The sequence below is a fragment of the Sporosarcina sp. USHLN248 genome (assembly GCF_037144575.1).
GTDB classification, from domain to species: domain Bacteria; phylum Bacillota; class Bacilli; order Bacillales_A; family Planococcaceae; genus Sporosarcina; species Sporosarcina contaminans.
This window is the reverse complement of record NZ_JBBCZC010000018.1, coordinates 1-57,671: the sequence shown is the minus strand read 5'-3', so window position 1 is coordinate 57,671 and position 57,671 is coordinate 1. Positions and strand designations below refer to the sequence as shown.

The following is a 57,671-nucleotide window of genomic DNA, read 5'->3' as shown; positions in this document are numbered from 1 at the left end:
TCCTTCCTTTATATAGAAGAAACGATCTATTTTTTTCTATTAACTTTTTCTTTTTCTCCCCGATTTCATAGCTGTTCAATAGGTTGATTTGCTAATTGTTTTGTCAAATAAACAAATGAAATGTCGTTTCTTCCACGTCCCGCTCTACATCAGTTCATTAATTATGTATTTAACCAATATTTAAACTATTCTATACAAACTGCTATAATAATAGTATGTTGGACAACATACTATTAGAAGGCGGACTGGCCAGCCGGCTTCCCAAAGGAGAAGAGATCATGAAAAAGGTTGTCACATTTGTCTTGGCAGGGTTCCTTGTTGGTAGTACACAGTTTTCCGTCCAAGCATCAACCATCTCGTACGCAGATCAAATCGTCTCCATGCAACCCGGCGTCACAGCGGAAGAACTCGCTGAACAAGTGGAAGAGTTGGTCCTTTCCACCGGTATGAGCGAGGAAGAAATTTACGAAGCAATGTATAAAGAAATTGAAAATCAAAATGAAATGGCAGCTTTGGAAGCAAAACAACTATCCGAAGAATATGAAGATTACTCTGCTTCTGAAGATGCGGAAATCCAAGGTGGCGGCGGATCCGCGCTTTACATCGTCGGTCCGAGTTCTCGTGGGGATTTTTATTATACCCCTTCCGCAACCGCATACGTGAATCATGGGCATGTCGGTTTATACTATTCCAGCAATGTTATCGTGGAATCAATTTACCCTTCAGGCGTTCGCAGTATTTCAGCGAACGTTCGGAAGGTAGATAAAGGGGCTGTTGTTAAATCGATATCAACAACCCTTAACAACAAAAATAACGCCACATCATGGGCTTACAGTCAAATTGGTCAACCATATTCGCTCAATTTCGCCAACAACCGCAATACAGGCCATAACGGTGCTAAAAACTGTTCAAAGTTGATTTGGTCGGCATTCAAACTGAACGGTAACTTGGACCTTGATGTCGATAAAGGGTTCGGCGTATATCCAAGGGATGTACGTGACGCACCGCAAACACAGCTTAAGCGCAAAATTTAAAGTATCGCGGAACGAAGCAATACCCACGACTCCAATGGTGCTTCGTTCCGTTTCCCCTTAGGAGGCGGAAAGCTATGAATAAAAAGTGGTTAATTGGTGGACTGATCTGTTTGATCGCTATTATTTGCGTTTCTTTTTTCGCTTTCAACCGGCAATCTTCTATTTCTACATTATCTTACGAAACATTACCCCCACAGCTTATCGAGACTACAAAAACGATACTATATTTCTCCACAACTGCCGATCAGGATATGAACCGTGACGGACTGAGCTTTGCCGTGTTCGTTGACAATAAAGGTGATACGGATATTTACGAAATGGAAGGGTTAGAGTTAGGCACCGTTCTTGCAACTAACGACGCATTGTTTATGGAGGATCGGAGCAATGTATTTTTGATCAATTCTGCAGGGTTACAAATATTCCCAATGGAAACTGAGGAACATACAGGGGAGGTGACGGGTTTTCAAGATGGACGGTTTTATAGTGTAAATAATTCTGGCTTTACCCAAGATGGCGGCTACTCCTCAAGAGTCAGATTCGGCGACGAAAAAGGCTTTGATACTATGTCCATTCCATATTATTTACATATGTCCGGCATTGCGGACGGAGAACTGCTCATGGTGACGGATGAAGCTGAGGAAATTTCATTGCAACGAATGCCGCTCCAAAAAGATATCGAGATCGAAAAAATCGTTTCCCTCGGTCCACTTGGGGAACGTCTCGGCCTATCGCCTATTATGAAAGAGAGCAGCATGTACTATATGATAATGAGCGATACCGAAAAACTAACTAGCGAAATTTATACGGTCAATGAACAGACAAAAAGCGTCACCACAATTCCATTCTTCACGTTTAAGGATGCCGAAGATTATAGGCTGCGCATTCCATTCAATCTTAGAAACGCATCCGCCATCCATGATGGCATACTGTATTATGTGGACGGTTTAGGAGAAGTTCACATATACAATACTATTACTAAAACCGTTGAGCCTTCTTTCTTTATCGAGGGCATCGATGAGGCCTCTCCATACATGGCAGAGCAAACATTCTTCAAAGACGGCAACTTATACGTTTTCCGCTATGACGCAGATGCGGGTGATGAGAAAACAAGATCTCACGTAATTGACACTTACGACCTATCCTCACAAAAACGAACAAATAAATTAACAATAGAAGACATTGACTCCATGTACACATACGCCAAACAGAAAGGTAAACAAATCACTTCCTATGACTTTTTTGTTCGGTGAGAACAAATATTCTGTCCTTTAAATATTTGTAATTGAAACTTCTCAATTGATTGGCTTCTGTTGTTGAGCTATAAAAACATAAAACGATTCTATGGAGATCGGTAACACAAAAAAATTAGCTAATTCGTCTCGGATTCAATAGTGCCAAGCAAAAAAGAGCAGCACGGCCATTGGCGATTACATTTGCATAACTTGCCTCAATGACTCTGCTCAAAAAACTCAGCCGATCACATTTTTTATCGGCTGAGTTTTATTGATTATGTTCTGTTATTTTCTGCGTTAATCATATGATTTGTTTACGTATCTTCGGCGGTCATAGTTCCTGTTATCCAAATATGCAACCCTATTATCAATCAATTCTATGTCAATACCTTTTTCTTCTTTTCTTCCATTGCCCCAATGATGGTATTGTTATCATATAAATGACAGGCAACCTGTTGTTGTTCATTTATCGATTGCAATTCAGGTCTCTTTGTTTTGCATACCTCCATTGAATACGGACAACGTGTATGAAATGCACAGCCACTTGGCGGATTAGCTGGATCGGGAACGTCTCCCGATAAAATAATTCGTTCTTTCTTCACTTCTGAATTCACTTCTGGGACTGCAGAAATGAGTGCTTCAGTATACGGATGATTAGGCTTCTCAAACAGTTTTTCTGTTGTCGAAACTTCCACTATTCTTCCTAAATACATAACGATAACACGATCAGCAATATGCTCAACGACTGATAAATCATGTGTAATAAAGAGGTACGTCAAATTGTACTCCTGTTGCAACTTCCGCAAAATGTTTATAACTTGGGCTTGTACCGATATATCCAATGCGGATACGGGCTCATCCGCAATGATAAGTTTGGGATTTAAAATCAATGCTCTTGCAATACCTATCCTTTGCCGTTGACCTCCACTAAATTCATGGGGATATCGTTCCGCATACGATTCGTTTAGTCCAACTGCATTTAAAATCTCTTTCACCCTTCTAATTCTTTCATTCCGAGAGCCTATACCATGCACTTTTAAAGGTTCCAATAAGGTCCGCTTAATCGTCCATTTAGGATTTAAGCTTGCATACGGATCTTGGAATACCATTTGGATATCCCTTCGAAACTTTTTCAGCTCTTGCTTATTTAGCGATTCAATTCGTTTGCCTTCCATCTCGATAGAGCCCTCTGTCGCTTCGTATAGTTTAATAAGCAATCTGGCCATTGTTGATTTACCGCAACCACTTTCACCGACTACACCAAGTGTTTCACCTTTATATATATCAAAATGAACCCCGTCTACTGCTTTAACAGCAGATTTCTGCTTTGATAAGACACCTTTCTTCATTGGAAAATGTTTTGAGAGATTGTCAACTTTAAGAAACACTTCTTTTTCATTTTCCTTAAGCATTGACTACAGTCCTTTCTTCCTCATATAACCAGCATGCTACTTGTTTTTCGTCAGCAGCTTGGAAAAATGGTGGCTGTTCAGTTTTGCACTTCTCTTCAGCAAATGGGCATCTATCAGCAAAGCGGCATCCTTTTCCCCATGACACTGGTGGCGGCACTTGGCCGGGAATGAAGGGAAGTTTCGATTGTGGCGGAGTGTTTTTGGGCAAGGATGCAAGCAAGCCCTTCGTATAAGGATGTAACGGATTAGACAAAACCGATTTAACTTCACCGCTTTCTACAATCCTGCCCGCATACATTACCAACACACGATCACAAGCCTCTGAAACCACACCTAAATCATGCGTTATTAGTATCATGGCAGTATTATTCTCTCTTTGCAGTTTTTTCAGTAACTCCAATATTTGAGCTTGAATGGTGACATCCAAAGCAGTAGTGGGCTCGTCCGCAATGATTAGCTTAGGATTACATGCGATAGCAATTGCTATCATAACCCTTTGCCGCATTCCCCCTGACAATTGATGTGGATAGCAGTCAGCAATCTCAGCAGCTCTTGCGATTCCTACTTCTTTCAATAAATTAACAATGACTGCATGCCTTTCCGCCTTTGAGAGGCTTTTATGAATCTTTAATGACTCACCAATTTGGTCACCAACTTTATATACAGGATTCAAGGACGTCATCGGTTCCTGAAAGATCATGGAGAGCTGGTTGCCGCGCAAACCGCGGAATTTCTTCTTGGATACTCCGCTTAAATCTATATCGTCAAATAGGATAGCATCTGCCTTCACTTCACCCGGAGGTTTTATTAAACCCATGACAGAAAGGGACGTTAAACTTTTTCCACAGCCTGATTCACCAACAATTCCTAACGTTTCACCCTCAAATACTTCAAAGGAAATATTATCTACTGTCACGATCTTCTGTTTATTATTCTTAAAGCTAGTAGATAAATTCTTCACGTCCAATATTTTTCGTTTCAAATTTATCGCCTCCCAAGATTACACTAGTGTCCGTAAGGCTTCATCCATTGATTTCAATAACTTTTCTAATTCTGCGTCTTTATGGGCATATGAAATCGCATGATGAAGCAAGTAATTTCCGGAGCAATATACTCCTTGCTCGCTAAGCGCATGTGTGAATTTCTGGTAGGCCTCTTTATTTGATTGGGCAGCATCTCGATAGTTATTTGGTGCTTTGTCCGAAAAATACCAATGAAAATGACCGCCTTTTCCGCGCATCATAACAGAGATATTTTTCTCTTTTGCGCTGTCATTAAATTTCTTAATGAGCATATCGGTTCTACGATCTAATACTTCCAAAACATTTAACTCTTCATAAAGCTCCATAAAAGAAAGCGATGCCGCTAACGATACTTGGTGTCCATTATAAGTTCCGACAAATGAACATGATCCCGGACCAGGCGCTGATTTACCCATTATTTCAGCTTTACCCGCAACAGCCGCCATTGGATAGCCATTGCTAATCGCCTTCCCGAATGTCGATAAATCAGGCGCAACTCCATGTCTGACCTGCAATCCGCCTTTCGATTCTCTAAAACCAGTAAGCAACTCATCGAAGACAAGAATAATCTCATATTTGGAGCATAGATCTTTCAAACCTTGAAGATATTCTTTTGACCCCGGTATATATCCAACATCGATCATTGTCGGTTCAATAATTAAAGCTGCAAGTCTTTCATGATGCGCAGCAAATATACGCTCTGTTGCGTCCAGATCATTAAAAGGTATGACAACTGTACTTTTTACGACATCTTCCTTTAACCCTAATGAACCTGGTAAGGAATTCGGCTCACTTGCATCTCCTGCAAGATCTAAATTTGGCCACGTGCTCACATTCACTGCATCATGCCATCCATTATAAGCACCTTCCACAACCGCAATATCCTGTTTCCCTGTATAGGTACGGGCGATGAGCATTGCATGCATAACCGCTTCCGTTCCTGTATTGGTGAACTTAACCTGATCAGCTGTTGTAACGAAGCTTAAAAACTTCTTTGCCGTTTCAATGCTTAACTCTGTTTCCAAACCTGTAATTATTCCATTTTTAAGACGCTCTTGCATCCTCTCGTTAAATTCTTCATTGTTATGTCCAAGAATGACTGCGCCATTTCCCATAATAATGTCTAAGTAGGAATTATCATCTACATCCTTAATATAGGCACCATTTGCTTCTTTAAAATAGATCGGATGCGGTTGACGAAAGCGACTATTCGAATGCACACCGCCCGGAACAAACTTACGAATGTTTTCATATAGTGTTGAAGACTTTGTCAAATTCATTTTTTATTCTCCTTATCCATATAGCTGCAGTTCTTCAGCTGTTAGCATATTTTGATACAAATAGTAATAGAATTCTTTTTTCTGACTGTCAGGTATTCGTTTATAGGCTTCCTTTACTCCTTCATAGCCTCGATAATATGCATATATAAATGGAGCCCGCAGTGGGTGGCTTATAAAGCGCATCCGAGAATCAATCCACTCTTGTTGTCCAAATGCAAAAGATCTTAAAAACTCTCTCACTTCTTGTTCTGGTCTGTTCAATTCATTCAGCATATAAGATGAATTCATTCCCGCTACAGATTTGATTCGCTGGACTGTATCAGCTATCCGATCATGATCCGTCGTCATCCAATCAATAAACTGCAGACCATTGTCGCCTATTCCTTCAAATAATGGACTTGATGCCGAGTTTGTGATAACCAATGCAGCATCTGCTGGAACTTCTCCTCTTAAATAAGCTTGTTCTCTTACATATAGATGTGTAGTATGTCCTGGAAACACTTCATGTGTCGCTAAGTGTTTCAATGATTCATACGTATAATCCAAATCACCGTTGATGATCATCGTTTCATTGACATAGTCACAATAGGCACTGTAAGGAACGTCATGAACGATTTTCACTTTTATATGAATGTCTTCCACTTCCGGAAACATTTTTTCTACTACTCTTTCTTTTGCTTTACATAACAATTCATTTAGTACTGATTCAATCTCATCGAGAGGCACATGCCTGCTTGCTGTCCACTGTCCGTAATTAGACGATAGGTCGCCACTTAAACCTATGCTTTTAAAATGCACCTGTAACTCCTCATGTAAGTTTGCACATTGAGCTGAAGTGAATGGATTATCATTTACAAATAAAAATCCCCGAACTCTACTAAGAAAATTGTTCAAATCTTTTTTCTTCCAAAGCACTAAGTTTTTAATGCTTTCGATTTGCTTGTTCATATAGAATCTTCTACGTTCATCTTGTATTGTTCTATATTCATGCTGTAACTGCACCAAATCCTCATATACATCTTCTAAACTTGTATACGTTTCCGGCTTGAGCATTGTTAGATTGACAGGTACTATTCCCTCGGAGTTTAACGCTTCTTCTTTTGAAGCGTTGTCATCTGTCATTTGTTTGAAAAGATGATCGAACCCTTGAACGATACGAACAAATTTGTCACCTAACAAAAAATCCTTTTCCTCATATACGATCGATTTCATAATTAACGCTCCGCCGTTTCTAAGTTTCCTAACATGTAGCCATAATCACCAGCGTTCACTTTACCTACAAGACCCCTCATTAAAACTACGATATTTTGTTCAAATGGCGTCTCAATGGTTTCAAGCAACTCAAACGTTTTAGGATTGTAAATGTTCGCTAACACCTGTTTACCTTCGATTTTTTTACCTACATGATCAAAGCTGTACTCAGGCACCAACATTCCTCCTTGTTTTGGCCGTATAATTTGAATTTCGCTTAATACGGTTTGTTTCGAAGTAATGACAGTGTCCCCAGGAATCATGTTCAAATACTTCAGACAATTATTAATGCCTTTAATCCCTCTATCGATATGCTCTTGGAAGTTAGGGCCTCCACCGATCTCAACAGTGACACTCGGAATGCCTTTCTCCGTTGTATATGTCGCAGTAGTTCCCTCATATACGTCAGCAGGGCGATACAAAAGCGGAAAATCAAATGCTCTTGACATCTCTTCTGCATTTTGAATATAGACATAATCTACAATCGGAACTGCCCCACCTGCATGTAAATCAATATAAAAGTCCACTTGATCCAAAAAGTTTACTACGATACTCTTTGCTAATTGCTCACTTACCCAACCATTTTCATTTCCCGGAAATAATCTGTTTAAATTATTCATATCTAAAGGCGTGTTACGAGATAATGCCTCAAATGCCAATGGATTTGCCACAGGCAATAAAAGAAGCGTCCCCGATAGTTCTTCATCGTTGATCGACTCATAAATTCTTCTAATAATTTCGCTACCAATAATTTCATCGCCATGGATTGCTGCTGAAATGCCTAAAGTCGGTCCCGGCTTGCTACCTTTAATTGTATGGATGCCTAATGAAACTTTTTCTCCGTTCGATAAATGCGTAACAGTAACCTCTTCGAATTTTCTACTCATGTCTACGTACTCCCTTTCATCTTCTTTTTAGTTTTGTATCTGTTAAATCTCTAATTCCATCGCCAAGGAGATTAAAGCCTAATACTGTAATCATGATGGCAATTCCAGGATAAAGAGAAAGATGGAACGATTCTCTTATATACTTCATCCCGAAAGCTAAGGTCCATCCCCAACTTGCTTCTGGGGGCTGTATGCCCAAGCCTAAGAAACTTAGTGTCGCTTCCGAAACAATTGCAACGCCAATGCCTAAAGTAGCGACAACAATGATGGGTGCCATCGTGTTCGGTAGAATATTCAGAAAAATTATTCTGAAATCTGAAGATCCTATTGTTTTTGCCGCCTGAATATACTCTTCTTCTTTTATCGAGAGGACATTTCCACGGACAATCCGTGTATAGTTCGTCCAATAGACAAAACCAAGTGCAATAATAACGTTATTTATCCCTGGACCTAACGATGCAACTAAAGCAATTGCTAACAAAATAACCGGGAATGATAAAAAGATATCTACAATGCGCATAATAATCGTATCAATCAGCCCGCCATAATACCCCGCAATCAATCCCAACGTCACTCCGATCACCATGGATACCGCAACTGAAACAATACCTACATGCAATGAAACTCGTGCACCATAGACCAATCTTGTAAACAAGTCTCTTCCATACTGATCTGTTCCTAAAATATGATTTTCTTCTCCAGGCTTCAACAATGCCTTACCCATATCCATTTCATACGGATCATGCGTTGTTAGCAATGGGGCGAAAATAGCGCATAGGACAACGATCGCAACGATTATTCCTCCTATGAATGCTGATTTGCTCTTTAAAAGAAGACTTGCCTTATCCTTTAAATTAAATCTATAAGGTTTTTCTTTCTCTATATTGAGCTCCAATTTTTTCACCTACTTACTGTTGCTGTATTTTTGGATTAATCAACGAGTACAATACATCGATTAATAGGTTAATAAGGGCAAACAATAGGGCTACTACTAATACCGACCCCTGAACTACTGGGAAATCTCGTTGACTAATTGCAGTAATGAGCAGCCTTCCAATTCCAGGCCATGCAAACACTGTCTCAGTAACAATAGCCCCTCCGATTAGATTGCCAAATTGCAAGCCGATAATTGTTACAATCGGGATCAATGCATTTCTGAAAGCATGTTTCATAATGACATAGAAATTTTTTACGCCTTTCGCTTCAGCTGTTCTAATATAATCTTCATTTAGCACTTCTAACATGGCTGATCTCACCATTCGTGTAATAAATGCCGCACTCATCAGCCCTAATGTCAATGCAGGTAAGATTAAGTGCTTTAAACTCTCCATGACATAATAGATATTTCCTGTTTTAATCGTTTGACCAATTGCACTGTATAGCGGATCGCCTCTACCGAATGACGGCAATATGTTTAGATCAACTGAAAAGAACAAGATGAGCAGCAGTCCTAACCAAAATACCGGAATGGAGATACCTAATTGGGCAAAAAACATACTTGAATAATCGATCCAAGAAAATTGTTTAACTGCTGACCAAATGCCAAGTGGGACCGCAATGATTAGTGCGATTATCAGCCCTAAAACAGCTAATTCGAGCGTTGCTGGCAAATGAGACATTACAATAGAAGAAACTGATTCATTTTGGATAAAGGATTGTCCCAAGTCTCCCTTCGCTAATCCAAGCAAAAAATGCCCCAATTGTACAAAAAACGGATCATTTAAGCCCATCTGTTCTTTAAAACGGTGTACTTCCTCTTTAGTAGCGTCTTGTCCCAATAATGTAGTGGCGGGATCACCCGGCACTAAAAATAACAGAAGAAAGACAAGGACTGATATTCCTATTAATACAGGAATTAATTGGACTAATCGTTTACCTATAAATCGAGCCATCTTACCACCCCTAAGAGAAGGGGGCTCTCCCCCCTTTTCCATTTATTGAATTGATACGTCTTTTAAACTGTAAAAGCTTCCATTTGAATAGGGAGTAAACCCATCGACATCATTGCTGTACATGGCGAAGTAACCTTGATACAACACTACATTGTAAGCAACATCTTCCGTTACAATTTGTGCAATCTCCTTATACATCTCTTTTCGCTCATTTTGATCTGCTGAAGCTCTCGCACTTTCTAATAATTCATCCACTTTAGGATTATTGTATTTTCCATAGTTGCTGCCGCTAGTCGAATGGAATTGATTATAGGTGGCGCGATCAGGATCCGTTAAATTTAGCCATCCTAACAAGGCAATATCATATTTTCCTTCCATCAAATTTGCGCTGAATGTAGACCACTCATTTGTTACTACCTCCGTTTTTATACCGTTTTTCTCAAATTCATTTTGCAAATACTCCACCATTTGCATCCGATTTGGATCCTCACTATGCGTAGATAACTGGATTTTAAATAGCTTGCCGTCTTTATCGTAAAAGCCATCCCCATTTGTATCCTTCCACCCAGCTTCCTCAAAAAGTAGTTTTGACTTTTCCGGATCGTAAGGAAAGGTTGGTACATCGTCTGTATACGCCCAAGACGACGGAACTAAAGGAGATAATCCTGGTTGATCCATATTTCGATAAACATCTTCTGAAATAACTTCTTTATTAATTAAGTGAGAGATTGCTTGCCTCACTTTCACATCTTTGATTACATCGCTCTCCTGATTGAAGTTTAAATAAGTAAAACCAAGCCCTTCTTTTTCTTCAACAACAAAGTCATCGTTCTCTTTCATTCTTTGTATGTCTTGCGGTGACAATGGAGAATGTACAATATCAATGTCTCCCGCTTCCAGTGAAGCTACACGTGTCGTATTGTCAGGAATTATGAAATACGTAACTTTTTTCGTTTTCGGCGCGCCTGCCCAATAGTCTTCATTTGCTTCAAACTGTATTTTATTGTTCTTGTCCCATTTGACCATCTTATACGGTCCTGTTCCAATCGGTTCAGAAGCCATTTTCTGTTCATCATTTTCAGCAATATGCTTCGGCACAATTCCAATGTCCAAATAGCTCAATAACGGCGCATATGGCTGATTTAAATTAAACTGAACCTTGTATTCGTCAATCACTTCCACTGATTCAATTGGTTGATACATAGATATAAACGGTGCTTTAAAATCCGGATCTAAAATTTTGTCAAAAGTATACTTAACATCCTCTGCGGTGAACGGCTCACCATCATGAAACTTCACATCTTCTCTCAGTGTAAACACCCATGTTAGCGGGTCTGGATTGTCCCATTCAGTCGCCAATGACGGCTCTGGTTCCTGTGTATCAGATAGACGGATTAATCCATCAAAAACGATATCAGTAACCCGTTTTCCAGATGATTCATTTGTCAGTCGGGGATCCATGGAACCCGCATCAATATCCAATCCAACACGTATTTCGCCTTTTGCCTCTCCCGATTGCTCGCCATTAGAAGCACCTGTGGAATTAGGATCCTCATAACTGCATCCCGCAATGAATAGCATCAATACAAGCAAGCCTGCAAACAAACGTCCTTTTTCGATTTTCATGTTCTTATTCTCCTTATACTCTTTCTTCTTCCAATATGAGTAGTTCTTTCGGTAATTTGTTTAAGCATTCCGATCCAGTCTTCGTAACAAGAACAACATCTTCAATTCGAAGACCATAATTTCCTTGCAAATACAATCCAGGACCAACAGTGACGACCATCCCCTCCTTTACAATTTCAGTATTGTTGTGGTGAATATATGGCAATTCATAAGCCTCAATTCCAATACCATGCCCCGTGCCATGGATAAAATATTGTTCGAGATTGTATCGTTTTAAATAGTTTCGAATGGATCGGTCTATTTCCTTCAACTCAATTCCCGGCCGAATGATATCCAAGGCAATTTGTTGGGCTTCAAGCAAACGTGAATATAATGTTGAATAGGCTGAAAATATTTCCGATCGTGCAAACATTCTTGTCATGTCTGAACAGTAGCCATTAAATTTTGCTCCTATATCGACTAAAAGAGGTTCATTTGGAAGAATCATTGTATTTCCCGCTTTGTGATGCGGATTTACGGTATTAACTCCTGATGCAACAATAGGAGTAAACGAAACTTCATCGACCTCATAGTTATCAAAAAAGGAGACAACCATTTGCGCTATCTTCTCCTCAGTTGTTGGATAGGTTTGCAATTGAACCGTTTGGAGCATAACAGCATCGGCAATTCGGGCAGATTGCGATAATGCATTGATTTCATTCTCGTCTTTTATCTCGCGAAGCCTTTCAACACAGTCGGAAATAGATAGTGTAAGATCTTTTCGATTTTGAATGATGTAGTACATGGCAGAGGAAACTAAGTTTTCATCGATTCCTACTCTCTCATGCAAAGGTATTTGTTGTAATATCAAATCGATTGGATAATCTCCGTCCCGATAGAACGTGACATGAAACGGAAAATCCTCTGCAACGCCTTCTGAGAAAATGCTGTTTACAAAAAAACGGATATCTCCTTGTGAATTAATCGTACAAGCAGAAATTCTTTTGCCTGTATCAAATGTAAAATGAAACAAATATGATAAATTCTCTTTAGAAACAAGTACAAGGCGATCCAGTTTCATTTCGTTCATTTTCGCAAGCAGTTTTCTCAAACGTTTATTGTTCATTCATCTTCCTCCATTGTCTCTCGATTTTTTTAATAAAAAAGGGCAGAACTAAAAAGCATCTTGCGCTTTTTAGTTCTGCCCGGGTTTGAAATTTTTGGTATTGAGAAGGGATGCTCCTCAACAAAAGATCAAGCAAGCGAACTTTATTCTGTTTTTTATGAGTATAGAGTCAATTGAATTAACTGTCAACAGGTATTTTCATACTTTTATAAATTTGAAACTGGTTATAAGCATCTTTCATCGCCATCACAATAGCTTTCTTCCCTAATCCAAAATATCTTTTTTCAAAAATATCTATTTGCTCCTCGATTCCTTCTCTTAAACAATGCCCTACAAAGATTGTATTAATAAAGTCTGTGCACATATTTGTAATGAATGTACTTGAAGCATTAATAATTTTGTCTGTCCTTGGATCAACCTCAAAACCGACCCCCATCACTCCATACAAATTTTTAGCTGCCATCCCATCAGGGAGACGTGAATATCCAGTACAAATAATTGTATCTTGCGGTTTCAAGTTAATCCCCCCAAAAATGTATTAGCTAAATCACTCGATTTATTTTATAATTCCGAACCTCGAGATAATAATACCACAATTCAGAACATCAGTAAATATAGAAATTTAATAATTGAGATTATTATATAACAACTAAATGTTATTTCTTAGACGTGCGACTGACAGTGGAAATTCTTCTTGAACTTGTAAACATAACACTGAAAATATGTAATGAATAAACCTTAAAAAATCCAAATCAATTCGTTCTCTCTAAAAAAAGACGTACTGAATTATGAAATAGGTAAAAGTCTTTTTATCACCAGTTATTTATGAAACCAATTTTATAAAGACGGTCTCCCATTCAAAAGGAAACCGCCTTCTTATATATACGAATACACGTTTCAATTGTTAAATAACATTTGTGCATCTATTATTTTATTTGTATATTTTTATGCTAAACCTGCCACTTCCTTCAATATGTCCAGTTAGTGTACATCTCCATTATGATTTCTTTTTAATAGGAAACCAAAGTTCCATCTTCATATGGTCGATCTCTGTATCATCAACATCATCATGGTATACTTCTAATCCATAGTCAGCGGCAATTTGATATTCTGATTGGTCGATCCACCTATAAAGTGCATCATACAGATTGCCAGCTTCCCCTTTCGGTCCTTCATATGTTGTAATTGCGTACATATTGTCAGGGAATTCGACACCTTCCATTCCTTCTGGCGGGTTCGATAAATCATCCACTTCCACACATGCAATCCATGTAAAAGGATCTGTATCCGGATTGTAGTTTGGTGGATCCATATAAATTCCATATCCAACTGTTGGATTGATTCGATTGTTAATTTCATCGACTCTTTTATTGAAATCGTCATGTAAAGTAGTAATCAACTTTTTCCTTCGCTCATCACGCAATAAGACAGACAACTTCATTCCCATCACTTTGAAGGTACTTTTACTTTCTGTTCGAATATCCATATTCTTTCTTCCTTTCTTCCCTTTTTTATTCATAATGGAAACTGTCCTTTTACAATGAATTTTTCAATAGAATACTTCTTCAGTATCAATTCCTAATAGGTATGGTAATTTGCAGGCGGAATAAATCACTATAAGCTTGACGAATGCTGCTCTATTATTTAATGACAGGAATCATCATGTCAAACTCAGGATACGGATCTTGGATCATAGGGTATTTTTCAAAACGGGTTAACCCGTCAGGATTCGTTTCTTTATATTGATTTTGATGAATCCAGCGATACATATTGTTATAGGATTCCTTCAAAGTCTGCCCTTTATGATGCTTGCATTCAGCATACGTGAAACGTGGAACTGAAATGATTTCCATTCCATCGGGGATCTGCTCCGTCAACTTTACTTCCACGGCTGAATCATGAACATATGTTTCTCCTCCTTGCTGGGCATGGAAGGATATGTCGAGAAGAACTTCCGAGTTTACCAAAGTATTGATATCACCAATGCGTTCTATCATTAATTGCTATACAGCGCAAATCCCGCCGGCGCCCGCATCAGCAAATGTTCCTTCCCATTTTATTCCGATCGCCTGAAATGCGCTTTTGATCGTTAAAGAAATATCATTTTTTGTGTCATCAATCTTTTCTCCTTCAATTATTCGATGCATCACATTGCACGTTGAACCGATTTCCGTCAATATCGGTAAAGTCTAAAAACAAATTTCCTTGCCCATCATCGTCTATTTCTGTCACTTGAATACCATAGGATTTTAACCGTTCATACAATTGATAGATATCTATCGTTTGCAACCCGATAACCCCATGTTCCCGTCCATTTTGCTCAAACTGAATAGGGCTTGCATCCTTCGATTCCAGCAAAAACAGCATCTGCCCTGAAGAAAAATTCAATTGAGCTAATTTCTCGTTTTTCATATGCCAAATAAATTGCAATTCCAATACATCCCTATACCAAGCAACCGAACGTCTAATATTTTTTACTGGAATTTGTACATACATAATTTGCTCGATCATTTTGAACCTCTCACCTTTAATTTTCTCTTCAGCAATCCTTTATGAAACAGGAGGCCAACCGCTCCAAATATCGATTTTGTTGCCATCCATATCATAGACATAAAAGTTTTTACCACAATCGTCATTGTCCACAATCTCAGTGATAGTTGCACCATTTGCTTTCAAAGCCTCATATAAACGTTGAAAATTGTTTACTTCCAAAGTGATTGAGCACTGTTCTGTTCCATTAATCTCCGTAAAATTTGCATTGACTGCATTTTTGCTTTTAATTAAAAAGATAGATTGTCCTGAGTTTAGGACAAGTTGTGCTTGATCTGCATCCTCTTCAATCGGCCCCATTGTCTTCAATTGCAAATGCTCTTCATACCATTTCGCGGATGCCTTTGGATTGTTGACCGGCAAATAGATCGTTTCAATCTTTTTTACGATTTCTCCCATTTATTCATCCCCCATTTTGACATACTATAAGTACTCATTTAATGAACAAAATGCTCTTTATATTTTAATCTCCCTTCCCGTATTAAAATAGTACTGCTTGAACTCAAAAGAATGATGCTTTCTTATGTAGTTAAATTATCTATCTAACTTTGATTATACAAAGTATATTGACTAATCTAATAAATTTGTCATATAGTAGAATTTAATACGGAATTGTTATTTGCGAGAAAATAAATAATGAGTACAAGGAGAAAATCCATGAAAGATTATGGTAGGACGATTCGAAAAATTAGAGAGGAAAAAGGATATACGATTCAGCAATTATCAGAAGGGATTTTATCTACTTCCTTTTTGTCCAAATTTGAACGTGGAAATTCAGACATAACTGTAAGCTACTTTTTTAAAATTTTAGAAAAACTCTCCCTTTCGTACGATGAATTCCTATTCGTCCATAATGATTTCAACCTTGATAATTTCGAAGTCTTTTTTGATAAAGCAGACCAAGCTTACGTCAGTCGGGATCTTTCCCAACTACAAAATTTAAAAGAAATTCACTTGGAAAAATGGAGAACTACTAATATTGCAGCATATCGCTGTAACACATTAGCATTAGACGTTTTAATAAGTATTTTAAAAGACGAATTTGTGAGCGAAAAAGAAGCCGTTGCATTTTTATTTGATTACCTTTTTAAAGTAGAAGTTTGGGGGTATTATGAATTGCGGTTATATAGCGCCACAATGTTCCTTATGCAACCAGAAATGGTTTTAACACTTTCCGAAACAGCCTATACAAAAAGCATTTATTTAAGAAAGCTCTCAAAGGTAAATCAAATTATTATCTATATCCTTTTAAATACACTCACGTATTTATTGAGACATAAGAAATATTTAAGTGAATGCAAAGTATTCATAGGATATTTAGATGAAATTTCGATCCCGGAAAAAGATCTTCTTTCACGCAATCATTTACTATACTTGCAAGGGATTTACGAAATACAAAAAGGTAATCAAGAGAAAGGCATAGAAGTCGTTCAGAAAGCGATTTCCATGTTTAGGGAATTAGGTTCAACGGGTCTCTTAATTGAAAGAGAAAATTATTTGAAAATCATTTTGAAGAACAATGAACGTTAAGAAATGGTTAGGATATTTGTTCAAAATGGAAGACGCTCATTAAACAAATGAAAGCCAGTCAACACCATAACGACTGGCTTCATTTTTATATTCAACACACTCGTTTCGTTATCAACGAAAGGTAATTCACACTCTCACCCCCAACTCTCCAACCTCCCCCTCAACTTCTTCAAAATTCTCTCCCTCCGTTTCTTCACCCCCGCCACACTGATGCCGATTCTCTTGGCACACTCAGCTTGGGTGCATTTGTCAAAGAATAGCCATTGCAACAATTGCCGTTCTTCCTTTGTTAAATTGCCTAAAGCATGTGGAAGAAGGGCAATCGATTCGTTTTCTTCTACCTCTTCCCCACCGATTTCTCTAATTAATATTTCGTCTTCTGTCGGCATCGTACGCTCTTCCACACGGCTTTCTTTTTTCATTTCATCTAACATTGCGCCGCGAATGGATCGGTATGCGAAAGGCGTAAAATTTCCTTTTTCCTCGTCATAACGCGTCCAAGCTTGCCAGAGGGCTACTCTGCCTACTTGCCGATACTGTTCATGGTCTCGGTAAATATGCAATTGGCGAATGCATGCGGAAATCATTGGTTCATATTGCGTTAACACGTCTTCAAAATTCAACACGTAGTTGACCTTTCCGATCGTGCACGATTCAGTTTATTCCCGGGTGTCTTCATCGTAGAGGGAAGTACGATTGAATACCAATTCGCATTCGAGACATTTGACATACTAAACGTCCACTATAGACAGGTGAAAAGAAATAGTTTAATGATAGAATCTTGAAATTAATATGTATTTTTGTACTACTCGAATAAATTGTATGATACTATATAAATATGTGGTATTAAATGAATAAGTTTGTAAATAAGGGAGGATCAGTATGAAAGATTACAGTTTATACCTTGATCATCGAGCATTGGCACTGCAACATGTCCATACCGGTGAATACTTGTCCGAAATTGTTACAACTCATGGAGTCTATCACTCAAAGTTAAGCCCTACCACATTGCTTAATCGGGCATGCCTTCGCAATCACTCTTCAATGAAAGGTCGCGAGGAGGCTGTTCGAAAAGTGTTCGGTTTCGTACAGAAGCCGCCATTCCTCATCTCGGAAGATGTAGGCGTATTTCCGATCATGTCATCCGAACATCCGGAGTGCACTTGGATTTTCAGTCACTTCTTCAATATGGAGGTGCTTGGAAAGAAAAGAACAAAGCTCATTTTCATTGACGGCACGGAGATTATCGTTCCTGTTTCCCATGACGTTGTTATTAAACAGAAAACAAAGCTGCATACGCTTCTTAGCCATAGCTATCAATTAAAACAAGCTTACTTCGCTGATTATCCGCACTCATTCGTAATGGAAAGAAGCGACACAACCTATTCAACGTCCAGCAGTAAAAAGAAAAGAAAAAGGTAGCTACGAAAAACAACCAGCCATCCTTACGAAAATTTCGTCGGGGAGGTTGGTTGTTTTTTTATATCTATTTATTACACTTCAAAAAAATGTTCGAATCAGTATCCCTTTTGAACCCTCCTCTCTATATAGAAAGTAAAGGGGGAATGAAACATGACACATTATTTAAAAGCATACGCACGCTTCACTACAATTGAGGAATTGGACGCAGCAGCAGAGCAACATCTCTTCCGTCACTATGATCATTTAACGAAATCGGATCGCCAAGTGCTGGACATCATCCGCCGCTACTCTGTGAAATACGGCGCAGCACATTTAAAACATTGTACGATTGAAGAGGCAATCGGAAAATCCAACGTCACTGTAAGACGCGCAATCCGCAAATTAGTCAAACTAGGCATCATCGAAAAAGTTCACTATATCCGTCCTGTCATGAGCGGGTTAGGAGCTAATATTTACATTATTTTGCCTGTCGATGACCATGGGAAAATGAACGATCGTAACAATGGCAACAAACCGCATAACGACACGGAAAAAGACAAAGAAACAGAGGACGAAGCTTTTCTTTCTAAATCCTTACAAAATAAAGATCTTAAAACCACGTCTCCTATGGAACTATCAAGGTTTTCCACAAGCCTTTTTAGCAAAATGAAAAAATTGCTTGCCCGGACGATCGGCAATACAAAAATAGCCCGTGAACTGTTTGGAATCCATAGGGCCATTTCGGGAGGCATGCTAAAGTTTGATATTTACAAAGAGGACAAGCATGTGTTTGAAGAACTATCATACCGTGCACTGCTAATTACAGTAATGGCGACAAAACGAAAAGCGATCCGCAACTTGCCGGGATATTTCAAAGGTGTGCTGGAAAAATTGATTGACGAGACATACTTCAACGATATTTTTATGCTATTTGATGCACCAGTTGAATATAGTGATCGTATCCTCTAAATTATCCCATTATATTATATTTTCAAAGTGATTTTTTATCAACAAACCCTCCGATACTTCACAAATAGCTTTAAATATCAAACAATTTACAACTGTCACCATCTTGGAACATTGTAAAAATTATAATATTCCTATAGCATTTTAAAGCGCTTACATGTTATTCTTTATATAGTAAGGAGGGTTTATATTGTCAAAATTAACAAAACAACAAATGATTGATAGCGCTCCGCAAACAGGGTTCTTCGGACACCCCAAAGGGCTATTTACGCTATTTTTCACTGAATTTTGGGAACGCTTTTCGTATTATGGGATGCGCGCGATCCTTGTATTCTATATGTACTATGAAGTTACAAAAGGCGGGCTCGGATTAGATAAGACCGTCGCACTTTCAATCATGTCGATTTATGGTTCACTTGTTTACATGTCTGGAATTATCGGTGGATGGTTAGCCGACCGAGTCTTCGGAACGACCAAATCCGTTTTCTACGGCGGTATTCTCATTATGTTAGGACATATTGCTTTGGCGATTCCAGGCAACTTGGCACTATTCTTCACATCAATGGTACTGATCGTACTCGGAACAGGTTTATTGAAACCGAACGCTTCCAGTGTTGTCGGAGACTTGTATGCAGAAAACGATAACCGCCGTGACGCCGGGTTCAGTATTTTCTATATGGGTATCAACTTAGGGGCATTCATCTCTCCGCTCATTACAGGTGAATTGATGAAGACAAGCTTCCACTTAGGGTTTGGTGTGGCAGCTGTCGGAATGTTCTTCGGTTTAGTCGTATTCGCTATGACAAAAAAGAAAAACCTTGGACTTGCTGGTTCGCAAGCTCCAAATCCATTGCAGCCATCTGAGAAAAAACGTGTTTACACGATCTTCACGGCATCGGCAATCGTCATTGCAGCCTTAGTTGCAATCTCGATTCCACAAGGCTGGTTGACGTTCGATTCATTCGTTAATCTCGTAGGAATATTGGCTTTCCTAATTCCTGCAGCTTATTTTATCGTAATGTATAGAAGCCCGAAAACAAACGAGGTGGAACAGTCCCGTCTATTAGCTTACATCCCACTCTTCTTGGCAGCTGTCCTATTTTGGGTAATTGCTGAACAAGGAGCGACGATTTTAGCACTTTACGCAGATACACGGACAAATTTAAACTTCATAGGTATTGAGCTTTCACCGGCTTGGTTCCAATCGTTCTGGCCATTGTTTGTTATTTTCCTTGCACCGTTGTTCGCTGTGCTTTGGACAAAATTAGGCGATCGTCAGCCGTCCATCCCGAAAAAGTTTTCATTAGGACTGTTGTTTGCTGGGCTATCTTTCATCGTCATTTTATTGCCAGGCTATTTTGGTGGAACCGATACGCTCGTTAACCCGCTTTGGTTAGTGCTTAGCATTTTCTTCGTGGCAGTCGGAGAATTATGTCTCTCCCCTGTCGGTCTATCAGCAACTACGAAGTTAGCGCCAGCCGCTTTCTCAGCACAAACGATGAGTTTATGGTTCCTTTCGAATGCTGCAGCACAAGCATTAAACGCACAGCTCGTTAAGTTTTATTCCGCAGAAACTGAAGTGCTTTACTTCGGTTCAATCGGTGGAGCTGCAATACTTTTCAGTATCGTGCTATTCCTTATCTCGCCACTAATTCAGCGATTTATGAAAGGCATTCGATAGTTCATAACAAAATATGCTATACGAAACACCTCTCAAGACGGTTGAGGTCACCGAGAAAGTTCACTTGAAAGGGCTCCATCAAAAAATGTTGATTTGCGTTCCAAGCGGACACTTTCCGTGGGGCGGGCGGAGAGCCAATCAAACAGCGCAAGGTTTGATTGGCATTATTTCTGCGCCTTTGGCAGAAATAATGCATCCGTTTCTGTGCTCGTACCGCTCCGCTTTTATTCACAAAGTCCGTTCCATGTATCGGCTTCGCTTATCCCACAGGAGTCGCCGCTCTACACTCCAATCAACAGAACTAACCTCAATAAAAAGAGAATATAGAAATGTGAAGACAAAGCGATCCACTTCCTTTCATCGGGAAATGGATCGCTGTTTGATTGCATAGATAACAGATTAAAAATTAAACTATAGTTACTCTATCATTCAATTATCATGGTACATTTGAATAAACCTTTTAACAATTACCCCTGAATAATATTGATCAAATCATAAAAATAATATTTACGATTCCGCTTCCGATCATCTCCAAATACCATTCCTAACTGCTCTAATTCCTGTAGTCCTGATCTTACTGTCTGCTGTGTAAGACCTGTATAATTAGCAATTTGAGCAGCATTTGTAATAGGTGAGTGAAATAATGTACCCCATACTTTTCTTGTAGAATTCTTAGTGATTCGCTTGACACCTTCTTTGAACAACTGTTCAGCGCGATCCAATTTTTCATACTGATGATCTGCCATCCGAATGGTTGCATCCATAAAAAATACGATCCAACCTTCCCAATCCGGATTTTTCCTGCCTATATCACGGATACCATTGAAACTTGTAAGGTAAAAAATACAATGAAATTAAACTTACTTTGCTGTGCAAATGATACACTACGTAGTGAGATAAAAAATAAGTACATTACTAATTCTACTTTGTTATTAGAACCGTTCAAATCGCGGATAAATAGGTAAAAACGATGCTATTTCAGCTTTTAGAATGATAAGATAATATAGTGTAGAGAAGGGGTGAATTGATTTGAAGAAATACTATACGCTATTGTTTATAAGTTTATTTGCGCTTGTCCTGGTCGGCTGTTCAGATCACATTAAAACAGTTGACACCAAAGAGGCGGAAGCAATTGACGTCTCGGATTATTTCCCGCCAATCGGCATGATGAGAACATATAACCAATACGATCCCGACGGAAAAACAGTTGAAGCGATCGATACAGTAAATTTATCGATCAACTCTGACGGGCCAGACACAGTGTACATTCATGAGAAAGGCGGAATGGCTTCCGAGTCCATTAAGGAATACGCCGTTAACGAAAAGGAAGTTCGGCTCGTTTATGTCGTCAATGCATTGAAAAATGAAGAAACGGCTATTGTAGAACTGTCCAACAAACCGAAATGGGAAAAGAATGACAGCGACAAATCAATTAGTTATTTGACTGCAACCGGCTTGACTGTTGAAGTTCCGGCCGGCAAATACGACAATGTAATTGAAGTGACGACCGTCATCCCAAATGACAAAAAGGGTCGCAAAACTGTACATTATTATGCGCCTGAAATCGGTCTCATTAAAACGGTATTCGGCTTTGAAGACGGAGACAACTTTACATTTTCCGAGTTAAAGTCTTTGGAAATGAAAGAAGATACAAGCGAGGCAGATCATCAAGTTAAACAAGATGAAGAAACAACAACCGATGCAACAGAAGATGAGGAAACTACGAGTGCAGATGCAAAAGAAGGCGTCTATTCGAATAAGCAATACGGATTTTCATTCGAAATGCCTGCCGACATGTTGAAACGATTGACTGCTGACACTGGCTCTTGGGATTCTGACGCTATCGCAACAGTCGATTTCACTTTCACCGATACAGACCGGTCAATTGAACAAAGTCTCTTCAGCATTATCGTTTTTGAGAATGATGGCAATGCTGACAACTGGGAGCATACCGTTTACAAATACGTCGGCTCAAATGATTCCTACATATTCGCCTATACAATGTCGAGCGAACCGAATGAAGAGATGTTGAAGCCGGAAAATGAAGATTTGTTGAAGAAAGTGCAACAAATTGCAGAAGTATCCCGGCAATCGATGGAGACGTTTGAGGCAGAATGAATGATGAGGATCGGCATGTGGATTTAGCACATGCCGGTTTTTTATTGTGAAAAAACGTTGCTTTTATAGGATTGGAGGCTCTTTGGGAAACCCCTCCCACAGAGCCTTAGCTGTTCTGCAAGAAACACTAAAACGGACTTTTTTAATCGCAAATACCTTCAATGTCTAGATATCCGTTCGCTCCATCCCCTTCAGCTCCATAAAAAGAAGCACCGACCCAAGTCTTCTGGTATGGATATCGTCAAAAACATCCAAAAAAACTGGAGGTGCTTCCTATAAACTTTGAAGTCCCTTGCTTAGGCATCACAACGGATCATCAACAGCTGTTGTTAGTCAAATGACCTTAGATTTTCGCCACTCTCTACAAATCTTCACGAGTTCGATCAGCTTCGAATTACAATCGAAACTTTCCAACCGCCTCTTGTAATTCTTCAGCCATATAGGATAACGAAGATGCCGACGATGCGATTTCTTCCATAGAGGCTAATTGTTCCTCTGTCGCGGCTGAGACATCCTGACTTTGATAAGTCGTTTTGTTAGCTATTTCATCAATTGCTCGAACGGCCTCCACTACTTGTTCTGTTCCTTTCGTCATTTGCTCAATTGATTCCGATACTTCTTGAATTTGATGAGAGACATTATACACAAATTGCTGGATCTGTTTAAATGAATTCCCTGCATCGTTTACAACATTAATGCCCTTTTCAGTCTCTTCTGCCCCTTTATTCATGGACGCCACTGCTTGTCGTGTATCCCCTTGAATGGAAGAGATAAGGTGACGAATGGTCTCCGTTGATTTTGCCGACTGCTCCGATAGCTTTCTCACCTCATTTGCCACAACTGCAAAGCCTTTTCCATTTTCACCGGCTCTTGCCGCTTCAATGGCTGCATTTAAAGATAAAAGATTGGTTTGGTCTGCAATATCAGATATTACATTCACAATTTGATTAATTTCCTCTGAACGTTCTTCTAATGAATAAATGATTTTTCCTAAATCCGTAACAGACTCATTAATGGATTGCATTTGTTCAACAGATAGTTGTATTGCCTGTTCTCCATTCCTTACAATGTATAGTGCTTCATTGGACGTGCGAGAAACGTTTTGGGAGTTCTCTTCAATTTGATGAATTCCTAAAGACATTTCTTTTACAACTTCAGTTGTTTGTTTTACCATTTCTGTTTGCTGCTCCGTACCGATTGCCACTTCTTGAATTGCATTCGCAACCTGTTCTGTCGCTTGACTGTTTTGTTCTGAGCTTGCATTCAACTCTTCTGAAGAAGATGCCAATAGCTCCGCCTTTTCACCAACGTTCTGAAGCAACTGACGCAATTTAAAGGACATCGTATTATACGCCTTTGCTAATTGACCGATCTCATCCTTCGATTCAGTCAAATGAGTCTCCTGAATGTTCCCATCCGCGATGCTCAAAGATAATGCAGTGACATCCTTTAACAAAGTTATTTTCTTTCTAATCGCCAAATAAAATACGGTAATGCTGATTAAAATAATAATAAGTGTACCAACGACAATAATCGTCTTCACAATGGCCAAATCTTCATAAAACTCATCTTCAAATACAGTAATTCCTATATACCAATCCCATGGCTCAAAATGTTCCATATAGGTGATTTTTTTTCTTGTCACGCCGTCGTCACTATTAAAATCATCAAAATAGACATAGCGATCCTCTATATTTTCAGCAAGCGAACCTTTTACCATCTTTTCTCTATTGGTCGTATCTTCCGGAATATCTCCGACTGGATTACTTGGATGAACTTGGGAAGAAAAATTTCCATCATACCCTAAGATATACCCTTCTCCCTTATACAGAAAGTGAGACTTCTTATAATCATGTTCTCCATTTTCAAGCTTCGGTCCACTCAATAGGATTCTCGCTTCATCTTTCGCTTCTTCTAAACGAATGCTACCATTTTCCACCTGTTTATTGATTGCTTCTAATGTCGCAAAAGAGCTATTTACGATATGATATAATTCTTGTTTCCCTGCATTAATCAACTGATTTTTAGCAACATAATAGCTAATTGCCCCAATAATAGATACTGAAAACACAATAATAACAGTGAGTAATGATAACATTTTTACAGAAATACTATGCCACCGATTTTTCACAGCTCACCCTCCTTAAATCTCCAAGTATTCCACTAATGTCCATATCCATCACCTAATGTTTGTAGTATATAAAGGTAATAAAAATAGAAACTACCGTTTTTCCTGATTCTTTTATTATGCAATCAGACATGTTTTACAATCGTTTCATATTGCATTAGTGATATTGTTTATATCGACTGATTAATATAAAATTATAGTCTTTTCGACACACATCGCTTTTTCATAGTTTTGGTAATTAGAAGGATCAGCTTGTTGACAAACGCTCGCATACTGCGTTGCTCGTCTCGCTCGTCCCCTCATGAACCTAAGTTCTATTCGGGTCTTCGCTCGACTTCGCGCCTTGTCTGACAAGCGTTTTCAAGCCAAGCTGGGCAAACACCTATCTCATGACTACAAACCTTAAAAGAACATATATTTTTTCTAAAAACATTTGCTGATCATTTACAGTGTTCATTCCCTTATGATAAAATCAATTTCAAAAGTTTGATAATTATAAAAATAATAAGGAGGGAACTTATGGGGAGATTAATTCATTTTGAAATTCATGTAGATGACATGGAACGTGCAAAGAAGTTTTACGGAGAGGTGTTTGGCTGGTCCTTTCAAGATTGGAGCGATTATGCAGGCATGCCGTACTTTGGGGCAGTTACGGGCGATGATGCTGAAGTAGGTATTAACGGCGCTTTAATGAAGCGACAAAGCGCACCTCCTGAGGTTGGTCAAGCCTTAAATGGGTATGCATGCACAATGGCTGTGGAAGATTATGACGTTACAGAAGAGAAGATTTTAGCAAATGGCGGCGTAGTAGCCAAATCGAAACACGCCCTCCCTGGATTGGCGTGGCAAGGGTATTATCACGACACGGAAGGCAATATTTTCGGGATTCATCAACCCGATGAACATGCGAAGTAAGGTAAAGAAGTCCCCTCGTTTACTACAGCCGAGGGGACTTTCTGTCATTTTAAATGTTTATCAAAAAACTCGATCATCGCATGATAAAATTCAATGCGGTTTTCTTCATTTTGGAATCCATGTCCTTCATTTTCTTTTAACATGTATTCAACATCGATGCCTCTCTTCTTCAAAGCTTCCACGATTTGATCGGATTCAGCCTTGTTGACACGAGGGTCGTTTGCACCTTGCGCGACAAATAGAGGTGTTTTAATTTTATCGGCATGGAAAACCGGAGAAACCGCTTCAAGCAATTCCTTATCCTCTTCTGGATGGCCGACTCGTTTGTATAGATCGTTTCTCATCGTTTCCCAATATGGCGGGATCGTATCGAGTAATGTAAAGATGTTTGAGACGCCGACATAGTCTACAGCTGCCGCATATAAATCCGGAGTGAACGTAATGCCCGCTAATGTCGCATAGCCTCCGAACGAAGCCCCGTAAATGCCGATCCGATCAGGATCTGCAATGCCTTGATCGATTGCCCATTGGACGCCATCTGTAATGTCATCTTGGATTTTCAAGCCCCATTGCTTATTCCCTGCATCCGTGAATGCTTTTCCGTATCCAGTGGAGGAGCGGAAGTTTACTTGGAGAACCGCATAACCACGATTGGCAAGGAGTTGTACTTCCGGATTATACCCCCATACATCACGTGCCCAAGGGCCGCCATGCGGGTTGACGATCAACGGCAATTGCTCTGGCTTCTTATTCTTCGGCAATGTTAAATAGCCGTGAATCGTCAAGCCATCTCGGCTTGTGTACGAAATCGGATGCATATCTGCAAGCGTTTCCCGGTCTAACCACGAAGCCAATTCTGTCAGTTTAGTTAGTTCTTCCGTTTCTGTATCGTAATAATAATAGGTGCCATATTCCTTGTCACTTGACACGGAAATAATAAACTTCGTCAGTTCTTTATTGTAATCTTCAATAGACAATTCACTTTCACTTACGTTCAATTCATCCATTAAATTATTAAAGAGGTTTTCGAATTTTTCATCGAAAAACACGTAGTGAAGTTTATCCGTAAAATAAGCACCTGCTAATATGGCATCTGTCGTGGAGTGATAAAAAACGCCTGTAACATCGACGTGGGGGTTAGAATAAAGAACTTTTTCATTTCCCTCCAGGTCAAGGACGACTAATTCAATTTTATCGCGCTCCTTATTAGACAATGCATAAATGGATTTGTTATCTTTCGAGAATGCAATGGGTGAAACCATATCTCCCGCTTCCGTTTGGACAAACGGTTTAAATTCATCCTCTTCCGTTTCGCGGTAGAGAATTGTACTATCCACCCCATCTGATTCAATCGCAATTCGAATTTTACCTTCATGATCAGCGAGCCATCCAGCAATATTGCCTGGGTTTTTTGCTACATGATCTAATTCGCCGGTTTTAATATTGAGTCGATACACATCATAGACAGTCGGATCTTCTTTGTTCATTCCAATGAGAATTTCATCTTCGACATCCGTTAAATTGCTAATTAATTGAACACGAACACCTTCATATGGCGTCAAGTCACGTTCTTCCTGACCGTTGAAGCTGGACGAATAAATATGGTAGTTTTCATCACCGCCATTGTCTTTTACGTATAAAATGTGGTCGCCCTTCCAAAAGGATGCTGCGATATCCCGATCTTTTGAGCTTGTTACACGAATCGGCTCATCCTCACCATTCATCTTTTTAACAAAGACATTCATACGATTTTCCCACTCGGAGCTATATGAAATGTACTCTCCATCTGGTGACATCTCGAAACCGAAATCCCCAGGGTTCTTCATGAAATCTTCTACCGAAATTTCACTGACCCCTTTATTATCGATTCCTTTTAACATGTATTGTTTAGCGTTCTCAAGAATGCTTTCCATTTCTTCTGCTGTAACGGTTTCATCCGCTTGACTATAAACTTTTAAAAGCCCATGAATCTTTGCGGATTGCATGTAGTCAGAAATCGTCTCTTCCTTTTCCTCAATGCCAAGAGCCCGGACTAATACTTTAGAAATGTCGCCTTTCGTAATATCCTTTGTAGAGCCTACTTCAGTGTCCCCAGTCCAACGCTTTACAATTTCCTCTCTCATTTCTTTCGACCCGTGTTGATACGTCAGTACGTCCAAAGCAGATTGGATAAAATCGTCTACGGATACAGGAGCCTCCGCTTTTACATTTTCGGCAACACGAACAGTTTCCCGATCGATGGTCCGAATTGAGTCGTTCGCTTGAGCACCTATTGGATAAGTCACTATAAGCGCTGAAGCCATTGCTGCAAGTAACGCTTGTTTTTTCACTGGTAAAATCCCCCTTCAACTGTATTACTTACATAGTACACATATACAATAAAGAAAGTCAACTGAGTAAGTAGACTTTTATAACAATTACGAAATGAGTGGAGAATGGTTTCATTTAAAATGGAAATTTTTAGATCGGGAAGTTTGTAGAAGTAAAATGTTAGTATTTTTCTTAAGCGAAAAAGTATGTATGCAAACATCGGTTATGGATGTAAATAATCAAATGTAGGAAGGCTGACCCTTTCAAGAACCTGTTCACTGTTTTTGACTTATCAATAAACGTTTTCCCATTTGCTCAATATGTTGTAGCCAAAAGGTATAAATAATATCGACAAAAACGCTTGGATACACTTCCAGGCGTTTTAAGGTACTCCCCCTATCCCCGTTTCTCCGGAAAAGCTATAATAAAAGTATTATTCCATAGAACAATTAGGAGGGATAAAAACGTCATGATTTCTGTAAAACATGTAAAAGACGCGAGAGAACGAATTAGCGGTATAACCCCTACCACACCAATTCTACAGTCAGAACAACTCTCGAAAATATGTGGGAATCAACTGTTTTTAAAATCGGAGCACTTACAAAAAACGGGTTCTTTTAAAATACGTGGAGCAAGCAATAAAGTCATCCATTCAATTGAAAACGGTGCAAAATATGTAACAGCTGCGTCATCTGGCAATCATGGCCAAGCCGTTGCCTACGTTGCCAATCAATATGGTGTTCCAGCAACAATTGTTGTTCCTGATAATGTGAGCAAGTGCAAAGTGAACGCCATCAAAGCATACAATGGCAAAGTCGAAATGTGCGGGACAACTTCTGCAGAACGTTTGCCAAGAGCACAAGCGATTGCCGATCAAGAAAATGGCGTATTCATCCCCCCTTATGACGACCCATTCATTATGGCAGGCCAAGGAACGGTTGGTTTGGAAATGTTAGAGCAAGTGGATCAGATTGACGCCATCATTGTGCCTGTTGGAGGCGGTGGACTTCTTTCCGGAATTCTGACTGCCATTAAAGAAACGAATCCGAAAATCAAAGTGATCGGCGTAGAGCCTGAGATCGCTAATGATACCTACCTTTCATTGCAAATCAAGAAAATTACCGCAATCAAGTCTACGACTACCATTGCAGATGGTTTACGAACGAACCAGCCCGGTGATCTCACCTTCCCTGTTCTTATGAAATATTTAGATGATCTTGTTCTTGTGAGCGAGGATGAAATCCGCCAAGCCTTCAGTTTCGTTATGGAACGCACGAAACAACTGATTGAACCGTCAAGTGCTACAACGATCGCTGCAGCAATGTTTAACAAACTGAATCTCCAAGGAAAAAACATCGTAACGGTTATTTCTGGTGGAAATGTTGATTTGGAAAAGATACGTCAACTAATTGTAGAGGTTGCGGAATGACAATACGCTACGAATAATTAAGAACCTAAAAAGGAATCCAGTATTTACTGAATTCCTTTTTTGGTAGTTATTCGCTAATTTTCAAGATAGGCGTAATGACTTCGCCATTTTTCGAGTCTTCAAACGCCTCATTAATTTGATCAAACGGATAGAACTTAACTAATTTATCGAATGGGAACATTCCTTGTTTGTAGTATTCAACCAACTCTGGTATAAATAGCCGTGGCACGGCATCGCCTTCGATAACACCTACCATTGTTCTACCTTCAGCCATAAGATCTTCAAAACGAGAATATCCTCTTATTACATTTTATTGCGTATGTTTCCCAAACTATATACCCTCATTAATCCGCCACTCACTGTGAACAAAAACTTACTCTTTCACACGAACATTTATTCGTTTATAATAACTACATACGAATGAAAGGAGAGGTACATATGCATTCAATAAACTTAATTCTTTTAAATTTCAACGAAGTACGCAGAAGAAGTAGAAAAGTATGGACATCGATTCCACAAGAAAAACTGAACTGGAAGCCCGACGATGAGGCAATGACTTGTTTAGAGATGATTCGGCATGTGTTAGAAAGTGAGCACTATTACCATTTAGCCATTCAAAACCGAGGCAGTTTAGAAGTGTTTAACTCTCCATTTGAAAATCGACCTTTTTCTACTGTAGATGCGGAATTGGAATTTGCAGAGCCCTTTCGAAATCAGTTCATAGAAACGATTCAAACCTTTTCAGAAGAAGATTTATCTAGCATTACAATTGATCGTTCTGATACGGGATACATAAGAAGCTTGGGGGACATGCTGCTAAGAGTCGCCTATCATGAATCAATTCATACCGGCCAATTGTTAGATTATTTACGAACGGCAGGGATCCCAAGAGTTAATATTTGGGATTAAATGATCTACCTTGGATGCTATGCATTTTTGCGATTACACTATTTTAACCGGAGGCTCCTACAATGAAATCCAACGACTTACAAACTTCAGTTGTATTAGTTGAGTACAACGATACATATGACGAGCATTTAGTGAATTACCATTTACCAGAAGAACAACTTCAATTTACAAGTGCGCCTTTAGTGAAAATTAATAACCCGATTGTTTCTAACACTGCTAAACATATCCTGATTCTCGAAAACGATGTTCCAGTAGGTTATTTTGCTTTAGAAGATGGCGAAAAGCTTTTAAAGTATAGTAATAATCCGAATGCTCGTTTACTAACATCTTTCTCAATTGATTTTCGAAATCAAGGAAAGGGATTGGCCAAAATCGCGTTGCAGCTTTTACGTGAGTTTGTTAGAAAACACCTACCTAATACTGACGAAATTGTCCTCGGGGTTAACAAGAAAAATACGCCTGCGCACAATCTCTATTTAAAAACAGGATTTGTTGATCGGAACGAATATTATGAAGGCCCAAAAGGTCCGCAACATATTTTGCATTTGAAGGTTTGATGAGTGCTTGAAAGCTTTGGAGGGAGTATTCACCAATTGGACGAACTAGCTTAAATTTGTAGGCGTACTCATTGAAAGAGACTTCAACTCCCTATTTTGAAAAATAGTTATAATAAAATGATATACAAACGAATATAAGCCCCTTTCCCACATTTTTTGTGGAACGGGTGCTTATTTTATTCCTCCCATTTTTCTCCTCTACAATGACACAATTTTGTGGGCAAGGTTGAATTACATCGATGACTGAGTCGCTATTTTCGCTGTTGCACTATTATCCAATTGTAATCGCCTGAAAAGTAATCTACCATCTCCCTGTAATGGTTGGTTGTTTTTCCACAATTTTTTATTTTTTCTGTCTCTACTTCATCCTTTTAAGACCACTTCATGTGAGACTCCTTTTTACGGTCATAAAAGCTTTCATTTCAGTGTTTTAAGTGTATTTTAATTTCTTTTAAAATGGAAAAAATATAATCCTCTTCCAAAATAAGTTTACAGACAATTATCAATAGTCCTTGCAACTCAAAAATGATTATGCTATATTCGTAACTGTTACACATATACTTCAATTCTGAAAGGATATTCGTAATGGATGAAATTCACATTAAGATCAAGTCTTTACGGCAGGAGCGTAATCTTACGCTAAAGGAATTGAGTGAACAAACTGGATTGTCACTCAGTTTTTTATCTCAAATTGAAAGGGGTGCATCTTCCTTATCCATCACCTCACTTAAAAAGATCTCTGATGCACTTGGAATCCATATCAATTATTTCTTTATGGAAGAAAATCCACAGCAAAATTACGTTGTTCGTGCAAACGAGCATCATAGTTTTACAACAAGCTCTGGCAGCCAAGAATATACAAGACTAACAGGTACGTTCAACAACCGGAAATTGGAGCCTTTAAAAGTTGTACTGCCGCCACATATGCATGAGCAGCATTCCTTTAGCCACAATGGAGAAGAATTCTACTACGTGCTAAAGGGCGAAGTGATTTTCTATTTGAATGAACAGAAGTTTCATTTGTTCGAAGGAGATACAATCCACTATCCTTCCAGCTTGAATCACCAATGGGAAAACCCGCTTTCAACGGAAAGTATTGTTTTAAGTATCGTGACACCAATCATTTTCTAATACAGGAGTGTGAACAACATGAGAGTAGCTACAGATATCGGGGGAACTTTCACCGATTTAGTGTACGTGGATGAGAATGGGAATATCGGGATTGATAAAAGCAGTACGACTCCACCAAACTTTGAAAAGGGTGTGTTGGATGTCATCAAGAAAAGCGGTGTCGATCAGTCGTCCATCTCGATGTTCATTCATGGGACAACCGTTATCATCAATGCGTTAACGGAAAGAAAAGGGGCTAAAACAGCTCTGATTACAACGAAGGGATTCCGTGATGTATTGGAAATTGCTCGAGGAAACCGTCCGGATCTCTTTAATGTAAACTATGAAAAACCGACACCATTCGTTGAGCGATATTTGCGACGTGAAGTAGATGAGCGCATGAATTATAAAGGTGAAGTGTTGCGCGAATTGAATGCGGATGAAGTTAAAGAGTGCATTGAATACTTTAAAAAGGAAGGCGTAGAGGCAATCGCTGTTTCTTACCTCCATTCTTACAGAAACCCTGCACACGAACATCAAACTGTTCAACTAATTAAGGAACTGTGGCCTGAAGTGAAAGTTACCGCTTCGAGCGACATTACACAGGAATGGCGGGAATATGAGCGGACAAATACGGCTGTGTTAAACGCATACGTGCAGCCTGCAGCTACTACTTATATTGACCGGCTTGAAAATGAATTAAAAACTCAGGCGGAGATTGATCAGCGATATATCATGCAATCGAACGGCGGTACAACTAAGTTCGATAAAGCGAAAGAAGCACCGATTAATATGGTTGAATCCGGACCGGTCGCTGGTATTTTTGGCGCAGCTGTTTTAGGTGAAATGATCGGAGAAAAAAATATCATTGCGTTTGATATTGGCGGAACGACAGCCAAATGCTCACTGATCGAAAACGGAGAGGTGAAAGTATCCACGGATTATTACATCGAAAGAGATAACCGAAGTGCTGGCTATCCAATTAAGACACCAGTCGTCGATATTGTTGAAATCGGTAATGGCGGCGGCTCTATTGCTTGGATTGACCGGGCAGGTTCCTTGAAAGTCGGTCCGCAATCTGCGGGTGCCAACCCAGGTCCTGTCGCTTACGGTCAAGGCGGAACTGAACCGACAACGACAGATGCAAATCTGCTCACCGGACGGTTGTCTCCAAAGAATTTTGATTATAACGTAAATTTAGATGCCGTTCGCTCTGCAATTGACACAAAAATCGGAAACCATTTTGGAATTTCACCTGAGGAAGCGGCTCTCGGCATCATTCGGATTGCCAACTCCAATATGCTGAATGCGCTGAAATTGATTTCAATTCGAAAAGGTTACAATCCGCAAGATTTCACATTGTTAGCTTTTGGTGGCGGTGGCTCCATGCACGCACCGGCATTGGCACTTGAACTTGGCGTTAAAAAAGTAGTCGTGCCGATTGCGTCACCTGTCTTCTCCGCATGGGGCATGCTCATGACCGATCTTCGTCACGACTATATTCAAACGTATATTAAGCGGATGAACGATTTGGCACCGGAAGAGATTGATCGCCAGTGGGAAGAGATAGAACGCAACGCATTGCAGCACTTCAGCGAAGAAGGTATGGAAGCGGAAAATGTAGAGTTCCACCGTTTTGCCGATATGCGTTACCTTGGACAAGAACATACCGTGAAAGTGCCTGTTGCAAACGGCAAATGGTCGGAAGAAGTGAAAAAGCAAGCTATCGAAAACTTCCACAAGCTACATGAAAAGAACTATACATTCAAATTGGAAGATGCCCAAACGGAAATCGTCAACCTACACGTGACGGCGTTCGGGAAAGTTGAAAAACCGATCATTTCCAAAATTGAACGAACAAGTTCATTGGCAGAAGCGAAAAAAGAAGACCGTGACGTCTATTACGAAAATAAAGGCTGGGTTCCAACACCTGTCTACGACAGAGACAAGCTGCCGACAAACGAAGTGATTGCAGGACCTGCGATAATCGAAGAAAAAGCGGCAGTCACGGTCATTTATGAACAGCAAAAGCTCTATTTGGACGACTACGGCAACATTATCATCGAAAAGGAGGACAACTAAGATGACCAACACAACTAAAATCGATCCGTTCACATTGGAAATCGTAAAAGACTCCCTATTGGCCGCCGGTGATGAGATGTTCGTTGCACTAGCACGGACGTCCATGAGCCCGATCATCTATGAAGTGCTTGATTATGCAAGCGGCCTAACCGATGCGAAAGGAAACCTCTTAACACAAGGAAATGGCGTTACGGGATTCATCGGCATGCTAACGTTCATGGTAAAAGAAACATTGAATAAATATCCGGGCGACCAATTGAAACCTGGCGACATTATTATCATTAATGATCCGTACCAAGGCGGGGGCTCACACTTATCTGATGTCGGTCTCGTCATGCCAATTTTCTATGAAGGTGAAATCATTGCCTTCTCTGCAAATAAAGCACACTGGACAGAGGTTGGAGGCAAAGATCCAGGTTCATTCACGAACGACTCGGTCGATATTTTCCAAGAAGGTCTCCAGTTCTCTTGCCTTAAACTTTTCGATGAAGGAAAAGTGAATGATGCGATTGTTGAAATCATCCGTTCAAACGTCCGCTTCCCTGATCTTTCGCTTGGTGACATGTGGGCGCAAGTCGCTGCACTTCGAACGGGTGATCGTCGTTTGCAAGAACTGTGCGAAAAACATTCAAAAGAAACGATTCTTGCTGCGATCAACTACTTGCTTGATCATGGCGAAGAGATTGCACGTCAGGAATTGAAAAATCTTCCGAAAGGAACTTTTACTGCCGAGGACTTCATCGACACGGACGGAGTTGGAAATGGCCCTTTCCCGATTAAGGTGAAAGTGACGATTACGGATGATGAATTCATCTGCGATTTCAGAGGAAGCTCTCCTCAAGTAGTAGGCCCTGTAAACTGTTCCTATACAGGACTCGTTTCAGCGGTTCGGACGATCTTTTTGGCAATTACAAATCCTGATCAAGACGTAAATGACGGGGTTTTCCGCCCATTGAAAGTAATCGTCGATCCTAAATCCATCATGTCGGCTGAACGACCAGTTCCCGTTTCCAATTATTTTGAAACGCTGCTTGGAAGTCTCGATCTTGTTTGGAAAGCGATGGCACCGCATTTGCCGAACCGCTTGACAGCAGGCCATTTCTTATCTGTTTGCGCAGTAACATTGTCAGGCACTCACCAAGACACAGATGAGCCGTTCCTCATCGTTGAACCATCTGTCGGCGGCTGGGGAGCTTCGGACCGGAAAGACGGCGAGTCTGGACAATTTTGTATGGCCGATGGCGAAACATACAATGTGCCTGTTGAAGTTGCCGAAACGAGATACGGCGTTATGTTGGATGAATACAGTTTACGGCAAGATGGCAATGGAGCCGGGGCAGGTAAATACATCGGCGGTAAAGGAGTCATCCGTTCCTATCGTGCCATGTCAGACGGCCAAGCTGTCACTGTGACATTCGGCCGCAATCAGTTCCTACCATGGGGAATTGCAAATGGACGCGATGGTTCACCGAATGAATTTTACGTCGTCACATCAGATGGGGAAACAGACGGACCTTATGGTGTCTACCCCCGTTATAAATTGGACACGAATGACGTCGTCCGCCTCATGACTGGCACTGGCGGAGGATATGGCGATCCGAAAGAACGTCCGGCGGCTCAGGTTGCAATGGATGTAAAAAATGATTATTTCACGGTGGAAGAAGCACGTGAACATTTCTTAGTCGAAGTTGATCCAGAAACATTTGACTATAAAGAACTGCCCGGAAGATAACTATTAGGAGGCTACTAAGAATGAAGAAAAATACACCACAAGAGACAAAAGACATCGTACAAAACTTATTCCATGATCAATATCCCGGAGCGGAAGTCAAATTCGGATATGTATCGGTACCGCCTGGCGAAAGACTGCCAAGCGAAGGCACTACGTTTCATGAAGAACAAGAATACTCTTTCATTATAAATGGCACGCTGAAGGGCGAATCTGGCGGTGTCCCTTATGAAATTACAGCCGGAGAAGCTTCTTTTATCCCTGCCGGTGAGCCCCATTGGAGTGTAAATGAAGGCGATGAACCGGTAGAAATCATCTTTGCGCTCGTAAAAGCGTAAGTTCGAATTCTACAACAATGGTGCGCTCACTGCAAGACGTTCGAGAATATCCGTTCTGCGACTGTCATTTTCGGTTACCACAAGGACGAATGCCGTACAGAAATTGAATCTCTTCATCCTCTTGCAGCCGCCCATTTTGAGCAGCCAAAACCATAAGGCCGAGGCTTCTATTCGCCCCAGTCTTATGGTGGAAGGCAGCTGCGATTGCTATAACGTGAACTGACCAATTAACCAATGAATTGATAGTAAAAATGATAACACTACTGCTCGAATGCATAGTTTTTTACGGATAGGCTGAGAGCCCAACACATCTCGAAATGTGGGCAGCTCAGCTTTTTTCATACAAATTCACGCAACAAAAGGGGTGTAAGGATGGAACAACAACAAAATCAGAGCCATACAGATACAGATTTATTGGGCAAAGACAATGCGCTAGCTCCAGTCCCTGAAAATGAACGGCAACATTGGCTAACACCTGCGATGATTTTCGGAGGCTTGGAATTCACAATTCCGGTTCTCATGGTAGGTGCTTCCTTAGCGGCGAACTTCGGTTTAAGTAAAATATTTTTGATTTTAATTATTTCACTATTCGGATTCCAATGGGTTGGGAATGCACTACAAGGCTATATTGGTGCGAAAACGGGACGCTCCTCGTCCGTCATTGCCAAATCCAGCTTCGGTTCCGTCCAAGCAAGGGTTATTGTCGGTTTCACGATCTTTATCGTGTCTTTAGGCTGGTGGGCGTTACAAACTGCAGTAGCTGGCAATGCAATGTCCGCAATGTTTGGCATTGACTACCATACGAATTGGTTCGGATGGGCACTTGTAACAACGATAGCTGGATTTCTTTTCGCTCTCCCATCCATCATTGGCTATAACTCTATGAAATGGACGGATTATCTTGCAGTCCCTTCCGGCCTTCTATTAATTATCGGAGGTATCTATCTTTCTATGAAAAACACTGGATTTGATGCGATCCTGTCATGGAATCCAGAACCAAGCATGACCATTTTAGCCGCAATCAGTTTAGTAATTGGAGTCAATGTTTCCCAATGGGTAATCGCTTCTGACTACACGCGTTATGCCAAGCCGAAATGGAAAGATAATTGGTTGATCCCGAGTGGAATTGCGGTCATCGGCTTCCCTCTCTTCATCGTCGGTGCGGTCATGTCCGTCGGCGTTGGGGATGCGGACATCGTAAACGTCATGATGAACTTAGGATTCCCATTCTGGGGATTCCTCATCTTATGGCTGGCAACTTGGACATCTCAATTGGTTAATAACTACAGTATGGGACTTGCTTTGGCAAACGTGTTAAATGTAAACTCCGGCAAAGGCCGCGCTCTATTGACATTGCTTGGCACAATATTGGCTATTATCGTAGCTCTTATGGGGATTCTTGATTACTTTGAAGACTTCCTGTACTTGACCGCCCTTCTCTATCCTGCGATTGGGGGCATTATGATGGGAGACTTTTTCATCATTCGAAAACAAAAATGGGTTGAAACTCCAGGGTGGAACTGGATGGCGACAATTGCTATTATTGCAGGCGTAGCGGTCGGTTACATCACTCAATATGTATATCCTACCGGATTACCAGCAGTTCAATCACTACTCATTTCACTCATCGTTTACGTCGTTGCAATGAAAATCAAGAAAAACATTGCACCTGATCAATTCACAAGTTGATCGATTTCATCTAAAAGAAGCCGATAGAAAAAAACGAACGACTTTAAAGAAGCCTTGGCCGAAAAGGATTAAGGGAGCAATAAAAAGGAAATTAAAAACAAGCAGTCCTCTCACGTTTTTTATCGTGAGTCCTGCTTGTTCTATTAACAAAAATATTTGGCGCTATAATGAGTTAGCTCGAAAATCCTGATCCATATCAAGTTTACAAAATCGTTTAGGTTTCAACGATAATTCCCTTACGAATTATCGTTGGAGCCAATTTGGGGGTATCTTTCAAAGTCGAAGATGTAGGTGGGTTCATGATTACAACATTATATTGGGCGCAATTATTCGTTCTCTTGTTCATCAAACCACCTAATCTTCGATGACACTATTTTTCTTTTTTCGATTGTCATTCAAATATCACCTTTAATTAAACCCTTCCTAATTTATTGCCATTTGTAATAGATTTCTGTGACCTGATGAAAATTATCTTCCTTACACGCTAATAAATTTTCATCAAAAACAGCTATGTACGAAGATGGATCGCACTAACCCGATAAAGAAATCATGACAAACGCGAAGGAACATGAACGTCCTGTTCATCATTGAACTGTCACCCCATCAAAAGGCACAGATTCACCATTGACATGAACATCTATTACATCATGTTCTGGATCTGTCGTTAAATAAAATGTATGTTGCTTTACAACGTCATCTTGTAGATTGGTTTCATTAAACTTTATTAGTACAGTATCCCCTTGTGTTTCGAAATCTGCTTCTACATCACCACTTGAATGAAAAACAATATAATATCCCTTTCCTCTATCAGTGATTGATTGAAGTTTTAAATTCGAATCAACTTTATCTTGCACCTTATTAGGTACATTATCAATTTCGCTAAAACTCAATTTTGATGAATTACAAGCCGATAAAATTGAAATTAACAAAAGTACTAATACAAAAGCTTTCTTCAAACCTTTCACTCCTTCCGCCATGTAATTAGATACAAGCGTTCCACTTCTAAAATAGATATATCTATTTTAAGCTTTTTATTTCTATGGATCTCGCTTCTTTTATTTCTTCTGGTTGAATTTTTGTTCCACCATTAACATATTCAGCTCTAAAACTACAGATCAGGTAAAGCTTCGTCTCATTATAATAGACACCCGTTATACCATCGGGAAGGATTACAATCCCCGCCTTCTCTAAACCTTCTCTGAAAACGCCTTGTCTAAAGGTTCACCTACTTCAACATCCTCTCCTGGCATTTCCCAAATATCTGGGCGCGATGTTCATTACTAAAGCAGAAACTGAAACAGAATGTTTTGGAGGTTGATATTTCACTTCATATCGGTAAAACTTTTTTCCGATAAAGGTCTGCCCCGATAACAATGGAGGAGTCCTCTTTACTTATTAATAAACCCCTATTTGGTATTGATGATGAACATAAGGGTCCTATTGCGTCAGAAAAAGCCAACAGGTCACTGTTGACATTAATTTTGCTTATTAAACTTAAACACCCGTTTAATATTTATCGCATTATCAATGGTGGAATCCCAGCTTCTGTTATGAAATAAGCGTATAATGTAAATGCCAAAATTAGAATCGCAATAGCTATAACTATCATTGATAAAACGGGTTTGAACTACTGTTTTAAGGATTTAACACCCATGATTAAACTTAATAAACTTATGATAAAACAAACAGTCGCACCAAATATACTGTTCATTCTTGGCAAAATAGCTCCGAAGAATAAAACAAAGAATAATACTTGTAGACCTATTCCAACCCGCAATGTAAATTGTGTCTGAACCATCTTCTCTACACCTCAATTCAAATTGCACTTGCCGCATTAACATGCAAGTTCAAAAAGGCAATAGTCATCTCACTTCATATATTGATGGAAATTAGTTTCTTTTGGCATTACTGATTTAATAAATGCTATATCTTTTTCATCGACATTGGTTGCAAAAAATTCCGTACCCCAATGTTCGGAACTAAAAATAGCGGTGGCATTTTTACTTAAAAAAATAGAGAACCACTTTATCTTCCCCTCAACATTTACATTGTTACACCATAATAGATGATTTACTAGATCTGGAGCTACATTCCCCTTGAAAATAGTAAGATTGTTTTCTAAATTTATTTCAAATGAGCCTTTGAGTATAGATTTTGTTTCCTCGACAACCACCTCCTCTTCACTCCAACAATGGATTTCTATATTATCTGATTGTGCTAAAAAGTAGTTCATTAATGGAACCCAGTAATCATTTCTTTCATCCATATTAGATACACTAAAATACAGTTTGTAGATCAATATTCCACCTCCAATTGTCTACTAATTGTCTACTAATTTTCGACAACTGTAGACAAATCCCTTCTTATGGCATAAAAATAACGCTCAACGCTATCTTATGCTACGTTAAATACCTTTCTTATTTTCAAGAATCTTCGATTGCCTGACGATCGTCCGGATTCGTAATATCATCAAGGAGATATACTTCATCAGTTTTCGGATTCAGACCACCATTCCTAATTCGTTTTGCAGCTATTCTAACTACAATCGGATTTACTATTAAATTCCTCCTGCTTTGGAATCTGCCACAAATAGTAAAGTGTCCTCTAATCATTGATTTGCTGTTGTTTAGGCGTTAAAATCTGCGGTATTTTCATCTCAAAAGTAACCTATTTTTTTCGATTTGTCTGATTCCTCCCAACGCCATACTGTGCACCCACGGGTATTCGAACTTCCTGTTTCCTTACATATAAAATAACGCAACAAAGGCAAACGTTAGATGCCTTCATATTCCATAATATAATCTTAGACCACTTGCTTTTAATTCGAATTCGTAATGTCTATAAGAACATGGACGTGGGATACTACATAATTAGCTCTTCAAATTTAATAACCGTTATAAAACTTGTAATGTAATCATTCTTAGTCCTATGTGTCATATATTATGGAAGAATTGAGTTTTTAAGCTCATTCATTTCTCGATATTGACATAAAAAATAAAAGAAAGGAGATATAACCATTTCACATGGTATCTCCTTTCCTAATGATAAAAATGTAGTTCTAATGCTTCATAATCATTTTGATTAGTTAATATGCTGATTGCCTAATTGTTGGGGGATTCATGAAAACCAAGTTATCTTTAACTAATGAATCCTCACCTCAGAGTCTTTAACCGTGGTACCTATACCAGCACACTTCGGGCATTCTGTACCCTTCTTGCAAAAAAGAGTGGAAGGTCAATCGCTTGGTAGCGCATGTACATAAGGCGTGGAATGTCGAATAAGCAGTAGTTGTGAACGGTGGTCAGAACAAGCCCATTCTGTCGGAGTTTCGTTAACAAAAGAATTTATTTCGCTTTCGAGAACAACGGTTTCGCCTCTGCACCTTGCGTCTTTCCTATTGTTATAATCGGCCAATTCCTTCACTTTGCCGATGTAACGACAACACCCACTATACACAGGCCGACCCAGAAATATTGGCCGGCTCGTAGCATACTAATTTATTGTACATTCTACTCCCAAACCACAGTCGGATTTTTCGTTACACAATCAATATGCACGTTTGTTTTAATAGTACCTCCAAATGTGTGGTTGGAGCCGAATGCGATGTGGATTGTGTTGTATGCTTTTTCATCTTCAAGAATATTACCAGTTAAGCGGGCTGCATGGTTCGTTCCGATGCCAAGTTCACAAAGATACCGTCCATCTCCATCACCTAACAGTGTGAGCAACGTTTCTCCATCTGTTCCCGTCGCATTCACGAGACGACCTTTTTCAATCGTCAACACTACAGGATGTTCAAGTAAGCCTATGCCGGCAATTGAACCGTTGATTTCAATCGTTCCTTCTGCTTCGCCTTCAGGTGGAGCTATGTAAGCTTCCCCGGATGGGAGGTTTCCAGATGCGCCCGGTTCCCTGAACACGCCTGTGCTTGGGACTCCGTCTCTACCTTGTACAGGAATGACAAGCTCATAATTCTTTCCAGTTCGAATCGTAACCATTTTAGCTTCTGTCAGTTTTCCTGTCATTTCCATTGTTTCTGCTTCTACTTTGCTGTAATCTGCTGACATTGCTCCATGTAAAAACATGTCTTCGGTAATGCCAGGCATCGTGATAACGCTTATTCCTTTTGCATTTGCATTTTTACGCGCCACCGTATGTGTTAAAGAGTGCTTCGTTAAACAGAAAACAAGTTCATAATTCAGCATTTCATTTGCTGTTTCTTCCGGCGGCTCTTCTCCCGACTTTTTCCGATCCTCCATACAATGAGTGGTAACCTGCCAACCGTCATCCTTTAACGCCTCTGCAAATTTCCTCCCTACTTTTTCTGTACTTCTATCCATTAACACCAAAATACTCACATTTTTTTCTACTGCAAAGTTGTTCACCATTAATGCAGCAACAGTTTGTTGGAAGTCATTCATTGTTTAACATCCTTTCGTTTTGATAAATACACACTGTATAAAACGAACAATAACGCAATTAAGGTTCCAATGCCAACCGGTTCATTCAACAAAAAGAAACCTAATAGAATCGTCGTTAACGGCATTAAATAGGTAATCGATAAGGCAAAAATAGGGCCTCCTGATTTCACAATATAATAATAGAGGAGATTACCCGCACCTGAATTGATTGCACCTAACAGAAAGAACAAGAAAACATTTCGAAATTCACCTAATCCTCTATAACTTGCAGGCTCCATAAGCAGCATAAGAGGAGTGGCACATAATGTACCCATGACCATCGTAACGAATGAGAGTGTTACGACAGAATATCCGTCAAGGAATCGATTCGTTAACACCGCTGACAGTGCATATAAACTAACAGCTAAAAGCAACATAAGTGCGCTTGTGAATTGAACGTTTCCTACTGAAGAAGAACCAAAGAGGAATGCAATGAATATGCCAGTGAATCCAACCGCTACACTTGCGATCTCCTGCTTTTTCACTTTCCCCTTCAGTAAAAATAACGTAAGCAATACGCCAAAAATGGGCCCGGTTGCATTTAATACAGCGCTAATTGTTGTATCCAAGTGGCGTAAACTACTGCTCATTATCATCCAAGGTACGCCTGCACTGAGCAAAGGGATTCCCATTAATAACGGGAGCTTCTTCCACGATAACTCCTTATACCCTTTCCTGACAACGAAAAACGGCACTAGCAGGAGGGCTCCGAACAAACATCGAAAAAAGACAATCGATATAGGATGGAACTCGGGCAAAAGTAATTTGGTGAAATAAAACGTAGATCCCCATAACAAACTAAGTACGAGTAATGCGATCGTTGGCAAACTACTCCCCCTATCCTAACATGGCTGATTTTCAAACGTTATAGCATCCTAAAACGAGCAAAACAGCAGGACTTATCGCGATTCTCGCGTCTAATGGCGTCCTAACTGTTTTGCTACGATTTATCGTTCGACTAGTGCCTTATTCAGCGACATACTCGGCAATGATCCGGGCTACGAGTGTGCGAGGTAGAAGGACTGGCAGACCGCTTCCCTTAACAGCCTCTGATTTATGTTGTTCATTGTACCCCATACAATCCAACACAACTATGTCGGCGCCTTGCTTCTGTAATGCACGGGCTGCTCCAGCAATGTCGCTTTTCTCGTATGGCGAAGCAACCTCGGTAAATATCTTTAACCCTTCCTGTTGCCATTTCGAAAGCAATGACTCTCGCTGCTCTTCAAGTGGAATGATAAGTCCAAGAGATCCTGAAGGCAGAAGTGCACGAACGATATGATTTAAAATTTTGTCAGGATAGACAATCGGCTTTTTCGCTTGCAACGTCGGAAAGTCTCCAGTGCAAAGCATTAGCACAATATCAACTGTCTCCTCAAGCGCACTCATCTCCGCTTGCAATAATGGCAGTAATTTGCTCTTGCCAATTTTGACGGATTTCCCGTCACGCATCCTTGAAATATACGTTGTATCCCATTCATCTGGTTCAATAGAATGTACGGTTTCGTTGGTCAGGCTGTCTAAACCACCGCTCTCGACAATGGACACACGATGACCAAGAATCGCTTCGATCGATGGTGTTACATCTGTGCGCGGAGATTGTCCAATGGTCAAAATGCCTACGCTTTTACTACCCATTACGCATTGTTCCCTAATGTTTGCAAATGCTTCATGGAGCCATACAGTTTTTCCAAACGCTCGAATTCTTCCGCGTCATAGAATTCGATTTGACCTCTTGTAAACTCTTTCGCAATTTCAATTGAGAATCGAACTGCTTGGGCAATATCCACTTCATGACTTGCACCGGTACCGCTTCCTGGTACAGCTGTTTTTGCCGTAATGGCTACCCCTACTACGGGAGCATCTGTCGCCACGGCAGGTTGAAGAATACTATTAATATGATAGACATCGTTGCCATACGGTGTAATATCTTGGGTTGTTACTGTAAATGTCACCGGAAGATCACCCGTCGTCATTTCCATAATGCGCAGCAATTCGTCAGCGAATTTCAAGACATACCCTGATTTCACTGTTGGAGAAAGGGCAATGCCACGATGATTAAACACACGATTCCCTTTCGTTGTATCAATGGAAACGACTGCGTCCATTTCAGGAACGACTTCATATTGATTCATCGTTAAAATATCAACTGGCGATCCCATGAAATCAACCGGCTCATGTGGCTGCGTAGGAGCAGTCGGGCAAATATGAGTCGTAACAATCACATCTCCAGGCAACCGATCTCCTTTGACAGACATGTTGGCAAGTTTCAATGCGATGGCTACCGCTGCAGCAGCTCCGTCACCGTCCGATACAAAGCCGATACGTTGCGGGCGGGCACCTAATCCACCTAAACGGCCGACAATACCCAATGTACGCGCGTCTCCACCATTTAACTTGCCTTCCGTCCCTTTAATGACAATTTTTACAAAGTCGGTAGAACCTTTTTGTCCCGAAACTGTTTCGTAAGTTGCTGTACAATGCTCAAAACCATCGAATAGACGGACTACGGATTCTCCGTTTGCATTGACGTCATCTAACAATTCCATAACTTCCATTGTATATTTTAACGACATTGTTCATCATCCTTTTCAAATAATACTTTTATTTACTATTGGTTCAATTGCTTGTAGCAATTTCTTATTGGACATCGTAGAGCTTAGTTTCAAGTATTCTTTCGGAACGGAAATGACAGCGATTGCAAGACCTTCTTTTAGCTCCGCACTTACTAGAGGCATGCCGGTTTCCGCGTCGAATGTCATGATGAGATCAGGAAACGTCCCTTTCCGTTCTCCGTTCATTTCGGCTGTCATATATTCGTTCCAAAATGTTAGCTCCAAACCATCGACTTGAACAAATCCTACATCAAACCCTTTGATCGCCTTCAATTCAAAGCTGCTAATCGTTCCAGAATGAATGACGCGGCCATGCAAGTGGGATGCAACCGCTTCAATTCGTTCCGGTCCTTCAGGAACAGAGAAGAAAACATCCCCTAATTCGATTGCTTGTGTAATTCCTCCGACAGCAGCATGTTCCTTCACATACTCGACAGACACGGGATTTCGGCAAACGGCAACCATACCACCTGCCTCGACAGAAACGGAACGAACTGTATTGGAAGAAATATCAAGCGTACCAGTCACTACCCCTTCTACTTCCATTGGCCCTTTTCCACCTGCGAAAGCTTGGATGGATTCATACCCTTCGACTTCCGACAAATTCAAGGAACCCATGGAACCGGTCGGATGCGCTCGTCCATTACACGGTGCATCGAGGAACGGAAGTCCCGTTGCAGCGGCTTGAAGCCACCCATTAACCGTCGTTGCCGCTCCATTTTCATTTGTCATCAACGCTTGGATCGGTCGATTAAATTCCTTTTGCATCCGTTGCACAGTTGAAACGAGTTGACGACGATCTGTATACGCTTCCTTCGCAGATGGGGCTCCAACAAGTGAGACACATGCCACATAATCTGTATCCTGTAGTTCGTCTACTGTAATTAGTTCGGGGGCTCCAATTGCAAAGGCCTCCTCAGTCTTTGCAAGGCCATCTTGAATCCAGCCACCTCCTCCCCCGCCTAATATACAGCCGCCATAAACGGCTTTCTTTGCATCTTCCTTCGTCAATCTTCGTTTTGTCATCATAGAACCTCCATTATTTCACTTTCCATAAAGAAGTGAAGAAGCTGTAAATTGCATCTCCAGCGATAAATCCGGCAGCCATTGTATACATCGCATTTTCCGCTTCCTGTCCTTTCACCTTCAAAACGATGAAACGAATTAGAATCCCTACGATAACAGCCCATCCAGCAATCGGGTTAACAATTAAAAGCCCAGTCGCAAACAAAATTCCCATCTGGCGCTTAGGTCCACCAATCAACTGAATGATCGCTCCAGGAATCGCCCATAACAGCAACAGCATGCCGATGTTTCCACTCAATCCACTGTCAATCGTTGCAGCATACACATGATCGACAGGAGGAACTAAGTCTTGCGAGAAAAAGGAATTATGGAATAACGTAACCATTGCAATGGCGACTCCAAAACCGATCAATGAACTTTTCAATTGCTGTTTCCGGCCATACAGTTCCATCGCTGTCTTTTGGCCTTTCCGTAAAATCACACCGGATTTAAAGTCATAACCTAAATCTGCAAACGCCGGTCCTGTTGCAGCTGTAAAACCGGTTAACAACGCTAAAGCAACAGGCGGGAAGCCAAGCATCATTCCGATGAGCAACGAAATGAGCGTAACAGCAAATGCTGGAAACCAGCCGGAATGCATAGCAGCAATCCCGACAATAATCTCACTGACAAGTGCCGCAAATGCTGCAAACACAACAAATAAGATAATTTGCAACAAGGACATGTCGCCAATGATTCCACCAATAACTGCTAAAATAGCGGCCGCTAACAGATAAAGAACAAAACCAATCCCAAACCCTTTCTTAATATCGCTATCCGTGCGAGAATTGATATGTTCTCCCTCTTGAGCGTTGGGATTCTTTACTTTCTTCGATTTCACAAGCACTAAAATGAATTGCAATAAAGCAACAGTTCCTGCCCCGATCATCATGCCGTGGGGAATGTAATACGCATTTAAGTCAACACCGAACAAGGTATCAGAGTAGCCTCGTAGCAACAAACCGATCCCGAACATGAGCAAAGCCCAAATGTTTCCGATGAAGGCGACACCGAATGCCGACATTGCAATGCCAAAATACGAACCGACAAGCCCACCTGCAATCCCGATACCAAGGAATTTAGCTTTCGATCCACCCTCATCTCCTGCCTTTAGTGCCTCCGCTGTCGCAACGCCAGGCGGCCATGTTTCATCTGCAGAAAACAACTTAGAATCAAATACTTTATAAAGGATGAAAACATCGACCAATAGAGCCATTCCCGAACCAATTAACATTGGAACAATCAGTTCTGGCATTCCCATAACAAAAGGAATACCGATCGGGATTAACAAACTGTTCGCCGCACCAAACGTTGCAGCTGAAATCGATGTTTGAACTAAGTTTTGGTTTTCAACCGAGCGGTATTTGTAAAACATCTTCATCGGAATCCGAGCAATTAGCATTGCAATCAATGCCCCGATAATGGACGTGTTCGGCGTAATTCCTAAAGACGTAATTAGCTGCATACCGATAATTGCACCAAATACGGATATGATGATTGAAAATAGTATGAATGGAAAATCAAATGTTTTCGTATTCATCCGATCTCCTCCTCTCTTCTTATGAGTTCGTATACTGTAGCTTGCGCTTCCACTAAATCAATTACAGGAATCGTTATCTGTGTAACCAAATAGTCCTTCAACTTAATTGTGGAGAACCCTGTGCAAGCGAATAAAATAACATCCGCCCCGTCAGCAATCGCATCCTGAGCAATCGCAAGCAGCTTCTCTTTCGCATCTGGCGAAAGTAAATCCGTTGTTTTTCGTAGCATTGGGTCATAGCGATACGAATGGAATTGATCCTCCAAGCCCTTTTTAATCGATAATGGGATTTGATCCGTAATGCCAATAACCGCGACTCGTTGCCCAACAAGACAAGCCGCCTTGGCTCCACAAGCACCTGCACCTAAAATTGGAAAATCAGTCAAACTCCGTAATTCTTCAAGTCCGGGGTCGGCTGCACAACTAATTGTGATCGCATCAATCTCATCCCGTTGCATAAGCGCTTCGGCGAGAGCAATGATTTTAGGAATGGCCATCATTTCCGACTCATGATCATAAATACCGTTTGGTTGGTCTTCAATACATTTTGTAACAGTCTCAATTTGATGGGTTTCCCACATTCGTTTTCCATGTTCGAGCAACACACGATCGTCATCTGTAGTAAGCACTCGAATGATTCCTAACATTTCAACCACCCCTTTCAACTGATTATAAATATTTAAACTATTCTTCGAAATGCAAGAAATGTGAAAAGCTCCACTCACTTTTTTGCACATTTTTTCTTTCATCAAGACCTAATAGAAAATAAATATCGATTCAAGCGATTTATTAGTCGCTAAATAAAACCTTCAAAAGCATACATCCATGAAAACTTCCGATCCACATGCAGAAGGTTTCCTACATACGCATAAACAGCTATAAAAAACGCATAAGGATTCTTCCATACGCATAAATTGCTACAGAAACACATAAGGATTTCCTCTTACGCATAAATTGCTCCAGAAACGCAGAAGGTTTCCTACATACGCATAAATTGCTATAGAAGCGCAGAAAGATTTCCCCATACGCATAAACTGCTACAGAAACGCAGAAGGTTTTCCTACAAACTCATAAACTGCTACAGAAACGCAGAAGTTTTCGTCCGAACTCATAAACAGCTACAAAAACGCATAAGAATTCCTCCGAACTCATAAACAGCTTCAGAAACGCACAAGTTTTCCTAATACGCATAAATTGCTACAGAAACACATAAGGATTTCCTCTTACGCAAAAATTGCTCCAGAAACGCAGAAGGTTTCCTATATACGCAGAAATTGCCATAGAAGCGCAAAAAGATTTCCATACGCATAAACTGCTACAGAAACGCATAAGGTTTTCCTACAAACTCATAAACTGCTACAGAAACGCATAAGTTTTCGTCCGAACTCATAAACAGCTACAAAAACGCATAAGAATTCCTCCGAACTCATAAACAGCTTCAGAAACGCACAAGTTTTCCTAATACGCATAAATTGCTCCATAAACACATAAGGATTTCCTCTTACGCATAAATTGCTCCAGAAACGCAGAAGGTTTCCTACATACGCATAAATTGCTATAGAAGCGCAGAAAGATTTCCCCATACGCATAAACTGCTACAGAAACGCAGAAGGTTTTCCTACAAACTCATAAACTGCTACAGAAACGCAGAAGTTTTCGTCCGAACTCATAAACAGCTACGAAAACGCATAAGAATTCCTCCGAACTCATAAACAGCTTCAGAAACGCAGAAGGATTTCCTCTTACGCATAAAATGCTCCAGAAACGCATAAGATTTTCTCTAAACTCATAAACTGCTACAAGAACGCATAAGAATTCCTCCGAACTCATAAACAGCTTCAGAAACGCACAAGTTTTCCTAATACGCATAAATTGCTACAGAAACACATAAGGATTTCCCCATACGCATAAACTGCTACAGAAACGCAGAAGGTTTCCACCGAACTCATAAACTACTACAGAAACGCAGAAGGTTTCCACCAAACTCATTAACAGCTTCAGAAACGCATAAGTTTTCCACCGAACTCATAAAATGCTACAGAAACGCAGAAGGTTTCCACCAAACTCATAAAATGCTACAGAAACGCATAAGTTTTCCACCGAACGCATAAAATGCTACAGAAACGCATAAGGATTTCCTCATACGCAAAAAATGCTACAGAAACGCATAAGATTTTCTCTAAACTCATAAACTGCTACAAAAGCGCATAAGGATTCCTCCATACTCATAAACTGCTACAGAAACGCATAAATTTTCCACCAAACTCATAAACAGCTACAAAAACGCATAAGGATTTCCTCAGACGCATAAACTGCTACAGAAACGCACAAATTTTCCACCAAACTCATAAACAGCTACAAATTCGCATAACTCCCCCCAAGGCGCGTAAAACCTCTAAAATTCCGCATAATCACACCCCCTATAAATAAAAAAGCCGATAAGAAGATCGTCACTCTTCTCATCGCCCTTTTAAACATCTTCATGTATTGACACACACAAGCATTCATCCTGATAATTGTTTGATTTTCAAACAGAAATGAAGGATAAACCTGCTCTCCGCATCATCCATATTCACATTTAACAATTCCTCTATCTTCTGCAGCCGATACGTAAGCGTTCGTCGATGGATGAACAGTTTTTCAGATGTCTTCGTCACATTGCCGTTCTCTTTCAAATACATTTGAAGCGTATCCAATAAATCCTTATGAGTGCTTTGCAATAGAGGGCTTAGCAATGTATCGGCATAGCTTTGCACATGCTCGTCCGACGTTAGCCCGATCAAGATTTCATAAATCCCTAATTTATCGTACGTATAAAACGTCTCTTCCTTCCGTAATTTACGGCCGATCTCCATTGTTTTATCAACTAAACGGAGCGCATCGTCCAACAATCGACTATGCCCCAACAGTGGCCCTGCCACAACGTACAGATCTTCGTATTTCTCGTTCATTCGTTCCCTTAGCTGGTCAAGTATGATCGAATACTCGTCGGATGAACACTGGACAACTGCATAGAAGTGGTAATACTTCTCAAAGACAATGATTGAACGATCCGTTAATGGATCTAACAAGCTATGCAGTTCTTTTAAGACGAGGCAAGAAGGATCAATTAAATAAGGAGAAGATGAGAACAGTTTCTCAGTCCAATTCGCTTGAAAACGTATAACAAAGTATTCCACTTCATCGTCATCGCGAGACGAAAACTCCTCCAAACGCTCCAAATGTTCAATCCGCTTTTTCTGCAAATACAACTGCTCATTCATGAACAGTTCAATCAGCTTCGCCATCAACTTCTTCAATTGACTGGACGACATGTGAATCGAATGGAGCCTTTCAACATATGGAATGTGAATCGTAGCAAAAACTTGCTGATTGGAGACGAGCGGCAAAATAAGACAATCACGGAAGCCTTCAATTTTAAGAAGCGTCCGGTCCTTCGTCAATAGACTCGTCTTCCACTCATCGATCACTTCAGCGTAGGAAGGATATTCTGGCTTTGAGAAAAGAGCATTGGATTTTCTCCAGCCGTTCGGAAGAAAATTTTTTGAAGAATACATGAGCGCCCCTTCCATATCCTCTATATAAACAGGGCTGCCAACGATATCATTAAGCTCATCCAATGCTTCCGAAAGGGAAGCGTAGCTTTTGGACTCCAATTCAGAAAAAGGATTGTTCTCACTTTCCAATAGCTGTTTTTCTTCATAAAGCTTCTCATATAACGGGGTGAGCACATTGATATATGAAACACTTTTCGGAATAATGATAATCGGAAAATCCTTCTCATTTGCAATCGCAATCATATCAATCGGAATCGAATCAACAAAACGCCCCAACTTAATTACAATCCCGGCCGCTTCCTTCTCAATTAACGTCCGCACAATCTCCACTTGCTTCCGCTCATCATGCTGAATGGAATAAAACGTTGTCATAACGAGGATACCCGGCGTCACCCAGCTAATCACTTCAGGAACCTCCATCACTTCGATAGAGGTAATCTGTCGACCAACTCCTCCATGCCCGGCTACAATCGTACTATTCGATAGCTCGCCTATCTTTAGGGCTTCTTGAACATCCAAATCTCCGCCTCCTCTCCATCGTTACTAAAAAAATATTGTTACTATCATAGCACTTTTTACAATGCTGCTGTAGAGGGGGAATGTTTACCATTTTATTCTAATTTTAAAAGGTGTGAATGGAGGAAAGGAGCGTCAAAGGGGGTGGTTCGTCTTTACCATTCCTTACTTAGTGGCAGGTTCACTATTTTATAAACGAATAGTGAATCATGAAGCAAACAGTATTTAAAACGTTAGGCAGAATCAACAAGCAAAGGAGATGTCATTTTCTACTCTTACAAGAAGATAATCAATGCTAAATTCATGCATACTCTGCCAAAAGAACAACACATTGCTGCCCTGCAATACTGCTTCTTTCATCTATCTGTAAATTTACAGACCGAAAATGGTGCCGCTTCATCCTTCGGCAACTGTTGACGAATGCCGTGAAATATAATCCTGCGAATACGGCTCTTATGATCGTGACGGATGTAACGGAGACAGGCCAAGTCTTTTTGGATGTCATCGATGAAGGACCGGGAATACAGCCGCACGAATTGCCGCGTATCTTTGACAAAGGCTTCACGGGCGAAAACGGCAGGATTCAAAACGCAGCGAACGGACTTGGGCTCGATCTTGCAAAAACCGTTGCAGATAAATTAGGAATTACCCTCAAAGTGGTCAAACGAAAGGTACAGTGATGCGAATGATTTTCGTTAATCCCAACGCATTCGAAGCTGTCCGAAGAGTGGCGGGCGAGTAATATCCAGCTATGAAGCAGTCAGGATTGCTCCTGGCTGTTTTTTGGTGTGGAAAAGTGAACCTGACAATTTTGTCATGTTGTCTTGCCAGATTGTCATGTAAAACGTACGACAAGCGGAAAATCCACTCGTATAATAAAGCTATCATCAAGCAACAATTATGATTTGGAGGTACGTATGAATCAGTTGAATGTAGGAGAAACCGTTTTACAAGCACGAAATGTCCACAAAACATTTGGTACTAAAGGAAATACACAACATGTATTAAAAGGAATAGATTTACACGTCACCCGCAGTGAATTTGTCGGCATTATGGGCCCTTCCGGCTCAGGCAAGACGACATTGCTTAACGTCTTAGCCACGATTGATCATACAACGGACGGAACGGTTTTAATTGATGGCGAAGATATCTCTAAGCTGAGTAATAACGCGCTTTCCGCCTTTCGTCGCAACAAGTTAGGATTCATTTTCCAGGATTACAATCTACTGGACACGTTGACAGTGAAGGAAAATATACTGCTGCCCATCTCCCTTAGCAAAATGAGCAAGCGTAAAGCGAAAAGCGAGTTCACAGCCATCGCTGATGTGTTTGACATTAAAGCACTATCGCACAAATATCCACATGAAATATCAGGAGGCCAGAAACAACGGACAGCTGCCGGGCGCGCTCTGATCCACCAGCCTTCGATCGTGTTTGCGGACGAACCGACCGGTGCACTGGATTCCAAATCCGCTTCCTCGTTACTGGACTTGATGGAGAAGGTGAATCAGCAGCGAGGCGTCACCGTTGTCATGGTGACCCATGATCCGGTAGCCTCCAGCTATTGCAGCCGTGTTGTGTTTTTAAGAGACGGGAAGATTTATTCCGAACTGTACCACGGCGATGAAACAAGACTTGCCTTCTTTAATGAAATTTTGGACGTGCAAGCTATACTGGGGAGCGACCATGTTGACAGTTTTTGAATTAGCGCTTCGCAGCATGCGGCAAAATGTGAAGCATTATTATTTGTACTTCTTTGCGCTGATCTTTAGTATGAGCCTGTATTTTGTCTTCACCTCACTACAGCACGATCAGGCTGTTCAGAATATGACAAATACGAGCGTTGTCTTCTTTCAAATTGCGGGAGTCATGCTGATTGTGATCGTTGGGATCTTTACCGTCTCGGCCAACGGCATTTTCCTGCGTCGGCGCAGTAGAGAAATCGGACTATATCAGCTGATTGGTCTTTCCAAAGGCTGGGTAGCCCGATATCTAATAATCGAGAATATACTGCTTGGCTTAGGTGCACTACTTGCTGCGATCATTTGCGGCGCATTGATTTCAAGGCTGTTCGTCCTGATTTTGCTGAATCTGCTCGGCTTAGAAGAGATTGTCGGCATCAGCTTCTCCGTACCAGCGGCTTTTAAAACGGCGATGGTCTATCTTCTCATCATCGTCATCACTTCCATTCAGATGATGCTGACGGTTTATCGCAGCAGCCTTCTGAATCTGTTTCAAGCTGACAAGCAGCCTGATCTCACTAAGCAGCCTAAAGCGGTGGCATCTGCTATTTTCGCCCTGCTCGGTCTGGCGCTTATTGGATACGGCTATAAATTATCGGGGCATATCGATAAAGAGTTATTCCCCAACGCACTATTGATGCTCGGATCCATCGTTACAGGGACTTACTTATTGTTTCACGTTACGATCAGATGGTGCTTTTACCGGTTCCGCAAACGTAAAGATGGACACTTAGGCTTAACAAACAGCCTGTCGATAGCTCCGCTGATGCACCATACGAAAGCAAATGCCAACTCACTTGCCTTGATTACGTTGTTGTCGGCCATGACCATCACGCTGATTTCCATGGCTTACACCTTCTACTACTCCGTAGAGCACGAGACCCGTCGCGATCTCCCTTATGATTTTATGTTTGAAAACGATCCGCAGGAGGCGCTGTCGTTCAAGATAGAGCTGGAGAAGGAAGGCATCGAAGTTAATCACCACGTCGTTGAAGCGGTTCTGACGATGGGCATCATCCTTGATCCGAATGACGAATCCTACAAGTTTGAAGAAAGTTTGTTATGGCTTCCAGCCGAACAGCTTAAACAAACAGGCGCAGACCTCAACGTGCCGCCAGATGGTGAAGCCATTTTGTACGATGCTGGGGCCTCACTTGCCGGGGACTTAGATGAGCAGTCGAAGCGATATCCAACCGAAATAGAGCTGGAGCAGCATGGACAGACCGTTATGTATACATTGAGGACATTGAGGGAAAGGAACATCATGAATTTAAATGCTCCCGGCAGTCAGCTGTTAGTGTCAGAATCGACGATGGACAAAATTGCAGAACAAATGGCCGGTACGCCTGATTATAAAAAAATTCACTTTGATACGTATCAAATTCCGGACAAGGAAGAGCTCGCAATAGCTTCCTCAATATACGTAAAATACGACAATGACAAACCATTAAAGTATGATTACTATGCGCAGTACAAAAAAGTGCTGGAGCTGACAGGCTTGCTCATTTTCATCGCAGCTTTCCTTGGACTTGTCTTTTTGATCTTTACCGGCAGCATCTTGTACTTTAAGCAAATGACCGAAGCCGAGCAGGAAAAGCAAAGCTTTAAGACGTTGCGTCAGCTCGGATTTGACGTGAATATGATCATGAAAGGCATTATACGAAAGCAGGCCATCGTGTTCCTTCTCCCTCTATCGATCGGTATGCTGCATTCGATCTTTGCTATCAAAGCTGCTTCATTTATGATCCGGTCGGACACCATGTTTCCGGCATCCATCGTCATGACGAGTTACACGGTTATCTATTTTATATTCGCTCTGTTTACCATAGGCTACTACCGCAACATTGTAAAAAACGCTATGTCATAACCATCACTTAAGGGGGATAAGTTATATGGGATACCGCCAACATTTTCTTGACAACCCCCTATATAATAAATTTGCACGTATGTGCTCCTTCATTATATAGGAGGGTGGGTCCTCCTTACTTTCACAAAATTTATAGTGGAATTCTACTTCTATTCATTGTCGGGTCATTCCACAGAGGTTATTTAAAAAGCGAAATCGTTTATTGTTTGCAAAGTTCATTTAAGTGATGTGCTATAATCTGTTCTGTTTTTTCAATTGTAAATATATCCGGTCGTAACAGAGCATGTATGGATAAACCCTCAATGATTACCGAAAGCCTTAATTTTTCTATTTCAATATTTATGTCTTTATTTATATAGCCTGCTTTTATCAACATATCCAGCAGCGCTTCCATTAAAATATATTCTCCTTCAGTTAGTTCATCTTTTTTCGCGTTCAAAGCTACACTTGTAAGTGAGCGAATGGCGAAAACTAACCAAACGCTAGTTTCAGTTTGTTTATCCTGATCCACAGGAACCAATTCTAACAATGTTTCCTGTACCGCAATTAGAGGGTCTTTTGACCACGATTTATTCTCCGACCGTTCTTTCCCACGAGCAAGAAAATAATCCATGATAAATAATAGTAATTCATCTTGATTTGAAAAATAATGTCTTAGTGCTCCAGTAGACATTCCGGCTTCAGATGCAATTCTTCGGATCGATGCTTTTTCAATGCCTTCCGTTTCAATAATTTTCCAAGCTGTTTCAGCGATAATCTTCCTTTTGTGATCATGATCTACTATTTTCGGCACTCAAATCACCTCTTGCTTCTTTTTAGCACACTGTGTTATTATCATTTTAACACACTGTGTGAAATAAATTAATATGGAGGGATGTGCACGTGCTGGAAATCATTGAATCATTAATTCCTACCAACATAGATTTCACAACAGCACTCCTCGTTATATTGCTTTGTGCTTTAATTGATGTCTTAAGCCCCGGTGTATTGGCAATTACAGCTTATATCCTACTAGTACAAAAAGAAAAATTAAAATCGCGTTTAATGATGTTTTTATTATCGACACAACTTTGCTATTTCATCATAGGAATCTTGATTTACTTAGGAGTTGGGCCGATTCTTGATTTTATAGAAAATATGACCAAGAATCAAATTTCAAGTTGGTTTTATACAATATTTGGCGCTGCCCTTGTACTGATTAGTTTTTATAAGCCTAAGAAAGAAATGGAATCACGATTTATGGAACGGTTACCAAAACAAGTATCTTTAAAGGCGATGATTGTACTCGGTATCATTGTGTTTGCAATCGAGTTTGCCACTGCTTTACCGTATTTTTACTCGATCTTATTAATGGATGGTTTAGCGTTTAATACGACATTGTCTATAAGTATTTTACTTGGATATAACGTAATTATGGTGCTTCCTTCAATCTTACTATTGATCATTTATACACTATTTAGAAGTTGGATACAAAGCAAGCTTGAAAAACTAAGAACGAAATTAGTAAAAGCTCCGCTGTCTTCTGTATTAGTGGCAGTGGCAGTTATTGGAGCGGTTTTGTTCAATATTGGCATTAGAGGAATTTTGTAATGACTTCAACAATTAATTTTTGAAAGGGGATGTAGTGTTATGAAAGAGATTGCAAGCGGTGTAAGTCTGCTTCTAATTATTCAAGGAGTTGGAGGCGTCATAAACCGATTAACTAATGGCGGACCAAGCTGGTTTCTCGTAAATTACATTGACGCTTTGCAAGGGTATGAAATGATTGCCAGTATCGTTTTAATTCTATTAGGTGCAATGATTGGTGTAGGTTCTCTTAAAATAAAAGATAAAGACGACTAACCGATTATCTCTTCAAGTTTTTTTAAAAAAATTGTATTTAGGCGGAATATAACTTTGTAGTTATATTCCGTTTATGTTATATTCAAACTATTAATACGTCAAACACTGGGAAGGGGATGCGATGAAAATAGATATTGAATTAATGAGGTGAAATATTGATGGGGAAATTTAATGGGGCTGTCCAGAAAGTCAGTGAAAACTGATTTTCTGTGATAGTCCCTTTCTGGTTGGAGAATAAATGGGGAACCCCTGACAACCGTCGCTTTCCGTTCCAGGCGCACGCT

At 40.3% G+C, this 57,671-nt stretch carries 51 protein-coding genes and 1 pseudogene; 21 read left to right on the top strand and 31 right to left on the bottom strand.

The genetic code is table 11. The features are described from left to right. Nucleotides 1-278: 278 nt before the first annotated feature. Nucleotides 279-1,034, top strand: coding sequence for a hypothetical protein (locus WFH04_RS09215; RefSeq protein ID WP_336823761.1), 756 nt, complete (start codon nt 279-281; stop codon nt 1,032-1,034). A 74-nt stretch (nt 1,035-1,108) separates the two neighbouring features. After that, the gene (locus tag WFH04_RS09210) at nt 1,109-2,284 is read left to right on the top strand and encodes a hypothetical protein (RefSeq protein WP_336823760.1); all 1,176 of its coding nucleotides are present in this window, start codon (nt 1,109-1,111) and stop codon (nt 2,282-2,284) included. A gap of 359 nt (nt 2,285-2,643) precedes the next feature. Here WFH04_RS09210 and WFH04_RS09205 read toward each other — a convergent pair whose 3' ends face one another. The 14 genes from WFH04_RS09205 to WFH04_RS09140 all read right to left on the bottom strand — a co-directional run bounded on the left by WFH04_RS09205 (nt 2,644) and on the right by WFH04_RS09140 (nt 15,690). Continuing rightward, a complete protein-coding gene (locus tag WFH04_RS09205; protein WP_336823759.1) occupies nt 2,644-3,678 on the bottom strand; it encodes an ABC transporter ATP-binding protein in 1,035 nt (344 codons plus the stop codon). Then, nucleotides 3,671-4,660 carry an ABC transporter ATP-binding protein gene (locus WFH04_RS09200; RefSeq protein ID WP_336823758.1) on the bottom strand — a complete coding sequence of 330 codons (990 nt, stop codon included), beginning with the start codon at nt 4,658-4,660 and terminating at the stop codon, nt 3,671-3,673. Before WFH04_RS09200 ends, WFH04_RS09205 begins: the two co-directional genes overlap by 8 nt. 18 nt (nt 4,661-4,678) lie before the next feature. Beyond that, entirely contained in the window at nt 4,679-5,980 is a 1,302-nt protein-coding gene (locus tag WFH04_RS09195; RefSeq protein ID WP_336823757.1) for an aspartate aminotransferase family protein, read from the bottom strand. Between the two features lie 12 nt (nt 5,981-5,992). Further along, entirely contained in the window at nt 5,993-7,192 is a 1,200-nt protein-coding gene (locus WFH04_RS09190) for a hypothetical protein (protein ID WP_336823756.1), read from the bottom strand. Nucleotides 7,193-7,194: 2 nt separating this feature from the next. Next, nucleotides 7,195-8,118 (bottom strand): succinylglutamate desuccinylase/aspartoacylase family protein, encoded by a 924-nt coding sequence (locus WFH04_RS09185; RefSeq protein ID WP_336823755.1) that lies wholly within the window; start codon nt 8,116-8,118, stop codon nt 7,195-7,197. A gap of 16 nt (nt 8,119-8,134) precedes the next feature. Then, on the bottom strand, nt 8,135-9,022 hold the full coding sequence (gene nikC, locus WFH04_RS09180) for a nickel transporter permease (RefSeq protein ID WP_408020182.1): 888 nt from the start codon (nt 9,020-9,022) through the stop codon (nt 8,135-8,137). A 4-nt stretch (nt 9,023-9,026) separates the two neighbouring features. Next, on the bottom strand, nt 9,027-10,010 hold the full coding sequence (locus WFH04_RS09175; protein ID WP_336823753.1) for an ABC transporter permease: 984 nt from the start codon (nt 10,008-10,010) through the stop codon (nt 9,027-9,029). Between the two features lie 42 nt (nt 10,011-10,052). Next, a complete protein-coding gene (locus WFH04_RS09170; RefSeq protein ID WP_336823752.1) occupies nt 10,053-11,636 on the bottom strand; it encodes an ABC transporter substrate-binding protein in 1,584 nt (527 codons plus the stop codon). Nucleotides 11,637-11,649: 13 nt separating this feature from the next. After that, nucleotides 11,650-12,741, bottom strand: coding sequence for a M24 family metallopeptidase (locus WFH04_RS09165; RefSeq protein WP_336823751.1), 1,092 nt, complete (start codon nt 12,739-12,741; stop codon nt 11,650-11,652). A gap of 178 nt (nt 12,742-12,919) precedes the next feature. Then, on the bottom strand, nt 12,920-13,258 hold the full coding sequence (locus WFH04_RS09160) for a DUF3870 domain-containing protein (RefSeq protein ID WP_336823750.1): 339 nt from the start codon (nt 13,256-13,258) through the stop codon (nt 12,920-12,922). Nucleotides 13,259-13,738: 480 nt separating this feature from the next. Then, nucleotides 13,739-14,227 (bottom strand): GyrI-like domain-containing protein, encoded by a 489-nt coding sequence (locus WFH04_RS09155; RefSeq protein WP_336823749.1) that lies wholly within the window; start codon nt 14,225-14,227, stop codon nt 13,739-13,741. A 154-nt stretch (nt 14,228-14,381) separates the two neighbouring features. Continuing rightward, nucleotides 14,382-14,738 carry a GyrI-like domain-containing protein gene (locus tag WFH04_RS09150; RefSeq protein WP_336823748.1) on the bottom strand — a complete coding sequence of 119 codons (357 nt, stop codon included), beginning with the start codon at nt 14,736-14,738 and terminating at the stop codon, nt 14,382-14,384. A 133-nt stretch (nt 14,739-14,871) separates the two neighbouring features. After that, the gene (locus WFH04_RS09145; protein ID WP_336823747.1) at nt 14,872-15,252 is read right to left on the bottom strand and encodes a VOC family protein; all 381 of its coding nucleotides are present in this window, start codon (nt 15,250-15,252) and stop codon (nt 14,872-14,874) included. 39 nt (nt 15,253-15,291) lie between these two features. Next, nucleotides 15,292-15,690 (bottom strand): VOC family protein, encoded by a 399-nt coding sequence (locus WFH04_RS09140; protein WP_336823746.1) that lies wholly within the window; start codon nt 15,688-15,690, stop codon nt 15,292-15,294. 258 nt (nt 15,691-15,948) lie between these two features. On the opposite strand from WFH04_RS09140, the gene WFH04_RS09135 reads away from it, so the two are divergent. Then, a complete protein-coding gene (locus WFH04_RS09135; RefSeq protein WP_336823745.1) occupies nt 15,949-16,821 on the top strand; it encodes a helix-turn-helix domain-containing protein in 873 nt (290 codons plus the stop codon). Nucleotides 16,822-16,955: 134 nt separating this feature from the next. Here the strand turns inward: WFH04_RS09135 and WFH04_RS09130 are convergent, their stop codons facing one another. Beyond that, entirely contained in the window at nt 16,956-17,447 is a 492-nt protein-coding gene (locus WFH04_RS09130; RefSeq protein WP_336823744.1) for a sigma-70 family RNA polymerase sigma factor, read from the bottom strand. A 256-nt stretch (nt 17,448-17,703) separates the two neighbouring features. Between WFH04_RS09130 and WFH04_RS09125 the strand changes: the two genes are divergently transcribed. From WFH04_RS09125 to WFH04_RS09115, 3 genes are all read left to right on the top strand, one after another. Then, complete coding sequence (locus WFH04_RS09125) at nt 17,704-18,243, top strand: competence protein ComK (RefSeq protein WP_336823743.1); 540 nt, start codon at nt 17,704-17,706, stop codon at nt 18,241-18,243. Between the two features lie 150 nt (nt 18,244-18,393). Continuing rightward, nucleotides 18,394-19,191 carry a hypothetical protein gene (locus WFH04_RS09120; protein WP_336823742.1) on the top strand — a complete coding sequence of 266 codons (798 nt, stop codon included), beginning with the start codon at nt 18,394-18,396 and terminating at the stop codon, nt 19,189-19,191. Between the two features lie 211 nt (nt 19,192-19,402). After that, nucleotides 19,403-20,869, top strand: a complete 1,467-nt coding sequence (locus tag WFH04_RS09115) for a peptide MFS transporter (RefSeq protein WP_381480853.1) — start codon at nt 19,403-19,405, stop codon at nt 20,867-20,869. A 467-nt stretch (nt 20,870-21,336) separates the two neighbouring features. On the opposite strand, the gene WFH04_RS09110 is transcribed toward WFH04_RS09115, so the two are convergent. Next, the gene (locus WFH04_RS09110; protein WP_336823740.1) at nt 21,337-21,633 is read right to left on the bottom strand and encodes a winged helix-turn-helix domain-containing protein; all 297 of its coding nucleotides are present in this window, start codon (nt 21,631-21,633) and stop codon (nt 21,337-21,339) included. A 265-nt stretch (nt 21,634-21,898) separates the two neighbouring features. Here WFH04_RS09110 and WFH04_RS09105 point away from each other — a divergent pair, with 265 nt between their 5' ends. Then, nucleotides 21,899-22,987, top strand: a complete 1,089-nt coding sequence (locus WFH04_RS09105; protein ID WP_336823739.1) for a hypothetical protein — start codon at nt 21,899-21,901, stop codon at nt 22,985-22,987. Nucleotides 22,988-23,381: 394 nt separating this feature from the next. Here WFH04_RS09105 and WFH04_RS09100 read toward each other — a convergent pair whose 3' ends face one another. Continuing rightward, a complete protein-coding gene (locus WFH04_RS09100; RefSeq protein WP_336823738.1) occupies nt 23,382-25,118 on the bottom strand; it encodes a methyl-accepting chemotaxis protein in 1,737 nt (578 codons plus the stop codon). A gap of 516 nt (nt 25,119-25,634) precedes the next feature. Between WFH04_RS09100 and WFH04_RS09095 the strand changes: the two genes are divergently transcribed. Continuing rightward, nucleotides 25,635-26,030, top strand: coding sequence for a VOC family protein (locus WFH04_RS09095; protein ID WP_336823737.1), 396 nt, complete (start codon nt 25,635-25,637; stop codon nt 26,028-26,030). A gap of 44 nt (nt 26,031-26,074) precedes the next feature. Here WFH04_RS09095 and WFH04_RS09090 read toward each other — a convergent pair whose 3' ends face one another. Next, nucleotides 26,075-28,360, bottom strand: coding sequence for a S9 family peptidase (locus WFH04_RS09090; RefSeq protein ID WP_408020181.1), 2,286 nt, complete (start codon nt 28,358-28,360; stop codon nt 26,075-26,077). 449 nt (nt 28,361-28,809) lie between these two features. Here WFH04_RS09090 and WFH04_RS09085 point away from each other — a divergent pair, with 449 nt between their 5' ends. After that, a complete protein-coding gene (locus WFH04_RS09085) occupies nt 28,810-29,769 on the top strand; it encodes a threonine ammonia-lyase (RefSeq protein WP_336823736.1) in 960 nt (319 codons plus the stop codon). Nucleotides 29,770-29,836: 67 nt separating this feature from the next. On the opposite strand, the pseudogene WFH04_RS09080 reads toward WFH04_RS09085, so the two are convergent. Then, nucleotides 29,837-30,049, bottom strand: a pseudogene (locus tag WFH04_RS09080) (NAD(P)-dependent alcohol dehydrogenase); the annotation flags it as partial. A gap of 158 nt (nt 30,050-30,207) precedes the next feature. Between WFH04_RS09080 and WFH04_RS09075 the strand changes: the two are divergent. The 7 genes from WFH04_RS09075 (at nt 30,208) to WFH04_RS09045 (ending at nt 38,183) form a co-directional block, all read left to right on the top strand. Then, complete coding sequence (locus WFH04_RS09075) at nt 30,208-30,678, top strand: DinB family protein (protein ID WP_336823735.1); 471 nt, start codon at nt 30,208-30,210, stop codon at nt 30,676-30,678. Between the two features lie 62 nt (nt 30,679-30,740). Beyond that, the gene (locus WFH04_RS09070; RefSeq protein WP_336823734.1) at nt 30,741-31,235 is read left to right on the top strand and encodes a GNAT family N-acetyltransferase; all 495 of its coding nucleotides are present in this window, start codon (nt 30,741-30,743) and stop codon (nt 31,233-31,235) included. Nucleotides 31,236-31,820: 585 nt separating this feature from the next. Then, a complete protein-coding gene (locus WFH04_RS09065; RefSeq protein WP_336823733.1) occupies nt 31,821-32,366 on the top strand; it encodes a helix-turn-helix domain-containing protein in 546 nt (181 codons plus the stop codon). Nucleotides 32,367-32,384: 18 nt separating this feature from the next. Continuing rightward, complete coding sequence (locus tag WFH04_RS09060) at nt 32,385-34,427, top strand: hydantoinase/oxoprolinase family protein (RefSeq protein WP_336823732.1); 2,043 nt, start codon at nt 32,385-32,387, stop codon at nt 34,425-34,427. A 1-nt stretch (nt 34,428) separates the two neighbouring features. Further along, a complete protein-coding gene (locus tag WFH04_RS09055) occupies nt 34,429-36,159 on the top strand; it encodes a hydantoinase B/oxoprolinase family protein (protein ID WP_336823731.1) in 1,731 nt (576 codons plus the stop codon). Between the two features lie 20 nt (nt 36,160-36,179). After that, entirely contained in the window at nt 36,180-36,494 is a 315-nt protein-coding gene (locus tag WFH04_RS09050) for a cupin domain-containing protein (protein ID WP_336823730.1), read from the top strand. Nucleotides 36,495-36,866: 372 nt separating this feature from the next. Next, complete coding sequence (locus WFH04_RS09045; RefSeq protein WP_336823729.1) at nt 36,867-38,183, top strand: purine-cytosine permease family protein; 1,317 nt, start codon at nt 36,867-36,869, stop codon at nt 38,181-38,183. Nucleotides 38,184-38,767: 584 nt separating this feature from the next. Here the strand turns inward: WFH04_RS09045 and WFH04_RS09040 are convergent. The 11 genes from WFH04_RS09040 to WFH04_RS08995 all read right to left on the bottom strand — a co-directional run bounded on the left by WFH04_RS09040 (nt 38,768) and on the right by WFH04_RS08995 (nt 51,939). Beyond that, nucleotides 38,768-39,139 carry a peptidylprolyl isomerase gene (locus tag WFH04_RS09040; RefSeq protein WP_336823728.1) on the bottom strand — a complete coding sequence of 124 codons (372 nt, stop codon included), beginning with the start codon at nt 39,137-39,139 and terminating at the stop codon, nt 38,768-38,770. Nucleotides 39,140-40,050: 911 nt separating this feature from the next. Further along, nucleotides 40,051-40,482, bottom strand: a complete 432-nt coding sequence (locus WFH04_RS09035) for a hypothetical protein (RefSeq protein WP_336823727.1) — start codon at nt 40,480-40,482, stop codon at nt 40,051-40,053. Nucleotides 40,483-41,362: 880 nt separating this feature from the next. Beyond that, a complete protein-coding gene (locus tag WFH04_RS18370) occupies nt 41,363-41,521 on the bottom strand; it encodes a DUF1259 domain-containing protein (protein WP_408020180.1) in 159 nt (52 codons plus the stop codon). A gap of 171 nt (nt 41,522-41,692) precedes the next feature. Next, entirely contained in the window at nt 41,693-42,604 is a 912-nt protein-coding gene (locus WFH04_RS09030) for an aminopeptidase (protein WP_336823726.1), read from the bottom strand. After that, complete coding sequence (locus WFH04_RS09025; protein ID WP_336823725.1) at nt 42,601-43,470, bottom strand: DMT family transporter; 870 nt, start codon at nt 43,468-43,470, stop codon at nt 42,601-42,603. Before WFH04_RS09025 ends, WFH04_RS09030 begins: the two co-directional genes overlap by 4 nt. 139 nt (nt 43,471-43,609) lie before the next feature. After that, complete coding sequence (locus WFH04_RS09020; protein ID WP_336823724.1) at nt 43,610-44,281, bottom strand: AroM family protein; 672 nt, start codon at nt 44,279-44,281, stop codon at nt 43,610-43,612. Further along, a complete protein-coding gene (locus WFH04_RS09015; protein ID WP_336823723.1) occupies nt 44,281-45,219 on the bottom strand; it encodes a DUF1177 domain-containing protein in 939 nt (312 codons plus the stop codon). Before WFH04_RS09015 ends, WFH04_RS09020 begins: the two co-directional genes overlap by 1 nt. 15 nt (nt 45,220-45,234) lie before the next feature. Beyond that, the gene (locus WFH04_RS09010; RefSeq protein WP_336823722.1) at nt 45,235-46,284 is read right to left on the bottom strand and encodes an S-methyl thiohydantoin desulfurase family protein; all 1,050 of its coding nucleotides are present in this window, start codon (nt 46,282-46,284) and stop codon (nt 45,235-45,237) included. Between the two features lie 13 nt (nt 46,285-46,297). Beyond that, complete coding sequence (locus tag WFH04_RS09005; RefSeq protein ID WP_336823721.1) at nt 46,298-47,863, bottom strand: OPT/YSL family transporter; 1,566 nt, start codon at nt 47,861-47,863, stop codon at nt 46,298-46,300. Then, the gene (locus WFH04_RS09000; RefSeq protein ID WP_336823720.1) at nt 47,860-48,510 is read right to left on the bottom strand and encodes an aspartate/glutamate racemase family protein; all 651 of its coding nucleotides are present in this window, start codon (nt 48,508-48,510) and stop codon (nt 47,860-47,862) included. Before WFH04_RS09000 ends, WFH04_RS09005 begins: the two co-directional genes overlap by 4 nt. Before the next feature lie 1,857 nt (nt 48,511-50,367). After that, the gene (locus tag WFH04_RS08995) at nt 50,368-51,939 is read right to left on the bottom strand and encodes a PucR family transcriptional regulator (protein WP_336823719.1); all 1,572 of its coding nucleotides are present in this window, start codon (nt 51,937-51,939) and stop codon (nt 50,368-50,370) included. Nucleotides 51,940-52,361: 422 nt separating this feature from the next. Between WFH04_RS08995 and WFH04_RS08990 the strand changes: the two genes are divergently transcribed. The 3 genes from WFH04_RS08990 to WFH04_RS08980 all read left to right on the top strand — a co-directional run bounded on the left by WFH04_RS08990 (nt 52,362) and on the right by WFH04_RS08980 (nt 55,545). Beyond that, nucleotides 52,362-52,616, top strand: coding sequence for an ATP-binding protein (locus WFH04_RS08990; RefSeq protein ID WP_336823718.1), 255 nt, complete (start codon nt 52,362-52,364; stop codon nt 52,614-52,616). A gap of 237 nt (nt 52,617-52,853) precedes the next feature. Next, nucleotides 52,854-53,639: an ABC transporter ATP-binding protein gene (locus tag WFH04_RS08985; RefSeq protein WP_336823717.1), complete on the top strand. Its 786-nt coding sequence runs from the start codon at nt 52,854-52,856 to the stop codon at nt 53,637-53,639. Then, entirely contained in the window at nt 53,626-55,545 is a 1,920-nt protein-coding gene (locus WFH04_RS08980; RefSeq protein ID WP_336823716.1) for an ABC transporter permease, read from the top strand. Before WFH04_RS08985 ends, WFH04_RS08980 begins: the two co-directional genes overlap by 14 nt. A 199-nt stretch (nt 55,546-55,744) precedes the next feature. Here WFH04_RS08980 and WFH04_RS08975 read toward each other — a convergent pair whose 3' ends face one another. Further along, a complete protein-coding gene (locus tag WFH04_RS08975) occupies nt 55,745-56,338 on the bottom strand; it encodes a TetR/AcrR family transcriptional regulator (RefSeq protein ID WP_336823715.1) in 594 nt (197 codons plus the stop codon). 89 nt (nt 56,339-56,427) lie between these two features. On the opposite strand from WFH04_RS08975, the gene WFH04_RS08970 reads away from it, so the two are divergent. Both WFH04_RS08970 and WFH04_RS08965 read left to right on the top strand, forming a co-directional pair. Further along, entirely contained in the window at nt 56,428-57,135 is a 708-nt protein-coding gene (locus WFH04_RS08970; protein ID WP_336823714.1) for a GAP family protein, read from the top strand. A gap of 39 nt (nt 57,136-57,174) precedes the next feature. Then, nucleotides 57,175-57,387 carry a hypothetical protein gene (locus WFH04_RS08965; RefSeq protein WP_336823713.1) on the top strand — a complete coding sequence of 71 codons (213 nt, stop codon included), beginning with the start codon at nt 57,175-57,177 and terminating at the stop codon, nt 57,385-57,387. Nucleotides 57,388-57,671 lie beyond the last annotated feature (284 nt).

Coding starts and splice junctions, on each gene's coding strand:
- WFH04_RS09215 (WP_336823761.1), top strand. CDS start 279: ATGAAAAAGGTTGTCACATTTGTCTTGGCAGGGTTCCTTGTTGGTAGT.
- WFH04_RS09210 (WP_336823760.1), top strand. CDS start 1,109: ATGAATAAAAAGTGGTTAATTGGTGGACTGATCTGTTTGATCGCTATT.
- WFH04_RS09205 (WP_336823759.1), bottom strand. CDS start 3,678: ATGCTTAAGGAAAATGAAAAAGAAGTGTTTCTTAAAGTTGACAATCTC.
- WFH04_RS09195 (WP_336823757.1), bottom strand. CDS start 5,980: ATGAATTTGACAAAGTCTTCAACACTATATGAAAACATTCGTAAGTTT.
- WFH04_RS09190 (WP_336823756.1), bottom strand. CDS start 7,192: ATGAAATCGATCGTATATGAGGAAAAGGATTTTTTGTTAGGTGACAAA.
- WFH04_RS09185 (WP_336823755.1), bottom strand. CDS start 8,118: ATGAGTAGAAAATTCGAAGAGGTTACTGTTACGCATTTATCGAACGGA.
- WFH04_RS09175 (WP_336823753.1), bottom strand. CDS start 10,010: ATGGCTCGATTTATAGGTAAACGATTAGTCCAATTAATTCCTGTATTA.
- WFH04_RS09170 (WP_336823752.1), bottom strand. CDS start 11,636: ATGAAAATCGAAAAAGGACGTTTGTTTGCAGGCTTGCTTGTATTGATG.
- WFH04_RS09165 (WP_336823751.1), bottom strand. CDS start 12,741: ATGAACAATAAACGTTTGAGAAAACTGCTTGCGAAAATGAACGAAATG.
- WFH04_RS09155 (WP_336823749.1), bottom strand. CDS start 14,227: ATGGATATTCGAACAGAAAGTAAAAGTACCTTCAAAGTGATGGGAATG.
- WFH04_RS09150 (WP_336823748.1), bottom strand. CDS start 14,738: ATGATAGAACGCATTGGTGATATCAATACTTTGGTAAACTCGGAAGTT.
- WFH04_RS09145 (WP_336823747.1), bottom strand. CDS start 15,252: ATGATCGAGCAAATTATGTATGTACAAATTCCAGTAAAAAATATTAGA.
- WFH04_RS09140 (WP_336823746.1), bottom strand. CDS start 15,690: ATGGGAGAAATCGTAAAAAAGATTGAAACGATCTATTTGCCGGTCAAC.
- WFH04_RS09135 (WP_336823745.1), top strand. CDS start 15,949: ATGAAAGATTATGGTAGGACGATTCGAAAAATTAGAGAGGAAAAAGGA.
- WFH04_RS09125 (WP_336823743.1), top strand. CDS start 17,704: ATGAAAGATTACAGTTTATACCTTGATCATCGAGCATTGGCACTGCAA.
- WFH04_RS09120 (WP_336823742.1), top strand. CDS start 18,394: ATGACACATTATTTAAAAGCATACGCACGCTTCACTACAATTGAGGAA.
- WFH04_RS09115 (WP_381480853.1), top strand. CDS start 19,403: ATGATTGATAGCGCTCCGCAAACAGGGTTCTTCGGACACCCCAAAGGG.
- WFH04_RS09110 (WP_336823740.1), bottom strand. CDS start 21,633: ATGGATGCAACCATTCGGATGGCAGATCATCAGTATGAAAAATTGGAT.
- WFH04_RS09095 (WP_336823737.1), top strand. CDS start 25,635: ATGGGGAGATTAATTCATTTTGAAATTCATGTAGATGACATGGAACGT.
- WFH04_RS09085 (WP_336823736.1), top strand. CDS start 28,810: ATGATTTCTGTAAAACATGTAAAAGACGCGAGAGAACGAATTAGCGGT.
- WFH04_RS09075 (WP_336823735.1), top strand. CDS start 30,208: ATGCATTCAATAAACTTAATTCTTTTAAATTTCAACGAAGTACGCAGA.
- WFH04_RS09070 (WP_336823734.1), top strand. CDS start 30,741: ATGAAATCCAACGACTTACAAACTTCAGTTGTATTAGTTGAGTACAAC.
- WFH04_RS09065 (WP_336823733.1), top strand. CDS start 31,821: ATGGATGAAATTCACATTAAGATCAAGTCTTTACGGCAGGAGCGTAAT.
- WFH04_RS09060 (WP_336823732.1), top strand. CDS start 32,385: ATGAGAGTAGCTACAGATATCGGGGGAACTTTCACCGATTTAGTGTAC.
- WFH04_RS09055 (WP_336823731.1), top strand. CDS start 34,429: ATGACCAACACAACTAAAATCGATCCGTTCACATTGGAAATCGTAAAA.
- WFH04_RS09050 (WP_336823730.1), top strand. CDS start 36,180: ATGAAGAAAAATACACCACAAGAGACAAAAGACATCGTACAAAACTTA.
- WFH04_RS09045 (WP_336823729.1), top strand. CDS start 36,867: ATGGAACAACAACAAAATCAGAGCCATACAGATACAGATTTATTGGGC.
- WFH04_RS09030 (WP_336823726.1), bottom strand. CDS start 42,604: ATGAATGACTTCCAACAAACTGTTGCTGCATTAATGGTGAACAACTTT.
- WFH04_RS09020 (WP_336823724.1), bottom strand. CDS start 44,281: ATGGGTAGTAAAAGCGTAGGCATTTTGACCATTGGACAATCTCCGCGC.
- WFH04_RS09015 (WP_336823723.1), bottom strand. CDS start 45,219: ATGTCGTTAAAATATACAATGGAAGTTATGGAATTGTTAGATGACGTC.
- WFH04_RS09010 (WP_336823722.1), bottom strand. CDS start 46,284: ATGACAAAACGAAGATTGACGAAGGAAGATGCAAAGAAAGCCGTTTAT.
- WFH04_RS09005 (WP_336823721.1), bottom strand. CDS start 47,863: ATGAATACGAAAACATTTGATTTTCCATTCATACTATTTTCAATCATC.
- WFH04_RS09000 (WP_336823720.1), bottom strand. CDS start 48,510: ATGTTAGGAATCATTCGAGTGCTTACTACAGATGACGATCGTGTGTTG.
- WFH04_RS08985 (WP_336823717.1), top strand. CDS start 52,854: ATGAATCAGTTGAATGTAGGAGAAACCGTTTTACAAGCACGAAATGTC.
- WFH04_RS08965 (WP_336823713.1), top strand. CDS start 57,175: ATGAAAGAGATTGCAAGCGGTGTAAGTCTGCTTCTAATTATTCAAGGA.